Here is a 55,205-nt window from a genome sequence, read left to right on the forward strand (position 1 = left end):
AACGCGATCAACCCGGGCGTCATCGAGACCGAAGGCACGCACGCCGCCGGCATCAGCGGATCGGATTTCGAAAGCGCGATCGTCGCCCAGACCCCGCTCGGCCGCACCGGCCAGCCCGACGACATCGCGACGATCGCGGTGTTCCTGGCGTCGGACGATGCGCGCTGGTTGACCGGCGAGAAGCTGACCGCCAGCGGCGGCCTGCGGTAATCTCAATCCTCCCCATGCCAGGCATGGGGAGGATCCTCATGTCAGGCCCGCGGATGCGCGTTGCGGTACACGTCCAGCAGGTGCGCGGTATCGACGCCGGTATAGACCTGGGTCGACGACAGGCTGGCATGGCCCAGCAACTCCTGCAGCAATCGCAGATCCGCGCCGCGCCCGAGCAGATGGGTCGCGAAGCTGTGGCGCAAGGCATGGGGCGTCGTGCGCTCCCCCAATCCCAGCCGTGCCCGGGCGCCGCGAACCGCGCGGCGGACGATATCCGCCGAGAGCGGGCCACCCTTGGCGCCGCGGAACAGCGGCAAGGCGCGCGACACCCCCCACGGGCTGGCTGCGATATAGAGCTCGATCGCCTCGCGCACCGGCGCCAGCAGCGGCACGACCCGCGTCTTCGCCCGTTTGCCGGTGACCACGAGCGTATCGCCGAGCGGCAGGACCGCGCCGGTCAGCGCCATCGCCTCGCCGACGCGCAGGCCGGCGCCGTAGAGCAGAAGCAGCACTGCCTTGTCGCGCAGCCCGATCCAGGGTTCGCGCGCTTCGTCCTCGGCATCGTCGGCGATCGCGATCGCTTCGGACGGCGCGACCGGGCGCGGCATGCCGCGCTTCACCCGCGGACCGCGCATGCGTGGCGGGGCTCCCGTTCCCTCGGCCTTCGCGATGAAGGCGAGAAACCCGCGCACCGCGGACAATTCGCGCGCGGCCGACGCATTGCCGATCCCGTCCCCGCGCCGCGCGGCCAGGAAGGCGCGCAATTCGGCGGCGTCGATCGTGGCGAGTTCGGCGCCGTCGATCGGCCCGGCGCGATGCTGCCCGAGAAAGACGATCAGCCGCCGTGCCGTCGCGCCATAAGCGCGCAACGTGTGTTCGGAACGGCGCCGATCGCGCCGCAGATGCGCTTCCCACTCGGCGCTCAACTGGAACGCCGGATGGCTGTCGAGGGTCAGCGGCGCGGACATGCGCCCGCCATAGCAAGCGCGGACCGTAACGTCATTGGGGCATCGGCACCTTGAGGATCCGCGCGCCGGTGAAGCTGCCCATGTAGAGATTCTTGCCCACCTGCAGCCCGATCGAGGCGCCCGCCATCTCGCCCGCCGCGCCATGATAGAGCGGGGTCACGGTCATCGTGCGCGGATCGAAGCGGCCGACGGTGAAGCTCGACGAGCATTGCTTGTCGAGCGTGACGCAGGTGCGGCCGATCAGCTTGTCGATCCCGGTCGCGAGATAGGTGCCGTCCGCGGCAACCGAGAGATTGTCGGGCATGAAACCGGCTTTGACGCGCGCGGTGATGCGCTGGCTCGCGCGATCGTAGCGGACGATCTCGCTGGTCGTCCACGCGTCGAAATAGACGGTCTTGCCGTCGGGGCTGACCTGGACGCCGTTGTTGAACGCCGCGTCGCTCCCCGGCAGCCGGCGCAGCTTCCCGCCCGGATGCCATTCCATCAGGAAGCCGGCCGGCGTGCCGTCGATCTTCTCGGGCTGGCCGTGCGCGGTCGGCACGGTCGCGATGAAGCCGCCGCCGGGGAGGGCGGCGACATCGTTGAAGACCTCGGTCGAGGGTACGCAGCCGCGCCAGGTGAGCGAGCGGCCGCCTTGGTCGACCTCGAGCAGCTCGATCGATTCGCGCTCCTGATGGTTCACCACCAGCAATTGCCACCGCCCGTCGGCACGCTTCGACAGATGGATGCCGTGCGGGCCGATATGGCTCGGCGGTGCAGTGCAGGCGGCATCGCCCCAGCCTTTTTCAAGCGCTGCCTTGATCGGCAGCGGCGCGATCCTGTCGGTGGTGGTGTCGAGCAAGGCGAGATCGCCCTTCACGTTGTCGCGCAGCGCATAATATTGGCTGACGATCACCAAGGGGGTGCCAGGGATGCGTTCGAGATCCTCGGGTCCCCACACCCCCATGATCGGAGTCGGAGCTGCGAGGGTGGCCTGCGCCAGCCCCAGTGCGACGCCCAATGAGGCGATTCCCCGCATCCACCTGCTCCTGTCCCGCGGCGCTTCGCGCGCCTTCATCAGCCTGCCATAGACGCGCCGGGACGCCCGTCCCAGCAAAACCATGATCCGTCGCCCCTGCGCAGGCAGGGGCCCATGTCTTTACCAATTTTTGACACCTTTTCGTTTGGCGAGACGTGGGCCCCTGCCTGCGCAGGGGCGACGGTTTTATGGGCCCGGATCTGTCGTTCAAGCCGTGCCGATGACCACGCGGAAAAGTGACTCTTTCAAGCGCGTCAATCCTACATTTCAGCGACCGGAATAATTAAACCGCTTGTGCCAGGAAATCGGTGGTGACACTATCTGTTGTGCCGGCGCCTGGGGGCCTGGCACTAGATTGAGATTCACCGGGGCGATCACCATATCGTTTCCGGAGTCGCCCGCCCTGTGGAACATGGGGGTGGAACGGCTTCGTGCGCTCTCAGTCCTTGCCCCCGGAACCGACAGGCGTAACGTTCAGGGATTGACTCGATCCCTTGCGAACGAAAAGAGAACAGGGGACGGGTAATGGACCTTTCTGGTAGCAGCAGCGTCGATACAGGAACGAACGATATGGCCACCCTTCTCGATCCCGTGAGCGCCCGCGCCACCGTGGGGGGCGCCGGAACGAGAGCGCGACCCCGGCGGCCAAGGGGGCCCCGCGCAAGCCGTTTCCGCTCGAGGTCGATCATTCGCGCGACGCGCTCCTCACCGATTTCGGCAAGGAGACGCTCAACGATCGCTATCTCCTGCCCGGCGAGACCTATCAGGATCTCTTCGTGCGCGTCGCATCGGCCTATGCCGACGATCAGGCGCATGCGCAGCGCATCTACGATTATATCTCGCGCCTGTGGTTCATGCCCGCGACGCCGGTCCTCTCGAACGGCGGCACCGGGCGCGGCCTGCCGATCTCCTGCTTCCTGAATTCGGTCGACGACAGCCTCAACGGCATCGTCGACACCTGGAACGAGAATGTCTGGCTGGCCTCGCGCGGCGGCGGCATCGGCACCTATTGGGGATCGGTGCGCGGCATCGGCGAGCCGGTCGGCCTCAACGGCAAGACCAGCGGCATCATCCCGTTCGTGCGCGTGATGGACAGCCTGACGCTCGCGATCAGCCAGGGCTCGCTGCGGCGCGGCTCGGCGGCGGTCTATCTCGACGTCTCGCACCCCGAGATCGAGGAATTCCTCGAAATCCGCAAGCCGTCGGGCGATTTCAACCGCAAGGCGCTCAACCTGCACCATGGCGTGCTGCTGACCGACGATTTCATGGAAGCGGTGCGCGACGGCAAGACGTTCGATCTGAAGTCCCCCAAGGATGGATCGAAGCGCGGCGAAGTCGATGCGCGCTCGCTCTTCCAGAAGCTGGTCGAGACCCGGCTCGCGACCGGCGAGCCCTATATCGTGTTCGGCGATACGGTGAACCGCGCCATGCCCAAGCATCATCGCGATGCCGGCCTCAAGGTCTCGACCTCGAACCTCTGCTCGGAGATCACGCTGCCGACCGGACGCGACCAATATGGCGAGGCGCGCACCGCGGTCTGCTGCCTGTCGTCGCTGAGCCTCGAGACGTGGGATCAGTGGAAGGACGAGAAGGGCTTCATCGAGGACGTCATGCGCTTCCTCGACAACGTGCTCGAGGATTTCATCGAGCGCGCCGAGCCCGGCATGGAGCGCGCACGCTATTCGGCGATGCGCGAGCGTTCGGTGGGCCTCGGCGTGATGGGCTTCCACTCGTTCCTGCAGGCGCGCGGGCTGCCGTTCGAAGGCGCCATGGCCAAGAGCTGGAACATGCGCATCTTCAAGCACATCCAGGCGCAGGTGAACGAAGCCTCGATGCAGCTCGCGATCGAGCGCGGGCCCTGCCCCGATGCGGCCGACATGGGCGTGATGGAGCGCTTCAGCTGCAAGACCGCGATCGCGCCGACCGCGTCGATCAGCATCATCTGCGGCGGCACCAGCGCGTGCATCGAGCCGATCCCGGCCAACATCTACACCCACAAGACGCTGTCGGGCAGCTTCTCGATCAAGAATCCGTATCTCGAGAAACTGCTGATCGCGAAGTCGAAGAACAGCGATGCGGTGTGGAATACGATCCTCGAGAAGGGCGGATCGGTCCAGCATCTCGATTTCCTCACGCAGGAGGAAAAGGATGTGTTCAAGACCTCGTTCGAAATCGACCAGCGCTGGCTGATCGAGCTCGCCGCCGATCGCACGCCCTATATCGACCAGTCGGCCTCGCTGAACCTGTTCATCCCGGCCGATGTCGAGAAATGGGATTTGCTGATGCTCCACTTCCGCGCGTGGGAGCTCGGCATCAAATCGCTCTATTACCTTCGCTCGAAATCGATCCAGCGCGCGGGCTTCGCCGGCGGGGTCGAGGCGGACAACACGATCGACCTGCGTCAGATCGAGGTCGCCGCGAAGGATTATGACGAGTGCCTGGCCTGCCAGTAAATTCCCTCTCCCATCGGGAGAGGGAGGGTGAGGACGCTATCGCCCTCACCCTTCCCACCGCCTTCGGCGGCGGGCCCCTTCCCTCTCCCGATGGGAGAGGGAGTTGATGTCAGGCCTCTTCCTCGAACGTCACGGCCACGTCGGCATTGGCGCTCAGGCGCACCTTGTCGCCCTCGACCTCGGCCACCAGGCCACCCGAAATATAATGGTGGTGCCCCTCGTGACTGCCTTCGCCCGAATCCTTCTTGGTCAGCTTGATGCGATCGCCGTCGACATGATCGACCGTGCCGACATGAACGCCGTCGGCGCCGATCACTTCCATATGCTCGGTAATCTGGGACAGGTCAGCCATGGTACAGTCTCCTCCTTGGGGGGTAAGCGGGCCGAACGCGCGACCGCGCGGAAAGCCGCATCGCCGATCATGCGCCAGCATTGTGACAATCGCCAGACCCCATCGTTATCGGCCCGAAACGACGTCGAAACGCCTGTGGACAACCCCGAAGTCAAGTCTAGACTTTGTGGCGCAGAGGCGTAGCATTCCCCATATATCGACTTGTTCATGGCTTGTTCGGAACGGTCGCGAAATCCATTCGTAAGGAGCTTACCCATGTCGCTGCTGAAGGCTTCCCGCTCCTACAAGCCCTTCGAATATCCGTGGGCGTATGAATATTGGAAGCGCCAGCAGCAGCTCCACTGGCTGCCCGAGGAGGTGCCGCTGGGCGAGGATTGCCGCGATTGGGCGCAGAAGCTGACCGATCACGAGCGCAATCTGCTGACCCAGATTTTCCGCTTCTTCACCCAGGCCGATGTCGAGGTGCAGGATTGCTACCACGAAAAATATGGCCGGGTGTTCAAGCCGACGGAGGTCAAGATGATGCTGACCGCCTTCTCCAACATGGAGACGGTCCACATCGCCGCCTACAGCCATCTGCTCGACACGATCGGCATGCCGGAAAGCGAATATTCGGCCTTCCTCCAGTATAAGGAGATGAAGGACAAGCACGACTATCTGAGCACGTTCGGGGTCGATACCGACGAGGATATCGCGCGCACCTTGGCCATGTTCGGCGGCTTCACCGAGGGGCTGCAGCTCTTCGCCAGCTTCGCGATGCTGATGAACTTCCCGCGCTTCAACAAGATGAAGGGCATGGGACAGATCGTGTCATGGTCGGTGCGCGACGAGACGCTCCATTGCGAGGGCATCATCCGCCTGTTCCACGCTTTCTGCCAGGAGCGCGGCTGCCTCACCAATGCGGTGAAGGAGGATATCCTCGACATGTGCCAGAAGACGGTGCGGATCGAGGATGCGTTCATCGATCTGGTGTTCGAGATGGGGCCGGTCAACGGCATGACGCCCAAGGACATCAAGCGCTACGTCCGCTACATCGCCGACTGGCGGCTGGGCCAGCTCGGCCTCAAGCCGATCTACATGATCGAGGACCACCCGCTGCCGTGGCTCGCGCCTTTGCTGAACGGGGTGGAGCACGCCAACTTCTTCGAAACCCGCGCGACCGAATATTCGAAGGCGGCGACGCGCGGCGACTGGTCCGATGTGTGGGACAGCTTCGATGCGAGGAAGAAGGCGAAGACCGCGCCTGCGAACGAGGATCCGGGTGCGGGCGAGAGCGGCGGGCTGTTCGGGCATGCCGGGGTGGCGGCGGAGTAGGGACGCTTTAACCCGTCGCCCCTACGCAGGCAGGGGCCCATCTCTCGTCCGGCTTATGCTGTACTGAAGGAATAAGCGCAGCACTTCGTCTCGACTTCATCTATATTGGCGAGAGCCATGGGCCCCTGCCTGCGCAGGGGCGACGGGGTTGGGGTTTGCGATGGAGCCGCGTGCCTACGTCTACATCATGACGAACGGGACGAGCGGCACCCTTTATATCGGCGTGACCGGCGATATCGTCGCGCGAGTCCATCAGCACCGCAGCGGCAAAGGTTCGGAATTTTGCCGTCAGTGGGGCCTGACCCGGCTCGTCTACGCCGAGCCGCATGCGCGCATGGATGAGGCGATCGTGCGCGAGAAAGCGCTCAAGAAATGGAAGCGCGCGTGGAAGCTCAACCTGATCGGCAAGGCCAATCCCGATTGGCGCGATCTGTGGGAAACGATCAACTGCTAGCTGCCCGCCAATCCCAACCGTCGCCCCTGCGCAGGCAGGGGCCCATCTCTCTCGAAAGCCAGTTGTCCTAAGGGGAGCGCCCGATCGCCCATCGCCCATCCAGCACCACCAGACATGGGCCCCTGCCTGCGCAGGGGCGACGGTATTAGCTAAACCCCACTACTGCATGCGGCACGTAGGGCTCCTCCAGCCGCCCAATCTCCTCCGCCGACAGCGTCAGCGACACCGCCGCGATCGCGTCGTCGAGCTGTTCCGACTTCGATGCGCCCACAATCGGCGCGCTGACTTCGCTCTTCGCCATCACCCATGCCAGCGCGACCTGCGCCATCGGCACGCCGCGCGACGCCGCGACCTCGCCGACGCGCTCCACCACGCGGCGATCGGCCGCCTCGGTCTTCTCGACAAGCACGCGGGTGAAATTATCGGTCTCGCCGCGTTTCGTCGTCGCGTCCCACGGCCGCGTCAGCCGGCCGCGCGCGAGCGGGCTCCACGGGATCACGCCGATGCCCTTCGCCTTGCACAAGGGCAGCATCTCGCGCTCCTCCTCGCGGTAGAGCAGGTTCACGTAATTCTGCATCGAGACGAATTTGGTCCAGCCGTTGGCCTCGGCGACGTGCAAGGTCTCGGCGAACTGCCACGCGAACATCGACGAGGCGCCGATGTAGCGCACCTTGCCGGCCTTCACGACGTCGTGGAGCGCCTCCATGATCTCTGGGATCGGCGTGCCATGGTCGAGCCGGTGGATCTGGTAGAGATCGATATAGTCCGTGCCGAGCCGCTTCAGGCTGGCATCGACCTCATGCAGGATCGCCTTGCGCGACAGGCCCTTGCCGTTCGGGCCCGGCCGCATTTCGCCGCAGACCTTGGTGGCGAGCACCAGCTCGTCGCGCGGGATCATCTCCTTGAGCAAGGCGCCGACGATCTCCTCCGACGTCCCGTCCGAATAGACGTTGGCGGTGTCGAAGAAGTTGATCCCGGCCTCCACCGCCTTGCGGATGATCGGGCGGCTGGCGTCCTTGTCGAGCGTCCAGCTGTGGTTGCCGCGGTCGGGCAGGCCGAAGGTCATGCAGCCGAGGCACAGGCGCGAGACGTCCACGCCGGTCGAGCCGAGCTTACCGTAATCCATGGCTGATATCCTTAGCGGCTCATCCCGACGCCCGGCTTCGGCAGGAACCAGCGCGCCACCACGAGCCCGCCGACGATCATGCCGATCATGTTGCCGATGCCGAGATAGAGGAAATACGTCTTGGGCAGATAGGCGTTGTAGACCGGTTCGCCGATCGTGAAGTAGAGCGAGGTCGCAACCGCGGCGAGCACGATGATCTTCGCGCGGCTGGCGAAATCGCTCACCCGATCGGCGATGAGCCACAGCGCCAGCCCGAGCAGGAAGATCGTGACGATCGACAGGACCAGCCCGCCGATGATCGCGGCGCTGTCCATCGCCGGGAAGCCCGCGGTGTTGAAATGGACCATCGCCACCGGTCCCTTGCCGTAGAGCACGGTACCCTGCTGGGTGAAGGGCCAGGGGACGAGATAGGTGCCGGTCCCGCTCGGCGTCAGATATTGGGCGAGCGCGGCCTGAAGCGCGGCGTTCTGGTCATCCGAGACCGCGCGGAACGGCAAGCGGCCGAGCGGCGTGCCCCAGAAGATGAAGCCGACGAACCATTGGGCGAGCCCGCCGAGGATGCTGCCGATAACGAGCCTGATCATGCCGCCCTCCTGTTTGGAGCGCAGGCTAGGCCTCCCACGCCCACATTGCTAGGCGGCGTGGACGAATTTGAACCAGTATCCGGTGGCAGCGATGTGAACCATAATGCGGTTCTGCTTCAATTCGTCCATGCGACCCGCGCAGTCGTTCGGTAATGCTTCACCGTCATTTGCCGGTCCAATCTGAGTTCGCGCTGTACCGGAGGCCGCCGAGGCCGGGTGCGAGCCGGATGCCGCGCGTCTATGCATGACAAAAGCATGACAAGATTTGTCGATCTCCACAGAGTCAAAAAGAAGCACGGCACGGCCCTCGATTTCCGCTGGCTGCATGCTGTCCCTTGTGGGTCTCGATTCCGGCGCTATCATGCGGCATCACCCTCATACTATTTTGGATTGCCTATAAAAATGGCCGCTTCCGCCTGCCCCTTTCCGGGCATCCCTTTGATCGAATCTCCCGTTTTCGGTGCCGAGATCGAGCGGATGGACCTGTCAGTCGAAGAGCGCGAAATCGCCGTCGCGCTCAACCGCGATGGATACGCGGTGTTCGACTTCCCCGATATCGAAATCGACGCGCGGATTGCGCGGATACGCAAAGACCTGGCGCCCAAACTCGGCATCGACGATGACGATAAGACCAGCAGCAAGTTCGGTGGGGTGGGCCGTATCCAAGACGCCTGGCAATTTGATGCCGACGTGCAGGCGATCGCCGCGAATCCCAAGGTACTCGATTTACTCTCCCGGTTGTACGGTCGCCGGGCGTTTCCATTTCAAACCCTCAATTTCCCGGTGGGAACGCAGCAGCACCTGCACACCGATGCCGTTCACTTTTCCTCCATCCCGCAAAGGTTCATGTGCGGCGTATGGCTGGCAATGGAGGACATTGAGGCCGATGCGGGCCCGCTATCCTATGTGCCCGGCTCCCATAAATGGCCGATTCTCGACAACGCGATGATAGGCCGGCGCGGAGCGGACCAAACGCATGGGTCAGCACAGACGCCCTATCATGACGCCTGGAATGCACTGGTCGCCGAACACAACATTCCCGCCAAGAGTTTTCTGGCTCGCAAGGGACAGGCGTTGATCTGGTGCGCAAACCTGCTGCACGGCGGCAGCGTGCAGAACAACCCCAATCTGACTCGATGGTCGCAGGTAACGCATTACTTTTTCGACGATTGCGTTTATTATACGCCTGCGTTCTCCGACGAGTTTCTTGGGCGTCTCGCGCTGCGCAATCTCGTCAGCATTGCCGACGGCACCAGGAAGCCCAACCTTTATCTCGGTGAGGAAATTCTTCCCCCGCCTTATCAAAGGAGCCGGTGTCACTGACTGCACGCTGGGGCAGGCGTATTGCGCGCACATTGAAGCGGCGCGCACCAAAGAACAACAGCAAGGTCCTGGTATGACGCGGAATGTATCGTTGGCGCGGCTACGCCGGAATCTCGCGCCCAAAGGCAATGTCGATGCCCTTGCCGGTGCGCGCGTGGCCGGATGGGCCTTGGGGCGAGGTCCACTTTCCGTGGAGGCCTGGGTTGGAGATCGCTGCGTCGCCCATAGTTTCCCCGCAATCCATCGCCCCGACGTCGCCCATGCCTATCCCGATCATCGGCGAGCCGCCACCTGCGGCTTTGCTTTCGATCTGCCCGCCGGTGCCATCGCGTCCGACGCTCTGGCGGAGTTGCGGATTGTAGCCCGCCCGACCCGGCGCTGGTTGCCAAGCGCGACCATTGCTTCGTTCCAGATGGCCGGCGATGGTCTGGAACGAAAGCTCAGCGAGGCCCGGAACGGGAGTATAGTCGGACCTTTTCCGAAGCAGGTGATAGACGCCATAGCAGCGGTCTGGCCTGAAGAATGTGCCGACCTTGGTTCCGTGGCGGGCCAGGCCCGTTTTGCTGCGCGCGTCAAGCAGATCATGCTGACGCCGGGTCTCAACGCGCTGCCGGTCTTCGCGGACTATGCGCGATATCTGGCGACGACACTGGCGCATTGCCGCTTCGTTGAACGCCATTTCCCCGCAACGAACCGGCAGGCTGAAGCGGGCGCCGCCGATTTCCACTGCAAGCCCAACTCGGTGCGCGAGCTCTTCGCGATAATCCATCAACTCTACGTGTTGAAATCGTGGGGCGTCACTGGTGATTTTGCGGAGTTTGGCTGCTTCAAGGGTTACAGTTCCGCGATGCTGAGCTTCGCCTGCTCCCAGCTGGGCCTGAACATGCATGTCTTCAATTCTTTCGAAGGGCTGCCGCCGGCGGCCGGATCCGGCTACGAAGCCGGGCAATATGCCGGCGGCCTCGATGAGGTTCGCGATCATGTCGCGCGCTTCGGCGCGATCAACTGCGTCACTTTCCACAAGGGGTTTTTCGCCGACACCTTCCGCGAGTGGCGCCCGCCGGCACTGATGTGCCTGTGGATGGACGTCGATCTCGAAGTCTCAGCGCGCGACCTGATGGTGATAGCCGATGCGCTGGATCCCCGGTCGAGCCTCTTCAGCCACGAGTGCAACGCGAGCATATTCGAGGACGGCCACATCATCACCTCACCGTCGCCAGATAACCCGATCCCTCCGATGCTTGCCCGCCACGAGGAATTGGGGCGCCCTCTGACCGGGCGCTACGTCGCTGGCTACACCGGTGCCTTCTGGCCGCGCAGCACGGGCATTCCTGTGGTCGATACCGAGGTTCTCGCGGACTTGGCGCGGAACCTGGGTGTCTAGGGTCAGGATTGCGGCGCCATCAACTTGCGCGCGAAGCCGATCAGCCCGGTCTGGCGCGAGCGGCGCAGCCGTTCGGCCTTGAGGATGGTCAGAACCTGATCGAAACAGGCCTGAACGTCATCGTTGATCAGGACGTAATCATAGCCGTCCCAATGGCTTATCTCGGAGGCTGCGCGCGCCATGCGGCCGTCGATCACCGCCTGATCGTCGGTGCCGCGCCGCGCGAGCCGCCGGCCCAGCTCCTCGACCGAGGGGGGCAGGATGAAGACGCGCACGACATCGCCGCCGGCCTTCTGGTAAAGCTGCTGCGCGCCCTGCCAGTCGATATCGAACAGCACGTCCTTGCCGCTGCCGAGCATGTCCTCGATCGGCTGGCGCGGGCTGCCGTAGCGATGATCGAAGACGTGCGCCCATTCGAGGAATTCGTCGTCGCGCACCATCTGCCGAAACTGCTCGAGTTCGACGAAATGATAATCGCGCCCGTCGACCTCGCCCGGCCGCATCGGCCGGGTCGTGGCGGAAACCGACATCGCGATGTCGCGATCGGCTTCGAGCAGCATCCTGGCGATGGTGGATTTTCCGGCACCCGACGGCGATGAAAGCACGAACAGGACGCCGCGTCGTGCGAGGCTCTTGGTAGGCATGGCCGCTCTTGGCTTTCTGCGCCGTCGGCGTCAACGTAAGGAATGACCCGCTTCATCGTCCTGCTCCGCGGCATCAACGTCAACGGTCGCTCGCTGCCTATGGCAGAGCTCAAGCAGGCGGCGCGCGACGGCGGCTTTCCCGACTGCGTGACCTATATCCAGAGCGGCAACCTGGTCCTGTCGGCCAAGGGTGACGCCGCGGACGTGGAGAAGGCGATCGAGTCGCTGATCGAAAAGCAGTTCGGGATAAAGGTCGAGGCGATCGCGCGCAGTGCCGCCGATTTCGCCGCGGCGGCGGCGGCCAATCCGTTTCCGGAGGGGCTGGGGAAGCAGATCCATCTCGGGCTGACCAAGAAGCCGCTGAAGGCGGGAGCGCCCGAGGCGCTGGCCGGGCGCGCGACCCATGGCGAGGAGATCGTCGCTGCCGGCGGCGGGCTGTGGATCAACTTCACGCAAGGCGTGGCGGATAGCAAGCTCATGCCCGCGGTGCTGGACAAGGCTGCGGGATCGACCCTGACGGCGCGCAACTGGAACACGGTGCAGAAGCTGATCGCGCTGGCGGAGGCCTGAAAGCCCACCGGAGCGGATGCAGGTCGCAATCGCGCCAACAAATCACCATAGTCGATCGATCGGCCCGATCGCGCCAGTTCCCTTGTTCCCCGCTTTTGCGTAAGATGATGCAAAGACGGGGGGCAGGCGTCATGAGCAACGTAGCCGGCAAAGCCTACGGCATGAATGTCGTGACGCCGATGCGACCGCATCTGACGTGGCTCAATCGTCTGCTGTTCATGGCCGCGCGATCCTTGCCGGCGACCTTGACCGGATTGTTGGGGCTGTCGCTGATCCACTTCGCGCGCTGGGTGATCATCAAGCGCGATCAATGGCCGCAGCGCGGGCAGCCGCCGCAAAAACTTGCCAACGATTACATGCTGTTCTGCAGTAACTTCAATGGCACCTGGGATCAGTATATCGATGCCTTCGCCGATGGCATACCGGGCGGGCTCGATCTCTTCTGGTATTCGAGCACCAAATACCCCAATTCGATCCCGATCACGCCGTTCAAGGATTATATCCGGGCGAACCAGATCGATACCAACTATTACTACAACGCCACGCCGGGCAGCGCGCAGCGGGACATCAAGGCGGCGCTGAAACTGGCGGCCTTGCTGCGCGATGTCGATCCGGATCTGGGCGATGCCGCGCTGGCGGTCGCTTACGATCGGGTGATGGCGCAAGGGCAGGGCTGTCTCGGCGCGCCCGGTTATGCGCCGGTGGCGAGTTGCGACACGGCGGTGGCGGATACGCATCGCTGCGCGGCCGTCAGCGCCCGCTGGGGCGATCACGGCGCCGGGCCGCCGCCGGCCGAACATATGCTGCATGCGGTGGCGCCTGCGGCGGTCGCGGGCCTGTCGACCGGTCCGTCGGCCGCCGAGAAGCAGGCGGTGCAGGCCGCGGTCGCCGACGTCGTCGCGGCACCATCGCGCGTCGATGAGGCGCCGCCCTTGCCCGCGCCCGCATCGGGAGCACGCTGATGCCCAATATCGATGGCGGCCATTATTTCTTCACGGCGGCGGTGCCGATCTGCAATGTCGGCATCGTCGAGCATGAAGGCATGAAAAGCTCGCCGATCCACATGGTGCGCGAGGCGCTCGAAACCCTGCCGACCGCGCTCCAATCGCGCGCCGCCGAGAAGATCGGGATCCAGAGCCCGTTCGCGCGATCGCTGCGCACGCATCTCGCCCGCTTCGTCGTGCTTGACCAGCCTTTCTATAACGGGCGCGATCATGGCGATGCGCTGATCTCGACGGTCCGGAACACCGATCTGCTCAAGGCGCAGCCGAATGACATGCTGAGCTGCCCCTATCTGCTGGTGATGATCGACTTCGATCCGCTCGGCGACGGGACGGGCGAGCCGCGTTCCTATTTCGAGGAATTGTGGGGGCTGATGCCGCGCGAGCTGACCGCGGTGTTCACCTATTGCTACGGCTTCTCGAAGGTGACCGACGCGGCGAGCTTCGCCGACTTCATCCTCCCGTGCCAGCTCGAGACGACGATGCCGTTCAACGATTATTGGATCGGCGCGCCGCCTTTGACGTCCTTGTCGAAGACGATGCTGATCGCCATTCCCGCGGTCGGCCTGGCGCTGCCGCTGCTGGCGGGCCTGTTCGGTTTTCTGCATTTCGGCGTCGCGATCCTGATCGCGCTCGCCTTCGCGGCGATCGGCCTGGCGATCGATTATCGGTGGGTGATGCGCAAGGGCAGCGAGCCCTTCCCGGCGGCACCCAATTCGACGCTCCGCGATGTGCTGAAGGCGCTTTACCTGCAGCAGGCCTTCACCCGTTTCGCCGCCGAACAGCAGGGGCGCACGGGCGAGGATGTCGGCGTCGCGTTCCGCGCTTTCCTCCGGCAGCACCAGCCGAAGAATCTGGATGGCCCGACCCAGCCGCCCGGGGTGATCCGCAGCGTCATCGGGGGGAATGCGGCATGACGGTCTTGCTCGATCTGGCCGACATCCAGGGCGGCATATTGCGCGCCTATGGCCGCCAGGGCTTTCCCAAGGCGCGCTATGTCTTCTTCACGGTGCGCGACGCCGCCAAGGGCCGCGCCTTCGTCGAGGCGTTGCGCCCGACGATCACCACGGCCGCGCGCTGGAAGAATCCCGATCGCGGCGAGGCCCTGCTGCGCACCCGCAACCCGCGCGTGAAGGACGTCGTCCGCGCCGAGGGCGTGCCCGATTATCCGGGCGAAGTGCAACTGATGAAGCCGAAGGTGGCGATCAACATCGCCTTCACCTTCTACGGGCTGGTCGCGCTGCAGGTGCCGACCCGGACGCTCCGCAACATGCCCGACGAGTTCATCGACGGGATGGAGCAACGCGCGGCCCTGCTCGGCGACGATCCGTTCCTCGGTCGGCGCGATGCGATCTGGCGCAACTCGCACGGCGAGAATCGCGTCCACATCATGGTTTCGCTCAATGCCGAGATGCTGCCCGACGGCACGCCGATCCCCGAACTGGCGGAGGAGACCGGCAAGCTGCAGGCGCTGTGCGATGCGTCGGAGGGCGGGGTCGTCCTGCTCACCGGCCACGGCCCCGACGATCTGCCCTGGCAGGACATGTCGGCGATCCTGCGCGAGGACGATGGCCAGCTCTGGCCGACCAACAAGGAGCATTTCCAGCTTTCGGACGGCTTCGGCGATCCGGTGTTCGAAGGGCAATTGTCGGGCGAGGCCGAGCGGCTGCGCGCGGTCGGCGGGGGCAAGATCCTGCCCGATCGCAGCTGGGCGCCGCTGGCCACCGGCGAATTCCTGCTCGGCTATCCCGACGAGGCGCAGGAGATTCCGGGCGCGGCAATGCCGATCGAGTTCAGCCGCAACGGCACCTTCATGGCGTATCGCAAGCTCCACGAGAATGTCGAAGGCTTCGAACGCTACATCGAGGAGATGGGGGCGCGCTACGCCGCCACGTTCGGTGTGCCGCAGGCCGAGGCCGAGGAGACGGTCAAGGCCAAGATGGTCGGCCGCTGGAGCGACGGCGTGCCGCTGATGGCGGCGCCGACCTTTCAGGACTGGCAGGCGTTCAACGCCGATCTCGCCGCCGCACATGCCGCCGCGGACAAGCCGAAGCTCGCGCAGATCGCGCTCAAATTCACCGACTTCCAATATCGCCCCGATCCCGCGGGCGCGGTCTGCCCGGTCACCTCGCACCTGCGCCGCGCCAACCCGCGCGACATGCTCGATCCGCATTTCACCCTGCCCGAAAGCGCGGGGTGGGACGGATCGGCTCTGGTCAACCGCCGCCGCATCCTGCGGCGTGGCCTGCCTTACGGGCCCTATGACAACGCGCCGGCCGGCAGCGAGCAGGGCATCATCTTCCTGGCGATCTGCTCGAGCCTGTTTCGCCAGTTCGAATTCGTCCAGCAGCAGTGGATGCAGTACGGGCTCGACTTCAACGCCGGCAGCGACACCTGCCCGATCGTCGGCAACCATCTCGACGCGGACGCCAAGCTGGTGATCACGACCGATCCGGCGACGGGCAGGAAGCCCTTCATCTGCGGCGCGCTGCCGCAACTGGTCGAACCGCGCGGCGGCGACTATTTCTTCGTGCCGAGCATGACGGCGCTCAGGATGATCGGAATGGGGATCGTCGATCCGACGTGATTAAAACCCTCTCCCGCTTTTCGCGGGAGAGGAGGGGCCCGCTGGCGAAGCCGGCGGGAGGTGAGGGTCTTCTTCTTCGGCGGTTCGATGAAGGCACAAGAAGAAGACCCTCACCCCAACCCTCTCCCGCGAAAAGCGGGAGAGGGAGTTGCGGATTACGCCGCAACACGCTCCCGATAATGATCGAGTACGGCATTCACTCCATCGGATGAAAGCGTAACCTCCAACCCCGCCGCCGCGCCCTCGGCGGCCGGCACCGCCCGCGCGATCATCGTCGCCTCACAGGCCGCCACCGCCTCCCACTCCGCAGGTGAAACAAGCGCCTCGGCAAGATCGGCGGCATCGGCGAGGGCCAGGTTGACGCCTTCGCCACTGAACGGGGACATCAGATGCGCCGCGTCGCCGAGCAAGGTTACACCCGGGCGTGTCGGCCAGCTGAGACCCACCGGCAGAGCATGGAGCGGGCGTACCCCGATGAAGTCGCCGCTGTCGATGAGGTCGGTCAGCGCGGGTGCCCAGCCGACGAATGCGTCGCGCAGGCGGGCGCGTACCGCTTGGGGTGCCATCTCCATCCATCGCCGCGCCTCCGCCTCATCCAGACGCAGCCCGGCATAGCCGCGGATATGGCCGTGGCCGTTGCGCTGCGCGATCAGCATGCGGTTGTCGCCGACTGCGAACATCTTGCCGCCGCCGACCAGCGCGTCGACCGCAGGATGCCGCGCCGTATCGAACCCGAACTCGACAAGGGTCGCGCCCTCGTAGATCGGTACCGCGTCGGTCAGCAGCGGGCGGACGCGCGACCACGCGCCGTCGGCGCCGACGACCACGTCGAAATGCTCGGGCAGGCCGTCGACCGCGACCGCATAGCCGCCCGCCGCCGCCGGTTCGATCGCGTCGACCTTGCTGCCCCAGCGGACGATGCCGGGGTCGAGCGAGTCGAGCAGGATCTGGCGCAATACCGTGCGATCGATTTCGGGCCGGTTGTCGCCCGAGCCGTCGCGATCGAACAGCAATCGGCCGCTCGCGTCATAGAGCCGATCGCCCTGATCCTCCGGCCGCGCCGCGGCGCGGAATGCCGCTTCCAGCCCGGCAAGCGCCATGGCGCGCTGTCCGGTCTCGGCATGAAGATCGAGCGAACCCCCTTGCGGACGCTCGTCGGCGTGGCTGTCGCGCTCGAACACGGTGGCGGCAACTCCGCGCATTTGGAGCAGGCGCGCGAGCATCAGGCCGCCGGGGCCACCGCCGACGATCGCGATCCGCAGGTTGGTTGTCATATTGCCCTCCGTAAGTTACATAGGAGCCTATATATAAACATAGGTGCCTATGCAATGGCGGAAGACGAATGGAATCCGATGGCGCATCCCGGCCATTATTTCAGCCGGATCGCGCGCGGGCTGGCGCGGATCGGGGATGCGCGATTGCGCGAACTCGGCTTCGCGACCGCTCAATTGCCGGTGCTGACCGCGCTCAAGGATGGCGCCAGGCTGACGCAGATGGAGCTGGCGCGCTGGGCCAAGGTCGAGCAGCCGACCATGGCGCAATTGCTCGCGCGGATGGAGCGTGACGGGATCGTCCGGCGCGAGCCCGATCCGCGCGATAAGCGCAGCAGCCTGATATCGCTGACCGACGAGGCGCGTGCGCGGCTGCCGGCCGGGCGGGCGGTGCTGCGGCAAGGCAATGCGGATATGGTGCGCGGGCTGTCGGAGGCGGAGGTGGAAACCTTGGTCGATCTGCTGCGCCGCGTGCTGGCGAATGTGGAGGCCATGGACGGATGAAAATCCTCCCCGTGCCCAAGCGGATTTACCGGCGCGTGTGCCTCAATTCCTGTTGAGTAAACCTGCATTGACGCGAGGTGCCTGCACTCGTTACGCTGCTGCAATGCACAATCGGGCCGCGCTGATCCTGCTATCGTCGCTGCTGGTCGCCAGCGCCGTCCCCGCGCAAACCCCGCCGCCTGACCCGGTCAAGCCGGCACCCACCGCGCAGGCGTGGGCGGCGCTTGCGCAGCTGCCCGATCTCAGCGGCACCTGGTCGCCCGATATTCGCGATCAGGACAGGCAGATCAAAGCCAACCCGGTCCCCTGGACGGCGGAGGCGCAAAAGCAGGTCGATCACTGGAATGCCGAGGAGGCGGCGGGTCGGCCCAAGGGGTTGTTCCTCAACTGCCTGCCGCCGGGCATGCCGGCGTTCATGATGATCACCCACAATTCGATCGAGATCTTGCCGACCCCCGGCCGCATCACGATCCTCGGCGATTCGGACGGCAATCGCCTGCGCCGCATCTATACCGATGGTCGCGCGATGCCGGCCGATCCCGATCCCAGCTTCGATGGCTATTCGGTCGGGCGTTGGGAGGGCGGCACGCTGGTGGTCGAGACCAGGGCGATCCTGCCGCAAGTCTATCTTGCGGTGAGCGAAGCGGTCGGTATCCCCAATGGCGGGGATATGGCGATCCGGGAGAAGATCCACCTGATCGCGCCCGATACGCTGGCGTTCGATCTGGAGATCACCGCGCCGCATATCCTCAAGGCGCCATGGCAGACGCGGCGGCTTTTCTACCGCCATCGCCAGCGCAGCTTCGAGATCGTCGAGGGCGTGTGCCGGCAGGGCGATTTCCATGACGGCAAGGATCAATGGGGCAACCCGATCTTCGAGCTGACCAACCAGGAGAATGGCAACCTTCTCCCGAAAACCAAACAATGAGGGACTTCATGCTGAGCCGGGCGCTTCCTCTCGCAATCGCAGCCTTGCCGTTTCTGGCAGGGCCGGCATCCGCCCATCACAGCTATGCGATGTTCGACGGCAACAAGGTCATCACTCTCAAGGGCACGGTCGACGAGTTTCGCTGGACCAACCCGCATGTCGCACTGTTCGTGAAGGTCGAGGGCGCGCCGGAGGCCGTGTGGGCGGTCGAACTGACCAGCCCGGGCAATCTGACGCGGCTGGGCTGGGCGCGTTCTTCGGTCAAGCCGGGCGACAAGGTCGAGGTCGAGATCAATCCGCTGCGCGACGGCCAGCATGGCGGCGGCTTCCGCAGCCTGAAGCTGGTTGCGACCGGTCAGGTGTTGAAGGGGCGGCTGTACGATATCGGCGCCGAGGGCGGCAAGACGGCCACGCCTTGAGCATCGACCGCGAAGTTCGTAGTGTCTCGAAAATAACGATTCGGCAGGTTTAGGAGAGATTCCATTCGGCGAAGACGGGGCGGACGATTTCGTCCGTCGCGCTGCGCCGGATCATAATCGAATCTACTCTCCATTGGCAGTTGCCTCCGCGACGCCAAAAGACGTTTTGCACACTCTGCGAATAGAGATGGCAAATCCGCCAGACGATCAGCGATGATTGTCCAAAAAGCCACACTGGCGTGTTTAAAATCGGCACATCCTGCGCTGCCTGAGCTAAAATCAGGATAACTTATCTTTACAGGTTCGAATGCGTCATTACGATGACGCGGTGCAACAATTCGGGAGGGAAGAATCTCCCCGAATTGGCGTGGGCGACGTGGAGGCGCTGGGGATCGTTTCTCGTCAGAACGAGGGGGTTATTCAAACAATGACTGGAATCCAATATCTTGGTGTGACGGCCGATGCTGCGGTGCGGCGGGCGGGACATGGCAGATCGCTGGCTTTGATCGCGGCAGGCCTGCTCGCCTGTACCGCCATGACCTCGCCGGCCTGGAGCCAGAGCGCGGGCGCGAGCGCGGCTCCGTCCGACGCGCCTGCCGACGCGCAGGAAATCGTCGTCACCGGCTCGCTGGGCGCATTGCCGCTCAAGGACGTCGGGTCGGTGTTCGGCTTCAACAAGACCTTGGTGGAAACGCCGCGCTCGGCCTCCACGGTCAGCTCCGAACAGCTCGAGCGCTTCGGCATCACCCAGATCTACGACCTCGTCACGCAGGTGCCGGGCACCTTCTCCAGCTCGTACTTCGGCACCGGCGGCGCGCTCGAAATTCGCGGTACGCCGGGCGAGGTCTATTTTCGCGGCATGCTGCGGCTCGAGAATGGCGGCAATTACCCGACCCCGATCGGCGCGGCCGACCGCATCGACATCGTCCGCGGCCCCGCCTCGCCGATCTACGGCCCGTCGAAGACCGGCGGCTACATGAACTTCGTCCCCAAGACCGCGCGTGCCGCCAACGGCACCTATGCGTCGAAGGCCACCGGCGATGTCGAAGCCGATTTCGACAGCTTCGGCCGCAAGGTGCTCAAGGGCGCCATCACCGGGCCGGGCAAGATCGGCGGGCACGATTTCGGCTACAGCCTCTACGGCGAGGTCGAGGATTCGGACAGCTATTACCGCAACGTAACGACCCGGAATACATTGTTCTCGGCCGCGTTCGACACCGATATCACGTCCAACCTGCGGACCGAATTCGGCGGCATGTATCAGAATTTCAAAGGCCAGCAGAATAGCGGCTGGAACCGCATCACGCAGGACCTGATCGATAACGGAACCTATATCACGGGCAACGCCGCCAACAATCTCGACACCAACCATGACGGCAAGCTCTCGCGCCCGGAAGTCTATGCCGCCAACGGCGGGCAGGGGCTGACCATCTTTGGATCTTACGGCTGCGGCGTGTTCAACAACAGCGCGACCGGCTACACTCCGGCCTGTCTCAAAGCGAACTACCCCGACCTCGCGCTGCAGAATCCGGGTACGACCCATCTCAGCCGGAAAGACACGCTGACCGGCGAGAATGACAAGCTCAACAATATCCAGAAGACCGGCTATTTCGACCTGATCTGGAAGGGCGCCGGTGAACTGGAGATCAAGAACCAGGTCTTCTACGACGGCACCAAGAATCTGAACGAGAATGCGTACGGTTTCTCGCAGGCCATCAATGCCTACGTCGTCGAGGACAAGATCGTCGTTTCCGACACGTTCTACGCTGCGCCGGCGAAGATCGCCTTGCAGGTATCACCGTCGCTGCGGTACACCCACTTCAAGTTCGGCGACGACTATGGTGCCGAATTCTGGAACCGTCCCGACATCAGCACGGGCTTCGTTCCGGCGTCTACGCGTCTGCTTTCGACGCAATGCGGTTGCGACTATTCGGACTATATCAACGGCCACTATCTCGATGCCGGCATTGCCGGTCTCGTGAACGTGACGTTCGATTTCGGCCTCGATCTGCTGGGCGGTATCCGGTACGATCACATCCACGCCGTTTCGAACGCCGACAAGGCGAAGTACGACCCCGTATCTTACAGCAACAATGAGGCGGTTTCCGGGGATCCGACAACATTCATCAATCATGCCAGCAACAGCGATGGCGGCGTGTCGTGGAACGCGAGCATTTCCTATAAGACGCCGATCGGTCTTATCCCGTACTTCACCGCTTCGCGTCAGACCACGATCGTCGCGGGTGAGGGTGCGGAGCTCGAGCCGAGCGCTGTCCTCACGAGCTCGTTCCTCGCGCAATCCAAGCTGCTCGAAGCGGGCATCAAGGGCGAGTTCCTCGACAAAAGGCTCTACGCGGCGGTGGCCGTCTACAAGCAGCAGCGTACCGATGCCGCCGCCGAGAGCTCGCTCACCAACCAAGTGGTCAAGACCAAGGGTATCGAGGCCGAAATTCGCTGGTCGGTGGATCGCCACCTGCTCGTCAGCGCCAATTACACCTACATCCAGGTAGTCGATCAAAGCGCGCTGGCCGGCAACTTCTTCAACTATTACGGCATCGGCGATCTCGTCAACGTGCCCCAGTCGCAGGCCTACCTCTACCTCGGCGGTAGCCAGATCGGCCTGATCAGCCCAGCGACCAAGAAGCTAGCCGAACGCCCGGGCATCCCGCACCATGTGGCGTCGGCGACCGGCACCTATGCGTTCGACAACGGCATCGCGCTCAACGGCGATGTTTCGCACGTCAGCTCGACCTATTCGGGTTATACGCAGCATGTGAAGCTGCCCGCTTACTGGCTGCTCAACCTCGGTGCGTCGTACAAGACGGGGCCGTTCCTGTTCCGCGCGGTGGTCAAGAACGTCAACAATGCGCGCTACTTCCGGGCCGGTGGTCAGGATCTGTTCGGGGCCGATATCGTGCTGCCGCAGACGCCGCGCAGCATTCAGGGATCGATCGAGTTCAAGTTCTGATCGGGACGGGCGCTGCCGTGGAGGTGGCGCCCGTTTTTGTGCGCACTTTAATTCACGTCACCCCGGCCCCGAGCCGGGGTCCCTCTGCCTTTCGGCGGAACAGAAGAAGCGGGACCCCGGGTCAAGCCCGGGGTGACGTCTATCAGGCGGAACGGTGCCTATGACCCTGACCTTCATCCGTCACGCCGATCAGCTCGCCAGCATGGACGATTGTCGCCGCGAGATCGCCGATGGCGCGATCGCCTTTCGCGACGGCGTGATCGAAGCGGTCGGGACGAGCGTCGAACTCGCGCCGTTTGCGGCGATCGCCGATACGATCATCGACGCGCATGGCTGCGTGGTGACGCCCGGCCTCGTCAACACCCATCACCATCTCTACCAGACGCTCACCCGCGCGGTGCCGGGCGCGATCAACGCGTCGCTGTTCGATTGGCTCAAACGGCTTTACCCGATCTGGGCGCGCTACACCCCTGACGACATGTTCGCGGCGACACGGCTCGGGCTGGCCGAACTGGCGCTGTCCGGCTGCTCGCTGACTTCCGATCATCTCTATCTGTTCCCGAACGGATCGACGCTCGACGACACGATCGCCGCCGCCGCGACGATCGGGCTGCGCTTTCACGCGACGCGCGGCGCGATGAGCGTGGGAGAGAGCGGGGGCGGCCTGCCGCCCGACAGCCTCGTCGAGCGCGAGCCCGCGATCCTCGCCGACAGCATCCGCGTCATCGATCGCTTCCACGATCCCGCGCCCGGCGCGATGGTGCGGATCGCGGTCGCGCCCTGCTCGCCTTTCTCGGTGAGCGAAGGCCTGATGCGCGATGCTGCGCTGCTGGCGCGCGACAAGCAAGTGATGCTCCACACGCATCTGGCCGAGGATGCCGACGACGTCGCCTTCTCGCTCGCGCGGTTCGGATGTCGGCCCGGCCAATATGCCGAGCGGCTCGGCTGGACCGGCGCGGATGTGTGGCATGCGCATTGCGTCCAGCTCGATGCGCAGGAGATCGATCTGTTCGCGCGCACGCGCACGGGCGTGGCGCATTGCCCCTGCTCGAACGGCCGGCTCGGATCGGGCATCGCGCCGATCCGGGCGATGATCGATCGCGGCGTACCGATCGGGATCGGCGTCGATGGTTCCGCCTCCAACGATAGCGGCCATCTTTTGCTCGAGGCGCGCCAGGCGATGCTGATGCAGCGCGCGCTGCGCGGGCCGGCCGCGCTCGATCCGCGCGAGGCCCTGTTCCTCGCGACGCGCGGCGGGGCGGAGATGCTCGGCCGCAGCGATTGCGGCGCGCTGGTCCCCGGGCGGCGCGCCGACATCGCCGTCTGGACCATGGCCGAGCCCGCCTCGCTCGGCGTGTGGGACAAGATTGCGGGCCTCGTGCTGAGCCCGCCCGCCGGGGTGCGCGATCTCTTCGTCGAGGGGCGCCTCGTGGTGCGCGACGGCCATCTCGCCTCGGCAAATCCGGGCGAGATCAGGCGCGACGCCGAGCGTTCGCTCGCCCGGCTGCAGGCGGCCTGATCGTTTTGGGCCCATTCCGGAGCATGCCATGACACCAGCCGACGCCGTCGATGCCGCTCCGCCCTATCAGGGGATCATGACGCCCGAGCAGGCGCGCGATCCCGATTATTTCCCGGGTTTTGGAATCGCGATCCCGCTCGGCATCCAGCATGTGCTGGCGATGTTCGTGAGCAACATGACGCCCGCGATCATCGTCGCCGGCGCGGCGGGCTTCGGCTACGGCTCGCCCGACCCCAGCGAACTGATCTACCTGATCCAGCTGTCGATGCTGTTCGCCGGCATCGCGACCCTGCTGCAGACGATCGGCATCGGCCCGATCGGTGCGCGCCTCCCGCTCGTGCAGGGCACGAGCTTCGCGTTCCTGCCGGTGATGATCCCCTTGGTCGCCGGCAAGGGTGTCGCGGGCATGGCGGCGCTCACCACCGGGGCGCTCATCGGCGGGCTGTGCCATACCGGCTTGAGCTTCTTCGTCGGCCGCATCCGCTTCGCCTTGCCGCCGATCGTGACCGGGCTGGTCGTGCTGATGATCGGCCTGTCGCTGATGCGGATCGGCGTCGTCTATGCGGCCGGCGGCGCCCCCGCGCAGGGAACGCCTGCGTTCGGCGCGGGATCAAGCTGGCTGCTCGCAGGCATCGTCGTCTTCACCACGTTGGGATTGAGCTTCTTCGCGCGGGGTATCTGGTCGACTGCGGCGGTGCTGCTGGGGCTGCTCGCCGGTTATGCGGTGGCGGTGATGATGGGTCGGGTTTCGCTGGCGGCGGTGGCATCGGCGCCGTGGATCATGGTGCCGATGCCTTTCCATTTCGGCTTCGCCTTGTCGGCGCCGGCGATCCTCGGCTTCTTCCTGATGGGGTTCATCTCGGCGATCGAGTCGATCGGGGACGTGCTGGCGATCTGTAGCGGAAGCGCGCATCGCCCCGCGACCGACCGCGAGCTGATCGGCGCGACCAGCGCCGACGGCGTCGGCACCGCGCTCGCCGCGGTGTTCGGGGCGATGCCCAACACGTCGTTCAGCCAGAATGTCGGGCTGATCGCGATCACCGGCGTGATGAGCCGCCATATCGTAACGATCGGCGCCCTGTTCCTGGTCGCCTGCGGGCTGGTCCCGAAGATCGGCGCGCTGATCACGACGATCCCGATCGAGGTGCTCGGCGGCGGCGTGATCGTGATGTTCGGGATGGTCGGGGCGGCCGCGACCTCGATGCTGGCAGGCGTGACCTGGACTCAGCGCAATATGCTGATTTTCGGCGTCGCTTTATCGGCGAGCCTCGGGCTCGAACTTCAGCCCGATGCGGTGGCGCATCTGCCACAGATCCTGCGCACGATGCTGACGTCGGGCGTCCTGCCGGCGGCGTTGATCGCTGTGGTGTTGAACCTCGTGATTCCGGGGCGGACGGAAGCAAGCATTCTGCCCCACTCCTGACGTCACCCCAGCGAAGGCTGGGGTCTCGTGAGAGACACGGTGCGCTCATATTCTCCCGAGATCCCAGCGTTCGCTGGGATGACGAAATAAAAAGGCGGCTCCGGATAGCCGGGCCGCCCTTTCCTCAACTGCGTAAGGCTTCGCTCAGCCCTCCAAAGTCATCCGCACGAAATCCACAGTCTGGCGGGTCGCCGCGGCAAACTCGGTCTCGGTCGCCTTGAACGCACCGAAATGCGCGAATTCCTCGGGCCGCATGCCATCGAATTCATACGCCGCGCGGAAGCTCGGCAGCTTCATCAGCTTGGCGAGGCTCTCGGCGTTCGGCGCGCGGTCGATCGCCTTCGGATCGAATGCTTCGAGTTCGTCGCGCACCGGCATCAGCCCGGCAATGAAGCCCGGCGGGCAGGTATAGACCATGTCGCTGCCGGCGAAATCGGCGAGGTGGCGCGACACCGTCTTGCCGGTCCGGTCGTCCTTCTCGATCCGCATCGAGCATTGCAGCATCTTCGACGGATGGTTGTTCGCCTTGCCGAAATGGTAGGCGCGCTTGAGCACAGCCTCCTCGCCGTCGCGGATTTCGGAGAGGGTCAGCGGGATACCGCGCGCCTTCGCCTCGGTCTTCCAGTCGCTGAGTTCACCGAGGCGGGCGGACATGTGCGTGATGACCGAACGCCAGCGCGACAGGTCGACGCCCGCGGCCTTCGCGCGCAGCAGGCCGGCGCTCACCGCCGCCATGCAGCGCAGATATTGGGGGACGGTGAAGCTGGTCGTGTTGTTGGTCGAGATGCCGCGCGCGGTCAGCTCCTCGATCACCTCATAGCCCTCCTTCGAGCCGGGAATCTTGACCATGACATTCTCGCCCTGCGCGGCGATTTCGAGGCCCTGCTCCAGCATCTTGCGGCCATCGCGCACCCAGCGCGGATCGACCTGGCCGGAAACCATGCCATATTTGCCGTTCGAAGACTTGTAGACCGCATGGATCATCTCGGCGCCCTGGCGGACGAGGTCGAGATAGAGCGTCCAATAGACGCCCTCGACATCGAGGTGCGGATGCTCGGCGGCAATCTCCTTGATGCGCGCGGCCCACAGCTCGGGCGCGAGCTTGATCGCCTGCAGGCAGAGCGGCGGGTTGGTGGTGACGCCGCGAAAGCCCATCGTGCCGGTGGTGGCGATCGTGTCGGGATCGAGGAAACGCTGGATCTGCTCCGCCCAGCCCGAGCTTGCGGGATTCGCATCCTTGGCGAGCGTTTCCGTCTTCCAGCTTGGGAAGATCAGGGGCGAGCTGTCCCACCAGATTTCGCATTCGGGATTGGTTGCGGCGAGCTGTTCGAGCGTATGGTCTATCGTCATGCGCGTCCCATTAGCCCGGCCACCCGAAACGTCCAGAGTAGAAGTTGTTGTGCGGTCCGAATGGGCGTGATGCGCCTATGGCGGAAAACCGCTAAATTTCCAATCCAGAGAGCTCCGCTGGTACCGGGTCAATTTCGGACAGAATCAACGTTCGATGATCGATCGGATGCGATTGGCGAGCTTCTCGATCGCGAAGGGCTTGGTGATGATGTCCATGCCCGGCTCCAGCAGGCCGTTGCCGACCGCCGCATTATGCGCGTAGCCGGTCAGGAACAGGACCTTGAGATCGGGGCGAAATGCACGCCCCGCATCGGCCAACTGGCGCCCGTTCAAGCCCGGCAAGCCGACATCGGTCACCAGCAGATCAATGCGGGGGAGGGCGCGGAGCTGATCGAGCCCGCTTGGCCCATCGACCGCCTCGATCGCATGATAGCCCAATTCCTCCAGCACATCGACGACCAGCCCGCGCACCGCGGCCTCGTCCTCGACCACGAGCACGATCTCGCCATCGTCGGTGCGGTGGAGATCGGCCTCCTGCGGCGCGGCCTCCTCGGCACCGGCCTCGCCATAGAAGCGCGGTAGATAGACCCGCACGGTCGATCCCAGCCCGACCTCGCTGTAGATGTTGACGAAGCCTTCCGACTGGCGTGCGAAACCGTAGATCATCGACAGGCCGAGCCCGGTGCCCTGGCCGATCGGCTTGGTGGTGAAAAACGGATCGAACGCCTTGGCGATCACATCGGGCGTCATGCCCGTGCCGGTATCGGTCACCGAGACCACGACATATTGGCCGGGCGCCGCGAACTGGTTGCGCGCGGAATAGCTCGCGTCGATCGAGGCATTGCCCGTCTCGATCGTGATCCGCCCGCCATCGGGCATCGCGTCGCGTGCGTTGATCGCAAGGTTGAGGATCGCATTTTCGAGCTGGTTGGGATCGCAGCGCGTCCGCCACAGCCCGGCCGATGCGACCATCTCCAGCTCGATCGTCTCCCCGATCGAGCGGCGCAGCAATTCCTCCATGCCGCGCACAAGATCGTTGGCATCGACCGGCTTGGGATCGAGCGACTGGCGCCGTGCGAAGGCGAGCAATCTCTGGGTCAAAGCCGCCGCCCGGTTTGCCGAACTGGTCGCGGCCGCGGCATAGCGTTCGACATCGGCGGTGCGGCCTTGCGCGGCCTTGCGTTGCATCATCTCGAGCGAGCCGATGATGCCGGTCAGCAGATTGTTGAAATCGTGCGCGATGCCGCCGGTAAGCTGGCCGACCGCTTCCATCTTCTGCGCCTGGCGCAGCGCATCCTCGGCGGCGGCCAGCGCGGCCGAATTCCTCTTCTCTTCGCTGACGTCGCGGCCATAGCCATAGACCAGCCCGTCCTCGAGCGTCGTGTTCCACGATATCCAGCGCAATTCGCCGTCGCGGCTGAAGAAGCGATTGTCGAAGCTGGTAAGATCGCTCCCGGCCGCCGCATTGCCGAGCGCAGCGATCGTTTCCTGCAGGTCGTCCGGATGCAGGAACTCGGCGAAACCGTGGCCGATGACCTCGTCGACGGGATGGCCCAGGATTCGCGTCCACGACGGGCTGACAGAGCGGAAGATGCCGTCCGCGCCGACCACGACGATCAGGTCGCGCGAATTGGTCCAGGTCTGCTCGGCGCGGCGCCGCGCCCGATCGAGCGCGCTGATATTGGTGAGCGCGCCGCTGACCTGCCCGGCAATGAGCTGGGCGAAGCCCTCGATCTCGCTATCGTGCGGCCGGTAAGGATTGAGCCCGAGGACCAGCGCTCCGAACGGAAGGTCGCCCGCCGCATGCGCAATGGGGACGATCAGCGCCTGCGTCGCGGGTCGGTCCCAATCGCCGGTCGGTGGTGCCAGCGCGGGATCGATCGGAACCCGGATCGAGCCCCCGCCGATGTCGATCCGCTCGAAGGGCCATTCATGGCCGATCAGGGCCGCCGTGTCCTCGCTAGCGGTCGATCCCGACCATTGATCCGCATTCTCCTGGAAATAGAGCAGGCTGAACGGGAAGTCGCGGCGATTGGCGTTGAGCACTTCGCAGCAGGCCTGCCGGATCGCATCGCGCTCGATCGTGCCGAGCAAGGCGTGGCCGAGCGCGCCCAGCGTTGCCAGCCGACGTTCGCTGATGACGCGCTCGGTCTCCTCGGTAACCACGCACATCAGCCCCTCGACCGCGCCACCGGCGCCGCGCAGCGGGCTGTAGGAGAAAGTGTGGTAGGTCTCTTCGGGAAAGCCGCTCCGTTCGAGCAGCAGGGGAAGCGCCTTGTTCCATGTCGCTTCGCCGGCTCTGACCAGCGCGACCTGATCCTCGACCTCGTGATAGACTTCGGACCAAACCTCGCGGAACGGCCTGCCCATCATCGACGGGTGCTTGATGCCGAGCGTCGGGACATAGGCATCGTTGTAGAAGAACAGCAGATCGTCGCCCCAGCCGAGCCACATTTCGAAGCGTGAACTCAGCATCATGCCGAGCGGCACCTTGAGCCCCTCCGGCCAGGTGGACGGATCGCCCAGCGGGGTCGCGGCCCAATCGTGTGCGCGCATCAGCCGGCTCATCTCGCTGTCGCCCGGAAAGATCGTGCCGAGCCCGGCCGACGCGTCGCTGCTCATCTGTCTCCTTGCTCGCCGTGTCGGCGTCGGATGTCGGGGCATAACGCGATGTGGACATTGCGGTTGCGCTCCGCCGCAATGCGGTGGTGTGCGCCGCAGGGTTGGATACGGTGGGCTGCCCCGGTTACGCCGTTGTTTTCAGGGGCGGCGTCCCCATCTTGGTGACGCTGACGTCGCCTGCGACGGAATTCGATGCCGCGTCCAGGCGCGACGGTTCCTTTTCACGCTTCACCGCCCGGCCGGATCGTCCGGCTTGTGAAAGGAATGCGCATGCCCACCGGCACGGTCAAATTCTTCAACGGCATCAAGGGATTCGGATTCATCACGCCGGATAGCGGCGGCAAGGACGATTTCGTCCACGTCGCCGCGGTCGAGAAAGCGGGCCTGAGCACACTGCGCCAAAGGCAGCGTATCCGCTACGACATCGCCGCCGATGCGCAGGGCAAGGATACGGCCGTCAATCTGAGGATCGCGAATGCGCGACGATAACGAGCCCGATCCGGCCCCGCCGCATAAGCCGGCCGACAATGACGACGATTATCCGCCGAGCGTTCCGATGCCGATGCCAGTGCCCATGCCTCTGCCGGGCTAGCGGCGAAGGTGATCGCATGAGCATGGCGGCCGCGGGATCGATGGTCTCCGCCGATCGAGGGATGATGGTGATGTTTACCGATGAAGAGCGGGCCTGGTTTCTGGCCCGCGAGCGCAAGGCGTATCAGGCCCGCCTCGAGGCATGCGGTTCCATGCGCGAGCCGAAGGATCAGCGGCTCGCATGGGCATATGCGTTGCTGGACAAGGAGGAGCCGGCTGCGCCGAGTGTCGGCATTCCCGGAGCTCCCGACCGCCCGGATGGTTCGACGCCCTCGCCGGCCGGCGCGGGGATCGCGCCGCGCTTGGCCCATCTTCTCGAAAGTCCGGCCCGCGTGACCATGGCCGTAATGGCCGTCGGCGCATTGCTCATGCTCGGCATCGCAATGATCGATGCGCTGCATCTGCGCGGCGTACGCTATCCGCTATTTCGCGGCGTCAACGATCTTGCCAGCTGGTTCCCGGGCGACGTGATCGTGGCAGGCTTGCTGGTCTACGGTCTGGCTAGGGCCGCACGGTGGGCCGCGATGCGATTCATGCGGGCGGTGTGATCGTCAGCGCCTGGTCGCGATCTGCCAGGTGCCGGCGGGGTGCTTGATCATCTCGCGTCCGCAGATCAGGCAATCGGTGACGAAGCGGCCATTGTCCCAGCGGCTGGCCTTGAGATCGGCGGAATGACGGCCGAACAAGGCGTGCAAGCTCATCATATCGCGCCACCTTCATGGGTCCACGCCGCCAGCAAGCTGCGGGTCTGGTTCTCGACGTCTTCGGCGGATCGTCCTGCGGCCGCCTTGTCGCAGGTCCGGATGGTCTCGGCATGGATCGTTCGCCAGCCCTGGCCCCGGGCCGCGTTGGCGGCAGCCAGCGAGAGGCGTTCGCGTCGCCTGAAGCGCTTCTGGTCCGATAGGGAAGGCACGAGCGTCTCCTCGCCAAGCGGGAGCGCCAATCGTCTCTCAGCCGCATCCTTGCCGAATAAGCGAATGCGATGGGGTGTATATGGGCCCGCATGGTTAGAATGCCAAATGATCAAATCGACGAGGCACTTTCGGCAAGCGCGCGGTGGCGTTGAAATGACGGGCTTTTGGGTGTTGGGGCTGGCGGCATGACCAGCGAACGCAAACCGGACCCGCAGCACGTCTCGATCAGCGTGTTCGATCTGTTCACGATCGGCATCGGCCCGTCCAGCTCGCACACGGTCGGCCCGATGCGCGCGGCGTTCGATTTCGCGCGCGGCCTGATCGAGGACGGGATCACGCCCGAACGGGTGCGCTGCGATCTGTATGGCTCGCTCTCGCTGACCGGGCGCGGGCACGGCACCGACGGCGCGGTGCTGCTCGGCCTGTCGGGCGAGACGCCCGAGGGGGTCGACCCCGATGCGGTGCCGGCCCTGGTCGCGCGGATCCGATCGGACGAGAGGCTGGTGCTCGGCGGCCGGGTCGAAATCCCGTTCTGCGAGGGCAAGGATCTCGTCTTCCACAAGAGCTTCCTGCCGGCGCACCCCAACGGCATGGCGTTCACCGCGGTGCTGGCGGACGGCAGCCGGATCAGCCGGCGCTATTATTCGATCGGCGGCGGCGCGATCCGCATGGAGGGCGAGGTGCCGGTCCGCGCCAATATCGAACTGCCTTATCCGTTCAGTTCGGCCGCCGAACTGCTCGCGATCGGCGAGGCGACCGGGCTTTCGATCGCCGATATCGTGCGCGCGAACGAGAGCGCGTGGCGCGACGAGGGCGAAACGCAAGCGTTCCTCGACAATGTCCGCGCCGCCATGTTCGCCTCGATCGATCGTGGACGGAGGGGCGAGGGCGAATTGCCCGGCGGCCTCCATGTCCAGCGCCGCGCGCGGCACATGCACGAGAAACTGATGGATCGCGGCCCGCGCACCGACCCCAGCCTCGTGTTCGAATGGGTCAGCCTCTACGCGTTGGCGGTGAACGAGGAGAATGCCGCGGGCGGCCGCGTCGTCACCGCGCCGACCAACGGCGCGGCCGGCGTGATCCCGGCCGTGCTCAAATATTACGAAGCGTTCGTCCATGGCGCGTCGCGCGAGGGATCGCGTAAACTGCTCTACACGGCGTCGGCGATCGGCTTCCTCTACAAGAAGCGCGCCTCGATCTCGGCCGCCGAGATGGGGTGCCAGGGCGAGGTCGGCGTGGCCTGCTCGATGGCGGCGGCGGGCCTAGCGGCGGCGCTCGGCGGCACCAATGCGCAGGTCGAGAACGCCGCCGAGATCGGCATGGAGCATAATCTCGGCCTCACTTGCGATCCGATCGGCGGGCTCGTCCAGATCCCCTGCATCGAACGCAACACGATGGGCGCCATCAAGGCGATCAACGCGGCTTACCTCGCGCTGCATGGCGACGGGAAGCATATCGTCAGCCTCGATCAGGTGATCGAGACGATGCGCCAGACGGGTGAAGACATGAAGTCCAAATACAAGGAGACGAGCCTCGGCGGATTGGCGGTGAACGTTGTCGAGTGCTGAGGTAAGGCGCGATCCATTTTCGGGCGCCGGCCGGCAATGGCCGATTGCGATGGCTGCCCTGGTTCAGCCCACCAGGGACGAGAAGCGAAGAGCATCCTCGGTCGCGGCTCCGGATGCGGTGTTGTCGAATATGCACCAGATAGCGCTGCCCGCATCCCGCGCTCGCCGAACCGACTGCGCATAATCCTCCAGACGATCGGCCCCATATTCCGACCGATATCTGACGGGCGAGCCGTGCAGCCGCCAATAAGCGATCCCCGGCCACCCGCCGGGCAAGGCGGCTGACGGCGTAAGCGCCGGATCGGCCGCGACCCGGGCCACCCGCATATCCCGCAGCAAGCGATCGGCATCGTCGTCGAACCAACTCAAATGCCGGGGTTCGCAAACGGCCTGGACATCGGTGAGCGACGACAGCAGCCCGAAGAAGTCGGTCACGAGCGATCGATCGAAGCTCAGCTTGGGTGGCAGCTGAACCAGCAATACGGCAAGCTTGTCGCCCAATGCGGCGACCTGATCGCAGAATGCCGCCAGCGCATCGCCGCAGCCGACGAGCTTGCGTTCGTGGGTCACGACTTTCGGAACCTTGACGGAAAAGCGGAAGTCCGGCGGCACGCTCGCGGCCCAGCGTGCCCAGGTCGATGGCCGGTGCGGCCGGTAGAAAGAGGAGTTGACCTCCACCCCATCGAAGCGCGTCGCATAGCGCTCGAGCACGCTGCCGTCGCGCCTGAAACAGTCGACCTGGCTGGCGGGGATGCTCCAGCCAGCGGTTCCGACGATGGGCGCCATCCTGGTCAGGCGACCGCGCGCGGCGCGGGCTCCAGCGCCGCGATCACGGCTGCTGCCTGGCAGGCCGGCCTCGTGGCATTCGCTTGCGGGTGGGAGTCGGGACCTGTCATGGCTTCACGAACCGATAGGCAAAGCGATCGGTTTCGCCCTTGATTGCGGGATCGAACACTTTGTACGGAACGCTCTGGCTTCTCACGCAGGGGGAAACGCGCAAGACGGAGCGTGTCCGGCTCTTCACCGAGTTCGTGTCCCGCAGGCTCGCCGCGCACGCTGCGCTGTCGATATCGCCGAAACCGGCGGCCGGTTGAACAGCCGCCGGTCTTCGATCAATCGTCGTCGTCGTCGCTATCGGTCTGGCCGAGCCGGTCTTCTTCGTCATCGTGCATCGGCTCGCCGGCAAAGGCGCCGTTATCGATCACACCGCTACTCACCATCTGGTTCATCGTATCGACCAGATCGGGCGTATCGTCGGGCATGACCGCAGCGGGGTTCGCCCGGCCGCCATGCTCGCTGTCTTCGGACAGATCGCCGCCGAGGCCCAGGGCATCGTCGGCGACGTCCTGCGCCTGATCGCCGTCATTCTGCTCGTCATTGTCCAGTTCGGGGGCGATGTCGTCATTGGGGATGCGGGACATGGTTCGGCCTTGTCTTGAGGAATAGCGCCAACGGATCGGCGCGGAGGAGCGTTCCGCCAGCCTATGGCTGGCCCTTGCCGCCGCCCGCGCCGTAGATGTTGCCGGTGGTATAGCTGTTATCGCTCTCGGCCAAGCGGACATAGATGCCGGCCAATTCGGCGGGCTGGCCCGGGCGCATCAGCGGGGTATCGCCGCCGAACTGCTCGAGCTTCTCCATCGACGCGCCGCCGCTCACCTGAAGCGGGGTCCAGATCGGGCCGGGTGCCACGCCGCACACGCGGATGCCCTTGGGGGCAAGCTGCTTGGCGAGCGACTTCACGTAATTCATCGTCGCTGCCTTGGTCTGGGCATAGTGATAGAGATCGGGAGTGGGATCATAGGCCTGTTCGGATGTGGTGCCGATGATCACCGATCCGGCCGGCAGGTGCGGCAAAGCCGCCTTGATGATCCAGAACGGCGCATAGATGTTGGTCTTCATCGTCGCGTCGAATTCCTCGGTGGTAAGATCGAGGATCGAGGCGCGGGCCTGCTGCCGGGCCGCATTCATCACGAGGATATCGAGCCCGCCAAGCCCTGCCATCGCGTCCTTGACCAGCCTGGTGCAATAGCTCTCCTCCCGCAGATCGCCGGGCAGGGCGATCGCCTTGCGGCCGGCCTGCTGGATCAAGGCGACGACCTCGCGCGCGTCGGGCTCTTCGCTCGGATAATAGCTGATCGCGACATCGGCGCCCTCGCGCGCGTAAGCGATCGCGGCGGCGCGGCCCATACCGCTATCGCCGCCGGTGATCAAGGCCTTGCGCCCGGCCAGCCGGCCCGAGCCCTTGTAGCTGGTCTCGCCATGATCGGGGCGCGGCGTCATCTTGCCGGCCAGGCCGGGCCAGGGCTGCGACTGGCGCTCGAACGGTGGCTTGGGATATTTCGTCGTCGGATCGACGAGCGGATTGCCGCCGCTCGCCTGGGTGCCGGCCGCAATCGCGGGGGCGGCTGCGGCCGCCACGCCGATGGCGGCGCCGCCTACGATCGTGCGCCGCGAGGGGCCGTCTTTATCATCTGCCATGGTCTTAGCCTTGTGTGTGAGAGTGTGTCGTTCGGGAAGCCGGGGGCGCCGCCGCTGTCAGCCGCGCAGGAAGGCGATCAGATCCTCGTTCAGGCGATCGGGTGCGGTCGCGAACAGGCCGTGGGGTTCGCCGGCATATTCGATGAGCCGTGCGTGCGGGATGCCCTTGGCAGCGGCGCGGCCGGCCGGGTCGATCGGCACCGTCTTGTCGCCGGTCCCGTGGATGATGAGCGTGTCGACGCCGGCGAAGGACGGCAGATCCGGGCGGAAATCGGTCGTGCCGAAGGCATCGACGCAGGCGGCGGTCGCGATCGGGCTGGCCATGCTCGCCAGCAGGAAGGTCCAGTCGAGTACGCCCTGGCTGACCGGGCTGGAGACGAGCCCCGCGCCATAGAATTGCTTGGCGAAGGTCTGGAGGAAGGCAAAGCGATCCTTGCGGATCTGCCCCTTCATGTCCTCGAACACTTCGCGATCGACGCCGTCGGGATTGTCGTCGGTCTTCAGCATATAGGGCACGACCGAACTGATCAGCGCCGCCTTCGCGACCTTCGCATGCCCGTAGCGGGTGAGGTAGCGCGCAATCTCGCCACCCCCCATCGAGAAACCGACCAAAGCCGCGCCATCGGGTGTGCACCGATCGATCACCGCCGCCAGATCGTGCGCGAACGTGTCGTAATGATAGCCGCGCGCGGGGTGGGAGGATTGGCCGAAGCCGCGGCGGTCGTAGGTGATGACGTGGAAGCCCGCCTCGACCAGCGCGACCGTCTGATATTCGAACATGTCGCCGGTCAGCGGCCAGCCGTGGATCAGGATGACGGGCTTGCCCGATCCCATCTCCTTGACATGGATCAGGGCGCCATCATGGCCTTCGATGGTCGGCATAGTCTACTCCTCGGAAAGCAGCCGCAAAACCGATCGGGGGCTTCCGATGTTCCGGTTAGTTTACAGCTATTTAACGGAACTTTCCGGTGGCTCGAAAGTAAAGTCGGGCCCAGCGGCGGAACGAATGCGCTGCAGGGGGCCAACGCGCCGCACCATCCGAAGTTGCTGGGCCGCGGCCAGCTCTTGCAGAGCGATGCGGCGCTCGGCGAAGGGTGGGAGATTAATCCGAAGCCGAACGTCGATCGCGCCACGCCTGCGCAGTGATCCGCAGATAGACGCTGTCGCAATGTTCCTCGCCGATCAGCCACGTATTCCTGGCGGTGCGCGTCTCGGTGAAGCCGAGCCTGCCGAGCAGCCGGCGCGACGCTTCGTTGCGGGGATCGACATCGGCCTCGACATACGCAAGCCCATGCACATCGAACGCCCGATCGAGGATCGGCTCGAGCGCTTCGCGGGCGAGGCCACGACCCCAATAATCGGGATGCAGAGCGTAGCCGATGTCGGGAAAGCGATGGAGGCCGGCCTTCCCGATCACCGTGCCCTCGTGGACGATGACGAAGTCCTCGCCTAGGTCCGGCGGGATCGTCATCATTGCCTCGAGCCATTCGCACGTGCGCTCCAGCGTCTCGTGCGGCAGCGACGACCAGTAGCGCATCATGATCGGGTTGGAGAGCATCGCGTGGAGCGCCGCGAGATCGTCCATCTGCGCGGGTCTCAGCTCGAGGCGGGCGGTCTTCATCGGTAGATTTTAGAGCGTCGAGAATGAAAAGCGAACCGTTCGTCCCAAGCGAAGTCGAGGGACGTTCCGCGCTACCGTGTCTCGACTTCGCTAGAGACCGAACGGGTGTCATCGCATCGGATTTAGGGGGCGTACGCCAGCGGATCATAGGGCGCGGTCCATAAGGCTGGCCAAGCCGCCGGAAGCACTGCACAGCGACCGCATGTGCTTTTCCCCCACCGCCAGCTTCGTCGCCTCGGGCGTCCTCGCCACGATCGGGGTGGCGACGTTGCGACATGTCCGCGAGCCGCGCACCCTGCTGTTCGCGGCGGTGCCTCTGCTGTTCGCCTTCCATCAGTTCAGCGAGGGGATGGTCTGGCTCGGGCTCGACGGGGTGATCGGGCCGGACGGCATGCGCGCCGCGGCCTACGTCTTCCGGATCTATGCGCAGGGGCTGCTGCCGTTCCTGATGCCGCTCGCGGTGGTGTTGATGGAGCCGGCGGGCTGGCGGCGGCGGGTCATGATCGGGCTGGTCGCGATCGGCGCGGTGGTGAGCGCGTGGGATCTGTGGGGGCTGGCTTTCTATCCCAGCCAGACCTTCGTCCAGAACCACTCGATCGCCTATCGCAATCCGCTGACCGGCAATCTGAACATATCGCTGTTGTACATCTTGGCGACCTGCGGTTCGCTGCTGTTGTCGAGCCACAAAGTGGTGCGCTGGTATGGTGCGCTCAACGTCGTCGGGCTTACGGTGGTGCAGATCGTGCGCGATTATGCCTTCGCGTCGGTCTGGTGTTTCTATGCCGCCGCGTTGAGTGCGATGATCTACTGGCAGTTTCGCCGCAACACGATCGATGTCGATCGGCCCAATGGCGGGGCGCCGGTTCCGCAATCGTGATGCGAGTTGCCTGTTTTCACTTTCGCCATGCTGAACTTGTTTCAGCATCCACCGTGCCACGGGCGCGGACAGTGCGGCACGCCCGGTGGACCCTGAAACGAGTTCAGGCTGACGGGCGGATGACAGAGCGGCTGCGCTCTAACGGTCCCGAAACCGCCTCGGCCAGATGCCCTGCTTGCCCGGCGCGAGCACGCCGTTGGGATCGAGCATATCCTTCAGCCGGCCATTGAGCCGCCGCATCGCATGGTCGTTGAAGTCGAAGCTCGCGGCGACCCGATCCATATGATCGATATGCGTGCGATACTCGCAATAGCCCTCGGCCGCCGCATCCGCGATCAACGCATCCATCAGCGCAGGCACGTTCCTGGCCATCTTCGGATCGTCGCGATCGTAGAGGATCTCGTTGATGTTGACGATCGTGCGCCCGCCGACCGCGAAGGCGCCGTAATAATCGATGCCGGCCTCGGCATAGCGACGGCGGGTGCGCGCGAGTTGGGCATTGGCCTGCGCGCCATCGGCCGGGAGCAGGGGCGAGAAGCCGATATGGCCGCCGCGTCCGCCATACCAGCCGATCATCGCCATATCGCGCGTGCCGGGAATGCCCGCCTTGCTGAGCGCGAACGGATCGCCCTGCCGCCAGACCGTATGCGTGATCGGATCGCGGAAGTGCGGCTGGAGCGCGGCCTTCACTACCGCCAACTTGGCGGCGATCACCGGCTCGGCGCCGTAGAAATTGAGCTCGGCATTCCACCAGCCGATGCCGAGTTCCTGGCGGATCGTGCGCCCGACCTCGTCGGGGAGCAGCCCGTCGCCCTGATACCATTGCGAGCGCGGCCCGACATAGGAAGCGATGCCGACATAGCTGACCCACGCCGCATCATGATCGATCAACCCGCGCTGGCGCAGCGGATAGAGCATGTCGACGCCGCGCCCGAGATCCTCCGGCTCGGGCAGGCTCAGGTGGATCGTCATCGTCGCTTCGGGCGCGGGCATCAGCCACAGTCCGAGCTTGGTGACGATGCCGAAATTGGACTGGCAGAACATCTGGTCCCAGCCCGGTCCATAAGCATTGCGCGCGACATGCCAGGTCTTCGAACCCGCCATCGCCCCCGCGCCGGTGCGCACCAGCGATCCGTCGGGCAGGACGGCCTCGATCCCGCAGATCTGCGCGCCATGATCGCCATAAGGCTGCGGGCCCGCGCCGCGCTCCAGCGCATTGCCGGCGACGCTGCCCCAGGCATTGCCCGGCACCGACAGCCATAATTTCGATCCCATCGCCTGCAGCCGATCGTACAGATCGAAGAAGCCGACCCCGGGCTCGACTGCGCAATAGCCGCGCTTCTCGTCGATCTCGATGATCCGCCGCATTCGCGACAGATCGAGGATCACCGCCCCCGCCAGCACCGGCGCCGTCCCGCCATACCCGAAATTCTTGCCGCGCGAGATCGGCCACAAGGCCGCGCCGCATTCGTTGGCGATCCGCAGCAGCGCCTGGATCTCCTCGACCGTCTCGGCCGCGACCGCGCCCGAGGGGGCATGCGTGCCGGGATCGAACGCCATCGCATCCGAATAAGCCGCGCGATCCTCAGCCGCGGCGAACACGCGATCGGCGCCGACGATGCGGGTGGCGCGATCGAGGAACGTTGCGGCCGCACGCCGCAATGAAACAGGGGTCACGTCCTTCTCCTATCGATCATGCGCGCGCCTTGGCTTCGATGCCGCGTACCAGCGCATCGAGCGCGAATTCGAATGCCTCGTCCGGATCGTGGAAGGCGAGGACGAAATCGCGCGTCTCCGGTCGCTGCTCGTAAACCACCCAGCCGAGGATCAGCCCGGCGAGCGCACCCGCTGCGGCGCTCGCCTCGCGATCGGCGAGGCCGGCGGCCAGCAAGGGCGCCATGATCCGGGGAAACACCTCGTCGCGCAGCCGCGGCGTCGGCGGCGCATGCGAGGCGATGAGCGCGCTGTCGCGATGCGCCAACAGCGCGTTGCGCTGCGCGCGCCCGACGAAACGGAGCCAATCGGGCCAGGCGAGATCGGGCGGGGGCATGCCGATGCTTTCGCCCAGCACATGTTCGAGCATCAGGCTCAACAACTCCTGCTTGCTCCGCACATGATAATAAAGCGCCGGCCCCTGAACATCGAGCGCCGCCGCGAGCGCGCGCGTCGAGAGCGCAGCAACCCCCTCCCGATCGACCAAGGCCCATGCCGCCTCGACGATCCGGGGCAAGTCGAGCGTCGGTCCGTCGATAGTCCGCCTGCGCGCCATTCACCCTCCATTGACCCGATCGGATTGATAACTTACCACTGCTAAATAACAAGACGCGGCATGAGCCGGAGAGGAGGGTGGATGAAGATCGAGCGGATCGACGTGGCGCATTGCATGGTCGGCGAGGGGCCTTTGTGGGATGTCGCCGAACAGGCGCTGTACTTCATCGATATCGTCGGCAAGGCGGTCCACCGATATCACCCGGCGAGCGGCGACACGCGGCGCTGGGATGTCGGCCAGATCATCGGCTCGATGGCGTTGCGCGAGCAGGGTGGCGCGATCGTTGCGCTGAAGGACGGCATCTCCACGCTCGATCTGGAGAGTGGCGCGATCGATCTCCTCGCACCCGCCCGCCACCTCCATCCGCGCGCGCAGATGAACGACGGCAAGGTCGATCGGCGTGGGCGCTTCGTCGTCGGATCGGGGGATTCGGACATCCGCGATTGCCGGCCTTACGGATCGCTCTATCGGCTCGGTCCCGACCATGAACTGCGCGAGCTCGATCGCGAGATCGCGATCAGCAACGGGCCCTGCTGGTCGCCCGACGACAAGACATTCTATTTCTCGGATAGCCTGCCCCACCATATCTACGCCTACGATTATGACATCGACACCGGCGCGGTGGCGAACAAACGGCTGTTCGCCGACACGCGCGAACTGGGCGGTATCCCCGATGGCGCCACGGTCGATCGCGACGGGCTGATGTGGGTCGCGATCTGCGAAGGCGCTAAGATCGTCGCCTATCGCCCAGACGGACAGATCGAGCGGGTGATCGACATGCCGGTCAAGCTGCCGGCGAGCGTGATGTTCGGCGGCGCGGCGCTCGACGAACTCTACGTCACCTCGATCGATCCCACGCTGGTCGGGCGCGAGCCCGATGGCGGCGGGGCGACCTTCGTCATCACCGGTCTCGGCGCGCGCGGGATCGCCGAGGCGCGTTATGCCGGCTGACGCCACCCGGGCGGGGCTGCCGATGCGGTCCCTGCTGCTCATCCTCGTGATCGTGTTCGTCAATTTCGCAGGATTCAGCCTGATCATCCCGCTGCTGCCCTTCTATGGGCGCGAGCTGCACGCCAGCCCGATCGAGGTGACCCTGTTGTTCGCGGCTTATTCGTTCGGCGGCATCTTCGGCGAGATATGGTGGGGCCGCAATTCGGACCGCTATGGCCGCCGCAAGATCCTGATCGGCACGACGGCCTGCACCGCGCTCAGCTATCTCGCCTTCGCGTTCGTGCCGAACCTCGCTCTGGCGTTGGTCATCCGCGTGCTGACCGGCTTCTTCAGCGGCACCGTCGGCGTGTGCCAGAGCTATATCGCCGACGTGACCCGCCCCGAGGAACGCGCGCGCAGCATCGGCCTGCTCGGCGCCGCGCTCAACCTGGGCTTCGCGATCGGGCCGGCGATCGGCGGGCTGCTGGCGGCGCCCGATCAGGGGCTCGCCGGCTTCCGCCTGCCGATCCTGATGTCGGCGGCGGTGGCAGGGCTGGCGGCCTTGTGGAGCCTGTTCGTGCTGCACGAAAGCCACGCGCCGGGCGCGGCGCGCCCGCTGCCGAAATGGGGAGAGGCGGCGCGGATCGTGGGCACGCATGGCTTGCTCGCACGGCTCTTCGCAATCGCCTTCATCGGGATCGGCGCATTCGCATCGATGGAGGCGGTGTTCGGCCTGTGGACCGCGCACAATTTCGGCTGGTCAACGCACGAGGTGGGGCTGACCTTCATTGCCGTCGGGCTGACCGGTTTCTCGGTCCAGGTCATGGCGATCGGCCGTGCGACCCGCCGCTTCGGCGAAGCGCGCGTCATCGTCGGCGGCCTGGCGGTGCTGGCGGCGAGCATGCTGTTCCAGCCTTTGCTGCGCGATCCGCTGGCAGCGGTCGTACTGATGTCGGCGCTGATGGGCGGGCACAGCATCGCCTTCCCCACCGCGGGCGCGCTGATCTCGCGATCGATCGGTCCCGACGTGCAGGGCAGCGTCAACGGATTGCTGATGGCCAGCAATGCGCTCGTCGCATCGTCGTGCCGCCGATCTTCGGGGCGATCTATGCGGGGCTCGGGCCCGATTGGCCCTATTATATCGGCGCGGCTTTGGTCGGCGTGGGCATCCTGATCGGCCTGCAGGTGGTGGCGATCCGCGACGCGGCGGCGCGCTGACGGCGGATCACCGTCGCCCGCGTCGCAGCGCGATCACCAGCACCAACGCGGAGAGGGCGATCGTCGCGATGGTGATGCCGGTTCCGTAACGCGCCTCGACCGCCTCGAACGCCGGGCCGATCAGATAGCCTGCAGCGGTGAAGGCGCTGCCCCAGACGATCGATGCCACGATATCGAGCGGCACGAACAGCCGCGTCGGCACGCGCGACGCGCCGATCGCCACCGGCGCCACAGCACGCAACCCGTAGGCGAAGCGGAACAGGAGCACGAACCAGACCGGATAGCGCTCGATCAGCGCGAGCGATCGTTCGAAGGCAGGACGCGCGACCATATGCTGCACGATCCGGCTCCGGCGGAAATGGCGGCTGAGGTGGAACCAGAGCTGATCGATGAAGCAGGCGCCCGCGATCGATGCGAGCGCGGCGATGTAGGGCGACATCCAGTGGCGGTGCGCGAGGATGCCGCCCGCCAGCGCGAACGGTTCTCCCTCGATCCCCGCGCCCAGGAAGATGGCGACGACACCGTAATGCAGGATCAACGCTTCCACGATCTGGCCGATCCCCAATGAGTGCCGATGGCCAGCCGATACGCACGAGCATCCGGTCCGGGCTCGCCTATCTGCCTTCTCCACGCTTCGATCCACCGCCGAACGGTTGCGCGGCAGCGCATGAAACGAGATCGTTGCTTGGCCGTTATAGCCCCGCATTTTGGAGGGACCATATGAAGAAGATCCTCACGCTTGCCGCCGTCGCCGCGACCATGATCGCGCCGGTGCCGGCCTTCGCGCAGCCCGATTCGGCGCCGCGCGTGCATCGCTATCACGGCCATAGCCGCTATTATTACCGCCATTGCCGCAAGAGCAGTGGCACGACCGGCCTGCTCGCGGGTGCCGGCGGCGGTGGTCTCGCCGCAGCGGCGCTCGGCGCCGGCCCGGTCGGCATCGCCGCCGGCGTCGTCGGCGGCGGCTTGCTCGGCCGTCATCTCGACAAGCGGCACGACGCCGCGCAGAATCGCCGCAACGGCTGCTGATCTACGGACTTGGTGACGGACGATGTCGAGGTGCTTCCTCGACCCGCTATGCGTCACCCTGAACTCGTTTCAGGGTCCACCAGGCGTGCCGCACTGTCGGCGCAAATTGCCTGGTGGATGCTGAAACACGTTCAGCATGACGAAGGTCCTAAATCCCCAACCGCTCCTTGAGCCGCTGCCGAGACGCCGTGAGCATAAGTCTCGCGCTGTCCCCGTCGATCGAGCGCGCCAGCGCCATCGCGCCCACCATCTCCGCCACGATCGACGCTGCCAGTGCCTCGGGCTCGTCGCGGCCGAGTGCGCGGATGCTTTCGGCGATCCTGGCCTGGAAGCGCTGTATCCCAGCCGCAAATCGTTCGCGTGCCGCAGCCGGCAAACGGTGCGCCTCGCCGGCCAGCGAAGGCAGGCAGCAGGTCTTTTCCGGAAGTGTGCGCGCGCGCTCCGACAGATAATGATCGATCAGGCTGACGAGCCCGCCGGCCGGATCGTCCTCCGAAAGATGGCGCGCCAGCATCGCCCGGCTGTCCTCGAACATCCGGTCGATCGCATGCGCCACCAGATCGTCGCGCGAGGCGAAATGCGCGTAGAAGCCGCCGTGAGTCAGCCCGGCGCGCTTCATCAAAGCCGCGACGCTGATCCCCTCCGATCCCGACGCGCGCATCGCCGCGGCCGCTTCCTCCAGGATGCGGGCGCGGGTGCGCTCCTTGTGCGACAGTGCTTCGGCCATCATCAGCTCCTTTCCTGCCAGCCACCGCCCAATGCGCGAACCGCGGCGACCGATGCACGCGCGGTTCCGGCGCGCGCGGCGGCGAGGCGATCCGACGCATCGAGCAAGGCGCGATCCGCGTCCAGCACATCGACCAACGCGACCACGCCGCCCTGATAGGCCTGCCGTGCCTGATCGCGCGCCTTGGCCAAGGCTGCAACCTGCTGTTGTCGCGCGGCGATCTCGGTGCGGCCTTCGTTTAACTGCGACAATGCCGTCTCGACCTCCTCGGTCGCCTGCAGCACCGATCCGCGATACTGCGCCAGCGCCTCGGCATTGCGACCGTGCGCCTGCGCGACCTCGGCATCGACCCGGCCGAAATCGAACAGCCGCCAGCGTAGGCCCGCCGAGCCGCCCGCCTGGACCGCATTGCCGGTGAACAGCCCGCCGGTGCCCACGCTGGCGATGCCGAACAGGCCCGCGAGCGAGACGTGGGGATAATATTCCGCCACCGCCACGCCGATCCGGGCATTCGATGCCGCGAGCCTGCGCTCGGCTGCGGCGATATCGGGCCGGCGGCGCATCAACGCGGCGGGCTCGACGTCACCGGCCGGATCGGGCGCGAGCGGGATCGCGGCGACGGGGGTAAGTTCGGCGCGCGACGTGCCCGCCTGCATGCCCATCAATATATCGAGCCGGTTCATCTGCCCGGCGATCGCGGCACGCAGCGGCGCCAGCGCGGCTTCGAGCCCCTGCTGCTCGCCGAGCGTGCGGTTGAGATCGCGGTCGGGCGATACGCCCTGATCGACCCGCTGGCGCACGAGGCTGACCAATTGCCGCTCGGTATCGAGCTGTTGCTGCGCCACCGCGAGCCGCGCCTGCAGCCCGCGCAGCTGGAGATAGGCATCGACCGTCTCGGCAGCGATACCGAGACGGACGGCGTCGGCCTGGTCGCGCATACCGGCAAAGTCGGCGCGCGCCGCCTCGCGTCCGCGGCGCAGCCCGCCGAACAGGTCCACCTCCCACGATGCCTGCGCGCCGACCTGATAGAGCGCATAATCGCGCGGGAAGCCGAGCTTGTTCGAGGCCGCGCCGAACGGCGTGTCGAGCGACTGGCTCTGCTTCTCGGCCGACGCACCGAGGCTCGCGCTCGGCAGCAGGGCAGCACCCGCCGCGTTCGCCGCCGCGCGGGCCTGATCGACCCGTGCCGCTGCAGCCGCGATGTCCAAATTCTGCGCGAGCGCCCGCGCCACGATGCTGTCGAGCAACGGATCGTTATAGGCGCTCCACCAAGCCGCATCGCCCGCCGGCGTCACCACGCCGGCGGTGGCGAAGGCCGGCGTCAGCGGAACATTCGGGCGGACATAGTTCGGCCCGACGGTGCAGGCGCCGAGCGCCAGCAGGGGGAGGAGGTGAAGCGAAGCACGCATGGTCCGGGTCCTCAATGGGCGGCGTCGGGGGGAACGGGGTTGGTCAGATTGGTCGGGCGGCAGAAGGGCACCATCACCAGCGCGATCACGAACATCCACGCCATCAGGCGGAAGATGTCGTCGAACGCGATCGTCAGCGCCTCGCGCCCCGCGACCCGCGCGAACAGGCCGCGCGCGAGCAGCAAAGCCTGCGCCGGATCGGGCGTGTAGGCCGCCATCTTCTGCGCGAGCGTCGCGATCGTGTCGGTCGCGCCGCCGGCATCATGGCCGAGATTTTCGCCCAACCGAGCAGCGGCGATGCGGGTGTGATCCTGGAGCAGGGTGTTCACCACCGCGATGCCGATCGCACCGCCGAGATTGCGCATGAGGTTGAACAGGCCCGAGGCGTAACGCAGCTCGGCCGGCGGAAAGACCGACAGAGCCATCGTCACGCTCGGCACGATGCAGAGCATCAGGGCCAGCCCGCGCACCGCCTGCGGCAGCGCCAGCTCCCAGAAGCCCCACTGGCTGGTCATGTGCGAGGTCAGCCACAGGCTCCACGCGAACAAAGCCAGCCCGACCGTGATCATCCAGCGCAGATCGATCCTCTGGCTGAGCTTCGAGGCGATCACGACACTCATGATCTGCGCGATACCGACGACGAACACGGTCGTGCCGATCTGCAGGCTGTCATAGCCGCGCACGCGGGCGAGATAGACCGGGACGAGGTAGATCGAGGCATACATGCCGAAGCCGATCACGAGGTTGAACACGCAGGCGAAGACGAAGGTGGGCTTGCGGAACGGGGTCAGCTTCACGATCGGATTGGGCGAGAAGAAGGAGCGTTCGAGGAACAGGACGAACGCGACCAAAGCGACCCAGCCCGAGATCGCGATGCCGTCATCGCCGAACCAGTCCTTCCGCGGCCCTTCCTCGAGCACATATTCGAGCCCGCCAAGGAAGATCGCCATCGCCGCGAAATGGCTCCAGTCGATCCGCGCGAACATCGACGGCGTCGCCCTGTCGACCCGGATCACGAACACCGACAGGGTCGTGACGATAACGCCGGGGACGATGTTGATGAAGAACAGCCAGCGCCAGTCGAACGCGTCGGTGATCAGACCGCCCGCGGTCGGCCCCAAAGTGGGCGCGATCACCGCGACGGTGCCGAGGATCGCCGGGATCATCGCGCGCTGCTTGCCGGTGAAGATCGTGAAGCCGACCGAGAAGACCAACGGCACCATCGCGCCGCCGGTGAAGCCCTGCAGCGCGCGAAACGCGATCATCGATCCGATGCTCCACGACAGCCCGCACATCAGGCTGGAAAAGGTGAACATCCCGGCCGAGAACACGAACAGCCAGCGCGTCGACATCGCCTGCGCGAGATAGGCCGAGAGCGGGATCATCACGAGCTCGGCCATCAGGTAGGCGGTCTGGACCCAGCTTACCTCGTCGGGTCCGGCGGCGAGCCCGGCCTGGACCTCGTTCAACGAGGCCGAGACGATCTGGATGTCGAACAGCGCCATGAACTGGCCGAACGCCATCACGCCGAAGATCAGATATTTGCTTGCATCGGGCATGGCCGCCGGATTGGCGGACCAATCCCGCCCCAGCGCTCTCAACCGACCGACCGCCGCTGCGACCATGTTTCGCATCCCGAAAACCGAGCGTGAAAATCACCACTCGACAAATGATGATCGTCATTTATATGATGCCTATCATATTTGCAAGCCATCCCGCCACGGAGCGAAACGATGAATGCCGAAGCGACTCGCGATCAGCTCGCGGACATGCGCCTGAATGCGGTGGAGGAGGGCGCGCCCAGGCGGCGCCTGCCGGTGTCGCCGCGAACGCTGACGGTTTCGTTGATCGCCATCGCCGCGGCGGTCGGTGGCGCGGCGTGGATCACGGCGGCACCCTCGTCGCAATCGACCGACGATGCTTATGTCGCGGCGGATGCTACGTCGGTCGCCCCCAAGGTGCGCGGGCTGGTCGAGGCCGTGCTGGTGCGCGACAATCAGAGCGTGAAGGCGGGGGATCCGCTCGTCCGGATCGATCCCGAGGAGTTCGATGCCCGAGTCGCCAGCGCGCAGGCCGATCTCGCCAATGCCGAGGCCGACGTCGCGTCGGCGCGCGCCGCTCTGGTCAGCCTCGATGCCGAGGAACGGCTCGCCGTTGCCAATATCGCCGCGACCCGCACCACGATCCGCGCCTCGGCGGCGGAAGCCGATCGCGCCGACGCCGATCGCAAGCGCTACGATGCGCTCGTTGCGACCGGCGCGGTCGCAAAGCGCGATGCCGATACGTATCGCACTGCGGCGATCGGCGCCGAGCAGGCGTCGGCGCGCGCCGCGGCGATGCTGGCGGTGTCGGAGCGCGAGGCGAGCGTCACCTCCGCCAAGCGCGCGACCCTCGATGCCGCGCTCGAAAAGGCCGAGGCGCAACGCCAGCGTGCCGCCGCCGTGCTCGATCTCGCGCGGCAGGATCAGCGCCATACCCTCATCCGCGCGCCGATCGACGGCACGATCGGCAATCGTCAGGTGCGGGTCGGCGATTATGTCCAGCCGGGCTCGCGATTGCTGACCCTGGTGCCGCTGCACGCGCTCTACGTCACCGCCAATTTCAAGGAGACGCAGGTCCGCGACATGGCGGTCGGCCAGCCCGCGACGGTGTCGGTCGATGCGCTCGGCGGCAAGATCAAGGGCCATGTCGAGAGCTTCGCGCCGGGATCGGGCTCGACCTTCTCGCTGCTGCCGTTCGAACCCGGCACCGGCAATTTCACCAAGATCGTCCAGCGGGTGCCGGTGCGCATTCGCTTCGATACCGATCAGCCGCAGGTCGATCGCCTGCGGCCCGGTTTGTCCGTCACGGCGCGCGTGCGCCTGTCGCATTGAGTTTCAGGAGACGTCTTTATGGGCCAAGGAACTGCTCTCATCACCGGTGCCTCGAGCGGGATCGGCGCCGTCTATGCCGATCGTCTCGCCAAGCGCGGCTATGACCTCATCCTCGTCGCGCGCGATGCCGCGCGAATGGAGGCACTCGCGGCGCGGCTACGCGCCGAGACCGGGGTCAATGTCGAAGTCCTGCCCGCCGATCTGACCGACGAGGCTCAGCTGGCCGCGATCGAACACAGGCTCGCCAGCGATCCCACGATCAGCCTGCTGATCAACAATGCCGGCATGTCGCTGAACGGCAGCCTGCTCGACAATGGTCCCGCCCAGATTGGGCTTCTGATCGCACTCAACGTCACTGCCACCACCCGGCTGGCGGGCGCGGCCGGCAAGGCGTTCGTCGCGCGCCATCGCGGTGGGATCGTCAATATCGCCTCGGTGCTGGCGCTCGCACCCGAGATGTTCGACGGCGTCTATAGCGGCTCCAAGGCGTTCCTGCTCAACCTCAGCCAGTCGCTCGCCAAACACGCCGAGCCCGAAGGCGTGCGCGTGCAGGTCGTCCTGCCCGGCGCGACGCGGACCGAGATCTGGGAACGTTCGGGCAAGGACGTGGACGCCTTGCCGGTCGATTGGGTGATGGAGGTCGACGATCTGGTCGATGCGGCTCTGGTCGGGTTCGACAGGGGCGAGACCGTCACGATCCCGCCGCTGGCCGACGAGGGCCAGTGGGAGGCGCTGCAGGCGGCGCGGCTGGCGATGGGCCCGGGCTTGTCCAGGCGCGAGGTGGCCGAGAGGTATCGGTAAGATCGATTCTCCCCTTGCGGTGGCGGATTCGTTGCTGACCCGGATCAACGTAGTGGATCGAACCATGCGCTAACGTCGTTGTCTGTATGACAGCGGATGAGAGGCGCATGGCGGATCTGACGGAGAAGGCGGCCTTCGGGATCGCCGGGCTCGATGACATCACCGATGGCGGTCTTGCGCGCGGGCGGCTGTTCCTGCTGGAGGGCAGCCCCGGTACCGGCAAGACCACCATCTCCACCCAATTCCTGATCGCCGGTGCCCAGGCCGGCGAGCGCGGCCTCTATATCACCTTGTCCGAGACCGATGCGGAGTTCCGCGCCGGCGCCGCCTCGCACGGCTGGGATCTGGCGGGGATCGACATATTCGAGCTGATCCCGCCCGAAAACCTGCTCGACGATCAGCAGCAGCAGAGCCTGCTCTACTCGTCCGATCTCGAACTCGGCGAGACGACCAGGCGCATCTTCGAGGTGTTCGAACGGGTGAAGCCCGATCGGGTCGTGCTCGACAGCCTTTCCGAAATCATGCTGCTCGCGCAGAGCCCGCTGCGCTTTCGCCGCCAGACGCTGGCGCTGAAGCATTATTTCTCACGGCATGGCGCGACCGTGCTGATGCTCGACGATCTCACCGCCGACACCAACGATCGCACGATGCACAGTCTCGCCCATGGCGTGATTCACCTCGATGAACTGGCGCCCGATTACGGCGCCGAACGCCGCCGCACACGCATCATCAAATATCGCGGCCAACGCTATCGCGGCGGCTATCACGATTTCGTGATCCGATCGGGCGGCGTGCGCGTCTTCCCGCGGTTGGTATCGGCCGAGCACAGGACGACGTTCGAACGATCCCAGATCGAGACCCAATTGCCCGAACTGAACGCGTTGCTGGGCGGCGGGCTCAGCCGCGGATCGAGTACGTTGATCCTCGGGCCGGCGGGCACCGGCAAATCGGTGCTGACGCTGACCTTCGTCAAGGCCGCGATCGATCGCGGCGAACGCGCGGCGATGTTCGTGTTCGACGAGGAACTGGGCCTGCTGTTCGATCGCGCGCTCGGATTGGGGATCGATCTCCAGGCGATGGTCGATGCCGGGAACCTGGTGATCGAGCAGGTCGATGCCGCCGAACTGACCCCGGGTGAATTCTCCGAGCGTGTGCAGCGCTGCGTAGAGGTCTATCAGGCCGCGACGGTCGTGATCGATAGTCTCAACGGCTATCAGGCTGCGATGCCCGGCGAGCAGGCGCTGATCCTGCATATGCACGAATTGCTGCAATATCTGAACCGGCAGGGCACATCGACCTTCCTGACCGTCGCCCAGCACGGCCTGGTCGGCGACATGAAGGCGCCGGTCGATGTCACCTACCTGGCCGACAGCGTGATCCTGCTGCGCTATTTCGAGGCGGCCGGGCGGGTCCGCCGCGCCATTTCGGTGATCAAGAAGCGCACCGGCACGCATGAGGATACGATCCGTGAATATCTGATCGACAGCCGCGGCATTACCTTGGGCGAGCCGCTCACAAATTTTCAGGGCGTGCTGCGCGGTGTGCCCAGCATGATCGGCGGCAATGAAGGCGCTGGCTTGCTGATGCCGGCACAGACGGATTGATTCCGCATCTTTCCGAACGGGCGCTGATCCTGGCGCCGCAGGGGCGCGATGCCGAGGTTGCCTGCGCGATGCTTGGCGAGGCGGGGCTGCTCGGCGTGCCGTGCCGATCGATCGACCATATGGTCGAGGAGATGGGCAAGGGCGCCGGCTACGGGCTGATCACCGAGGAGGCGTTGCGCACGGCCGATCTTCATCCGCTCGCGAAATGGCTCGCGGCGCAGCCCGAATGGTCCGATTTCCCATTCATCCTGCTGACGCTGCGCGGCGGCGGGCTGGAGCGCAATCCGGCGGCGGCGCGCTATCTCGAGACGCTCGGCAACGTCACCTTCCTCGAGCGGCCGTTCCACCCGACGACCCTGGTGAGCCTCGCCCAATCCGCGCGGCGCGCCCGCCGGCGCCAATATGATGCGCGCGCCCGGCTGGAGGAATTGCACGCGCTCGCGGCCGAGCTGGAGCAGCGCGTCGAGCAGCGCACCGCCGAGCGTCAGGCCGCGGTCGAGCAATTGCACGAGGCCCAGAAGCTGGAGACGTTGGGCCAGCTCACCGGCGGCGTCGCGCATGATTTCAACAATCTGCTCACCCCGATCGTCGGCACGCTCGACCTGCTCCAGCGCAAGTTCGAGGGGCAGGATGCGCGCACCGATCGCTGGATCGCCAACGCGCTCCAGTCGGGCGAGCGCGCCAAGACCCTGGTGCAACGCCTGCTCGGCTTCGCGCGACGGCAGGAATTGCAGAGCAGGCCGGTCGACATGGCTGGCCTGATCGACGGCATGCGCGATCTCATCACCAGCTCGATCGGACCGACGATCGAGCTTCGTATGCGCTGCGCCAGCGAGTTGCCGCAGGCGCTGGCGGACCCGAACCAGCTCGAGCTCGCGATCCTCAACCTGTGCGTCAACGCGCGTGACGCCATGCCGGGGGGCGGCCTGCTGACGATCGCGGTCGAGCCGGCTTTGCTGGGGCCGGGATCGGAACCCAAGCTCCCGCCGGGTCTCTACATCCGGCTGTCGATCATCGACACGGGCACCGGCATGGATGCCGAGACGCTGGCGCGTGCGGTCGAGCCCTTCTTCTCGACCAAGGAAATGGGGCGCGGCACCGGCCTCGGCCTCTCGATGGTGCACGGCCTCACCGCGCAATTGGGCGGGGCTTTCGTGCTCGACAGCGAGCCCGGCCAGGGCACGCGCGCCGATCTCTATCTGCCGGTGACCGCCGCCACGGCCGGGTCCGATGCTACTGCCGCGCCGAGCAAGGCGCTCCTGCCATCGCGGCCGCTGGTGATCCTGGTTGTCGATGACGAAGCCCTGGTCCGCCGCGGCACCGCCGAAATGCTGCGCCATCTCGGCCATCGGGTTCTGGAGGCGGAGGGCGGTGCCGAGGCGCTCGTGATGCTTGCCGCCAATTCCACGATCGAGGCGGTCGTGACCGATTATAAGATGCCGCACATGGACGGCGCCGAACTGGCGCGGCGCGTGCATGGCGAGTGGCCTGAAATGCCGATCCTGCTGATTTCCGGCTATACGGGCGCGGCCGATCCGGTCGCCGATCTGCCGCGCCTCAACAAGCCGTTCGGCCTGATCGAACTCGCCAACGCGCTCAACCGCGCCTGCAATCCCGGCAGCAACGTCGTCGCGTTCGGCTGAACCGTCAAGCAGCGCCCCTTGAACGTAGCAGTTGACGGACCCGCTCGACTTACCGACGATGGCGGCTTCATGGGAGCGGGGCGGGCGTGATGCTGCAATCGGTCGACATGCGGGATGCCGACACGCCGGCGCCACGCGATCTGCGCCGGATCGGCGCGCATCCCGATCACTGGTACCCGATCGCGTGGAGCCGTGAGCTCAAGCCCGGCAAGATGCTCGCGCGCAGCATCTTCGGCGAGCCGGTGGTGGTCGTTCGCAGTGCCGAGGGCCAGGTCTTCGCGCTCGAGAATCGCTGCGCGCACCGCCAGGTTCCACTCAGCCACGGGGTGGTCAAGGGCTGCACCGTGCGGTGCGGCTATCATGGCTGGGCGTATGACGCCGGCGGCACCTGCATCGACGTCCCCTATCTTGGCCGCGAGCGGCTGCCCAACGGGGTCAGGGCCTATCCCGCGCACGAGGTCGATGGCCTGGTCTTCGTGTTTCCGGGTAATGCCGTGCTCGCCGATGCGCGGCGGCCGAAGGCACTCGGTGCGAAGGCGGACAGGAGCTACAAGACCCGCGAGCTCAACCGCGAGGTCGCGGCGCACTACACGTTCATGCACGAAAACCTGTTCGACATGAACCACCAGTTCCTCCACCGCCGCCAGATGGGGATGATCAAGGCGAGCTGTCTCGGCTTCGAGAGCGGCGAGGATTGGAGCGAGGTGCGCTACACCTTCGATCGCACCGCCGGTTCGGCCTCGATCGGGGAGGGGGCCATCCTCGGCATGATGCGCGCGACCGACGCGGCGACCCGCAAGGACCGCATGGTCATCCGCACCGATTATCCGCACCAGACCCTGACCTTCGCGATGGACGATGGCGATCCGGTGCTGTCGGTATGGCTCGGCTACGCCCCGCTCGACAAGGACCAGCGCACCAACCGCACCTTCGGCTATCTCTCGGTCAAAAGACCGAAGGTTCCGCTGGTGCTCGATGCGGTATGGCCGTTCATCACGATGTTCACCGAATTGATCTTCCGCGAGGACAAGGAGATCGTCGAGATGGAACAGGCTGCGCACGACGCGCAGGGGGCGGATTGGAACAACGAGGTGTTTCCGCCGATCAAGGCGCTGCGGGCGGTGTTGCAGAGGTGCGGAGTCTGACCTTGGATATCCGGCCGGACGATCCGGCGGCGGCGCATGTCGCCGGCCTGTTGGCGCATCATATCGGTGAACTGCGTGCCGTGATGGGCGAGCATGCCTTCGCGCTGGATGCCAGCGGCCTGTCCGCACCCGGCGTGACCTTCTGGACGGCATGGCGCGACGGGACGCTGGCGGGCTTCGGTGCGCTCAAGCAGCTCGCGCCCGATCATGGCGAGGTCAAATCGATGCGCGCCGCGCCGGCGGCGCGAGGCTCGGGCGTCGGACGCGCGCTGATCGAGCACATCATCGCCGAGGCGAAGGCCCGGGGTTATAAGCGGCTGAGCCTGGAGACGGGGACGGCTGCGCTCCACGCGCCGGCGATCGCGCTTTATCGGCGTGCCGGCTTCGTCGATTGCGATCCGTTCGCGGATTATCGGCCGAGCGCGAACAACCAGTTCCTCTCGCTGGCGCTTTAGGGCGTCTTGCGTAAATCGGACCTGCTTGCTCTCCCGTCACCCCAGCGAAGGCTGGGAACTCGTGAGAGACAAAGTGAGTTTATATCCTCCTGAGATCCCAGCCTTCGCTGGGATGACGTCATGGTGGATTTCGCTCAATGCGCTGGATAGGCCTCGGCCGAGGCGGCACTTGCGTTTCATGGGCATTTCGCCCATAGGCCCGGCATCGGGGCGAGAGTCGTACTCTCGCCCCGCTATTTTTTGCACGACAAGCCGGAGGGGCGTCGCATGGGGCGGCGTCAGCGATCGGCAGGAGAAATGACACATGGCTCTTTACGAGCACGTGTTCCTTGCGCGCCAGGATCTGGCACAGGCGCAGGTGGACGCGCTGGCGGAACTCGCCACCAAGATCGTCGAGGACGGCAAGGGCAAGGTCGTCAAGACCGAGACCTGGGGCCTGCGTGGCCTCGCTTACCGCATCGCCAAGAACCGCAAGGCGCACTACGTCTTGCTCGAGATCGACGCGCCGACCGGCGTTGTCGCCGAGGTCGAGCGTCAGCTCGGCATCAACGAAGACGTGATCCGCTACATGACCGTCCGCGTCGACGCGCATGAAGCCGGCCCGTCGGCGATGATGCGCCGCAGCGACCGTGATCGTGAGCGCGGCGAGCGTGGTGATCGCGGCGGCCGCAGCGATCGTGGTGACCGCGGCGACCGTGGTGGGGATCGTCCCCGTCGCGACGACCGCGAAATGGCAGCGTAAGGAGACAGACCGATGGCCCGTGCATTCTTCCGCCGCCGCAAGAGCTGCCCCTTCTCCGCGAAGGACGCCCCCAAGATCGATTATAAGGACGTGCGCCTGTTGCAGGGCTTCGTGTCCGAGCGTGGCAAGATCGTGCCCAGCCGCATCACCGCGGTTTCCACCAAGAAGCAGCGCGAACTCGCCCAGGCGATCAAGCGTGCCCGTCACATCGGGCTGCTTCCGTATATCGTGAAGTAAGGAGCGCACGCACATGGATGTGATCCTGCTCGAGCGCGTCGAGAAACTCGGCGCCATCGGTGACGTCGTCACCGTCAAGAACGGCTTTGCCCGCAACTTCCTTCTTCCCGGAAGAAGGCGCTGCGCGCCAACGACTCCAACAAGAAGGTCTTCGAGGCCAATCGCGCGCAGATCGAGGCGGACAATGCCGCCCGTCGCAGCGATGCCGAAAAGGCTTCGAAGGGCGTCGACGGCAAGACCCTGACCCTGATCCGCCAGGCTTCGAACACCGGCCAGCTCTACGGCTCGGTTTCGGCGCGCGATCTGGCCGAGCTCCTCGCCGAGGACGGCACCAAGGTCGCCAAGAACCAGATCGTGCTCGACAAGCCGATCAAGGCGATCGGCGTGAACAGCGTGAAGATCCAGCTTCACCCGGAAGTGTCGGTGACGATCAAGGTGAACGTCGCCCGCTCGCCCGAAGAGGCCGAGCTGCAGGCGCAGGGCGTCGATGTCATGGCAACGATGTTCGAGCGTGACGAAGCCGGCTTCACCGAAGATTATGATCCCAATGCCGAGCCGGGCGCGACCGCGCTCGTCTCGTCGGAGGAGCCTGCTTCGGAGGCGTAAGCCTTTCGATCCAGTCGAAACAAAAAAAGGCCGTCCGGAGCGATCCGGGCGGCCTTTTTCTTTGTCGATCAAAGCGTGCCGTTCGTCCTGCGGACTTATTGAGCTCGTCGCGATGGTCGCCAGAGCGATCGTCGAAATCCGTCATGGCGACGTTCGTCGCGAGCGCCAGGTTAAATATGGTGCGCTGCGCTGCTGACGTGCCGAGGCCGCTTCCCTCCATGGTTGTGACTAGCTACAGCTGCGGCAGTTGACGGTCTCAACCAAGAAGGCCGCACCCGCAAGCTTCGGAGAGGCTCTTGTCGAACGATCTGACGAATGACGATATCGCCGGGCTTGTCCGTCGGCTCGAGGCGGTCGAGCATGAGCTCGGCGTGCTCAAGGACATCCAGGCGGTCCGCACGCTTCAATTCAAATATGGCTATTACATGGACAAGGGCTGCTACGACGAGGTCGTCGGCCTGTTCGCCAGCAATGGC

Annotated in this window: 55 protein-coding genes and 2 pseudogenes (2 of these 57 only partly in view); 33 read left to right on the plus strand and 24 right to left on the minus strand. The window is 65.4% G+C overall.

From position 1 onward, the window contains the following. On the plus strand, nt 1-210 hold the final stretch of the coding sequence (locus AB4Z44_RS01280) for a glucose 1-dehydrogenase (RefSeq protein WP_404712282.1). Its footprint begins 537 nt before the window's first position; the window shows 210 of its 747 coding nt (coding positions 538-747); its start codon lies beyond the left edge, outside the window; the stop codon is at nt 208-210. Between the two features lie 41 nt (nt 211-251). Here AB4Z44_RS01280 and AB4Z44_RS01285 read toward each other — a convergent pair whose 3' ends face one another. Together AB4Z44_RS01285 and AB4Z44_RS01290 are read right to left on the minus strand one after the other, a co-directional pair. Beyond that, nucleotides 252-1,178: a tyrosine recombinase XerC gene (locus AB4Z44_RS01285; RefSeq protein WP_404712283.1), complete on the minus strand. Its 927-nt coding sequence runs from the start codon at nt 1,176-1,178 to the stop codon at nt 252-254. A 31-nt stretch (nt 1,179-1,209) separates the two neighbouring features. Further along, nucleotides 1,210-2,196 (minus strand): SMP-30/gluconolactonase/LRE family protein, encoded by a 987-nt coding sequence (locus tag AB4Z44_RS01290; RefSeq protein WP_404712284.1) that lies wholly within the window; start codon nt 2,194-2,196, stop codon nt 1,210-1,212. A 671-nt stretch (nt 2,197-2,867) separates the two neighbouring features. On the opposite strand from AB4Z44_RS01290, the pseudogene AB4Z44_RS01295 reads away from it, so the two are divergent. Then, nucleotides 2,868-4,649: pseudogene (locus tag AB4Z44_RS01295) on the plus strand (ribonucleoside-diphosphate reductase subunit alpha); the annotation flags it as partial. A 109-nt stretch (nt 4,650-4,758) separates the two neighbouring features. On the opposite strand, the gene AB4Z44_RS01300 reads toward AB4Z44_RS01295, so the two are convergent. Continuing rightward, a complete protein-coding gene (locus AB4Z44_RS01300) occupies nt 4,759-5,001 on the minus strand; it encodes a DUF2171 domain-containing protein (protein ID WP_404712285.1) in 243 nt (80 codons plus the stop codon). 255 nt (nt 5,002-5,256) lie between these two features. Between AB4Z44_RS01300 and AB4Z44_RS01305 the strand changes: the two genes are divergently transcribed. Both AB4Z44_RS01305 and AB4Z44_RS01310 read left to right on the plus strand, forming a co-directional pair. Next, complete coding sequence (locus AB4Z44_RS01305) at nt 5,257-6,315, plus strand: ribonucleotide-diphosphate reductase subunit beta (RefSeq protein WP_404712286.1); 1,059 nt, start codon at nt 5,257-5,259, stop codon at nt 6,313-6,315. A gap of 160 nt (nt 6,316-6,475) precedes the next feature. Next, nucleotides 6,476-6,769 (plus strand): GIY-YIG nuclease family protein, encoded by a 294-nt coding sequence (locus AB4Z44_RS01310; protein WP_404712287.1) that lies wholly within the window; start codon nt 6,476-6,478, stop codon nt 6,767-6,769. A gap of 145 nt (nt 6,770-6,914) precedes the next feature. On the opposite strand, the gene AB4Z44_RS01315 is transcribed toward AB4Z44_RS01310, so the two are convergent. Genes AB4Z44_RS01315 through AB4Z44_RS01325 form a run of 3 tightly spaced genes read right to left on the minus strand, consistent with a single transcriptional unit; the run spans nt 6,915 to nt 8,806 of the window. Continuing rightward, nucleotides 6,915-7,895, minus strand: a complete 981-nt coding sequence (locus AB4Z44_RS01315) for an aldo/keto reductase (RefSeq protein WP_404712288.1) — start codon at nt 7,893-7,895, stop codon at nt 6,915-6,917. 11 nt (nt 7,896-7,906) lie between these two features. Further along, the gene (locus tag AB4Z44_RS01320) at nt 7,907-8,479 is read right to left on the minus strand and encodes a hypothetical protein (protein ID WP_404712289.1); all 573 of its coding nucleotides are present in this window, start codon (nt 8,477-8,479) and stop codon (nt 7,907-7,909) included. 48 nt (nt 8,480-8,527) lie between these two features. Further along, nucleotides 8,528-8,806, minus strand: a complete 279-nt coding sequence (locus tag AB4Z44_RS01325; protein WP_404712290.1) for a hypothetical protein — start codon at nt 8,804-8,806, stop codon at nt 8,528-8,530. 75 nt (nt 8,807-8,881) lie between these two features. On the opposite strand from AB4Z44_RS01325, the gene AB4Z44_RS01330 reads away from it, so the two are divergent. Continuing rightward, nucleotides 8,882-9,802: a phytanoyl-CoA dioxygenase family protein gene (locus tag AB4Z44_RS01330; RefSeq protein WP_404712291.1), complete on the plus strand. Its 921-nt coding sequence runs from the start codon at nt 8,882-8,884 to the stop codon at nt 9,800-9,802. A 91-nt stretch (nt 9,803-9,893) separates the two neighbouring features. Then, on the plus strand, nt 9,894-11,186 hold the full coding sequence (locus AB4Z44_RS01335) for a TylF/MycF/NovP-related O-methyltransferase (protein WP_404712292.1): 1,293 nt from the start codon (nt 9,894-9,896) through the stop codon (nt 11,184-11,186). A 2-nt stretch (nt 11,187-11,188) separates the two neighbouring features. On the opposite strand, the gene gmk is transcribed toward AB4Z44_RS01335, so the two are convergent. Then, a complete protein-coding gene (gene gmk, locus AB4Z44_RS01340) occupies nt 11,189-11,830 on the minus strand; it encodes a guanylate kinase (protein WP_404712293.1) in 642 nt (213 codons plus the stop codon). A gap of 42 nt (nt 11,831-11,872) precedes the next feature. Between gmk and AB4Z44_RS01345 the strand changes: the two genes are divergently transcribed. The 4 genes from AB4Z44_RS01345 (at nt 11,873) to AB4Z44_RS01360 (ending at nt 15,988) form a co-directional block, all read left to right on the plus strand. Beyond that, nucleotides 11,873-12,400 (plus strand): DUF1697 domain-containing protein, encoded by a 528-nt coding sequence (locus AB4Z44_RS01345; RefSeq protein WP_404712294.1) that lies wholly within the window; start codon nt 11,873-11,875, stop codon nt 12,398-12,400. Between the two features lie 131 nt (nt 12,401-12,531). Beyond that, nucleotides 12,532-13,362 (plus strand): hypothetical protein, encoded by an 831-nt coding sequence (locus tag AB4Z44_RS01350; RefSeq protein WP_404712295.1) that lies wholly within the window; start codon nt 12,532-12,534, stop codon nt 13,360-13,362. Next, complete coding sequence (locus AB4Z44_RS01355; RefSeq protein WP_404712296.1) at nt 13,362-14,318, plus strand: hypothetical protein; 957 nt, start codon at nt 13,362-13,364, stop codon at nt 14,316-14,318. The genes AB4Z44_RS01350 and AB4Z44_RS01355 overlap by 1 nt, the downstream gene beginning before the upstream one ends. Next, nucleotides 14,315-15,988, plus strand: a complete 1,674-nt coding sequence (locus tag AB4Z44_RS01360) for a Dyp-type peroxidase (RefSeq protein ID WP_404712297.1) — start codon at nt 14,315-14,317, stop codon at nt 15,986-15,988. Before AB4Z44_RS01355 ends, AB4Z44_RS01360 begins: the two co-directional genes overlap by 4 nt. A 155-nt stretch (nt 15,989-16,143) precedes the next feature. Here AB4Z44_RS01360 and AB4Z44_RS01365 read toward each other — a convergent pair whose 3' ends face one another. Then, the gene (locus AB4Z44_RS01365; protein WP_404712298.1) at nt 16,144-17,262 is read right to left on the minus strand and encodes an FAD-dependent oxidoreductase; all 1,119 of its coding nucleotides are present in this window, start codon (nt 17,260-17,262) and stop codon (nt 16,144-16,146) included. 54 nt (nt 17,263-17,316) lie between these two features. Here AB4Z44_RS01365 and AB4Z44_RS01370 point away from each other — a divergent pair, with 54 nt between their 5' ends. The 6 genes from AB4Z44_RS01370 to AB4Z44_RS01395 all read left to right on the plus strand — a co-directional run bounded on the left by AB4Z44_RS01370 (nt 17,317) and on the right by AB4Z44_RS01395 (nt 25,020). Beyond that, nucleotides 17,317-17,763 (plus strand): MarR family winged helix-turn-helix transcriptional regulator, encoded by a 447-nt coding sequence (locus tag AB4Z44_RS01370; protein WP_404712299.1) that lies wholly within the window; start codon nt 17,317-17,319, stop codon nt 17,761-17,763. 103 nt (nt 17,764-17,866) lie between these two features. Further along, nucleotides 17,867-18,691 carry a hypothetical protein gene (locus tag AB4Z44_RS01375; RefSeq protein WP_404712300.1) on the plus strand — a complete coding sequence of 275 codons (825 nt, stop codon included), beginning with the start codon at nt 17,867-17,869 and terminating at the stop codon, nt 18,689-18,691. Between the two features lie 8 nt (nt 18,692-18,699). Beyond that, nucleotides 18,700-19,110, plus strand: coding sequence for a DUF6152 family protein (locus AB4Z44_RS01380; protein WP_404712301.1), 411 nt, complete (start codon nt 18,700-18,702; stop codon nt 19,108-19,110). Nucleotides 19,111-19,537: 427 nt separating this feature from the next. Beyond that, nucleotides 19,538-22,078, plus strand: coding sequence for a TonB-dependent siderophore receptor (locus AB4Z44_RS01385; RefSeq protein ID WP_404712302.1), 2,541 nt, complete (start codon nt 19,538-19,540; stop codon nt 22,076-22,078). Nucleotides 22,079-22,238: 160 nt separating this feature from the next. Further along, nucleotides 22,239-23,597 (plus strand): 8-oxoguanine deaminase, encoded by a 1,359-nt coding sequence (locus AB4Z44_RS01390; protein ID WP_404712303.1) that lies wholly within the window; start codon nt 22,239-22,241, stop codon nt 23,595-23,597. A 28-nt stretch (nt 23,598-23,625) separates the two neighbouring features. Continuing rightward, entirely contained in the window at nt 23,626-25,020 is a 1,395-nt protein-coding gene (locus AB4Z44_RS01395; protein WP_404712304.1) for a uracil-xanthine permease family protein, read from the plus strand. 144 nt (nt 25,021-25,164) lie between these two features. On the opposite strand, the gene AB4Z44_RS01400 is transcribed toward AB4Z44_RS01395, so the two are convergent. Further along, on the minus strand, nt 25,165-26,370 hold the full coding sequence (locus AB4Z44_RS01400) for a transaldolase family protein (RefSeq protein WP_404712305.1): 1,206 nt from the start codon (nt 26,368-26,370) through the stop codon (nt 25,165-25,167). 144 nt (nt 26,371-26,514) lie between these two features. Then, nucleotides 26,515-28,992: a PAS domain-containing protein gene (locus tag AB4Z44_RS01405; RefSeq protein WP_404712306.1), complete on the minus strand. Its 2,478-nt coding sequence runs from the start codon at nt 28,990-28,992 to the stop codon at nt 26,515-26,517. A 270-nt stretch (nt 28,993-29,262) separates the two neighbouring features. Between AB4Z44_RS01405 and AB4Z44_RS01410 the strand changes: the two genes are divergently transcribed. Then, nucleotides 29,263-29,481, plus strand: a complete 219-nt coding sequence (locus tag AB4Z44_RS01410) for a cold-shock protein (protein WP_404712307.1) — start codon at nt 29,263-29,265, stop codon at nt 29,479-29,481. Nucleotides 29,482-29,600: 119 nt separating this feature from the next. Further along, nucleotides 29,601-30,131 carry a hypothetical protein gene (locus tag AB4Z44_RS01415; RefSeq protein WP_404712308.1) on the plus strand — a complete coding sequence of 177 codons (531 nt, stop codon included), beginning with the start codon at nt 29,601-29,603 and terminating at the stop codon, nt 30,129-30,131. A gap of 3 nt (nt 30,132-30,134) precedes the next feature. On the opposite strand, the gene AB4Z44_RS01420 is transcribed toward AB4Z44_RS01415, so the two are convergent. Together AB4Z44_RS01420 and AB4Z44_RS01425 are read right to left on the minus strand one after the other, a co-directional pair. Further along, a complete protein-coding gene (locus AB4Z44_RS01420) occupies nt 30,135-30,287 on the minus strand; it encodes a hypothetical protein (RefSeq protein ID WP_404712309.1) in 153 nt (50 codons plus the stop codon). Further along, a complete protein-coding gene (locus AB4Z44_RS01425; protein WP_404712310.1) occupies nt 30,284-30,496 on the minus strand; it encodes a hypothetical protein in 213 nt (70 codons plus the stop codon). Before AB4Z44_RS01425 ends, AB4Z44_RS01420 begins: the two co-directional genes overlap by 4 nt. A 186-nt stretch (nt 30,497-30,682) precedes the next feature. Here AB4Z44_RS01425 and AB4Z44_RS01430 point away from each other — a divergent pair, with 186 nt between their 5' ends. Beyond that, entirely contained in the window at nt 30,683-32,065 is a 1,383-nt protein-coding gene (locus AB4Z44_RS01430; protein WP_404712311.1) for an L-serine ammonia-lyase, read from the plus strand. Nucleotides 32,066-32,128: 63 nt separating this feature from the next. On the opposite strand, the gene AB4Z44_RS01435 is transcribed toward AB4Z44_RS01430, so the two are convergent. The 6 genes from AB4Z44_RS01435 to AB4Z44_RS01460 all read right to left on the minus strand — a co-directional run bounded on the left by AB4Z44_RS01435 (nt 32,129) and on the right by AB4Z44_RS01460 (nt 36,164). Next, complete coding sequence (locus AB4Z44_RS01435) at nt 32,129-32,851, minus strand: DUF72 domain-containing protein (protein ID WP_404712312.1); 723 nt, start codon at nt 32,849-32,851, stop codon at nt 32,129-32,131. Between the two features lie 106 nt (nt 32,852-32,957). Further along, on the minus strand, nt 32,958-33,230 hold the full coding sequence (locus AB4Z44_RS01440) for a hypothetical protein (RefSeq protein ID WP_404712313.1): 273 nt from the start codon (nt 33,228-33,230) through the stop codon (nt 32,958-32,960). Next, nucleotides 33,178-33,486: a hypothetical protein gene (locus tag AB4Z44_RS01445; protein WP_404712314.1), complete on the minus strand. Its 309-nt coding sequence runs from the start codon at nt 33,484-33,486 to the stop codon at nt 33,178-33,180. The genes AB4Z44_RS01440 and AB4Z44_RS01445 overlap by 53 nt, the downstream gene beginning before the upstream one ends. A gap of 61 nt (nt 33,487-33,547) precedes the next feature. Beyond that, nucleotides 33,548-34,543: an SDR family oxidoreductase gene (locus AB4Z44_RS01450; RefSeq protein ID WP_404712315.1), complete on the minus strand. Its 996-nt coding sequence runs from the start codon at nt 34,541-34,543 to the stop codon at nt 33,548-33,550. Nucleotides 34,544-34,600: 57 nt separating this feature from the next. Then, complete coding sequence (locus AB4Z44_RS01455; RefSeq protein WP_404712316.1) at nt 34,601-35,425, minus strand: alpha/beta fold hydrolase; 825 nt, start codon at nt 35,423-35,425, stop codon at nt 34,601-34,603. A gap of 220 nt (nt 35,426-35,645) precedes the next feature. Next, nucleotides 35,646-36,164 carry a GNAT family N-acetyltransferase gene (locus AB4Z44_RS01460; RefSeq protein ID WP_404712317.1) on the minus strand — a complete coding sequence of 173 codons (519 nt, stop codon included), beginning with the start codon at nt 36,162-36,164 and terminating at the stop codon, nt 35,646-35,648. A 202-nt stretch (nt 36,165-36,366) separates the two neighbouring features. Between AB4Z44_RS01460 and AB4Z44_RS01465 the strand changes: the two genes are divergently transcribed. Next, a complete protein-coding gene (locus tag AB4Z44_RS01465; protein ID WP_404712318.1) occupies nt 36,367-37,041 on the plus strand; it encodes a DUF6629 family protein in 675 nt (224 codons plus the stop codon). Nucleotides 37,042-37,179: 138 nt separating this feature from the next. Here AB4Z44_RS01465 and AB4Z44_RS01470 read toward each other — a convergent pair whose 3' ends face one another. Together AB4Z44_RS01470 and AB4Z44_RS01475 are read right to left on the minus strand one after the other, a co-directional pair. Continuing rightward, nucleotides 37,180-38,718: an FAD-binding oxidoreductase gene (locus AB4Z44_RS01470; protein WP_404712319.1), complete on the minus strand. Its 1,539-nt coding sequence runs from the start codon at nt 38,716-38,718 to the stop codon at nt 37,180-37,182. Between the two features lie 16 nt (nt 38,719-38,734). After that, nucleotides 38,735-39,310, minus strand: a complete 576-nt coding sequence (locus tag AB4Z44_RS01475) for a TetR/AcrR family transcriptional regulator C-terminal domain-containing protein (protein WP_404712320.1) — start codon at nt 39,308-39,310, stop codon at nt 38,735-38,737. Between the two features lie 81 nt (nt 39,311-39,391). Between AB4Z44_RS01475 and AB4Z44_RS01480 the strand changes: the two genes are divergently transcribed. Further along, nucleotides 39,392-40,261 (plus strand): SMP-30/gluconolactonase/LRE family protein, encoded by an 870-nt coding sequence (locus AB4Z44_RS01480; protein ID WP_404712321.1) that lies wholly within the window; start codon nt 39,392-39,394, stop codon nt 40,259-40,261. Nucleotides 40,262-40,283: 22 nt separating this feature from the next. Then, nucleotides 40,284-41,414, plus strand: a complete 1,131-nt coding sequence (locus tag AB4Z44_RS01485) for an MFS transporter (RefSeq protein WP_404712322.1) — start codon at nt 40,284-40,286, stop codon at nt 41,412-41,414. Between the two features lie 51 nt (nt 41,415-41,465). On the opposite strand, the gene AB4Z44_RS01490 is transcribed toward AB4Z44_RS01485, so the two are convergent. Further along, nucleotides 41,466-42,005 (minus strand): DedA family protein, encoded by a 540-nt coding sequence (locus tag AB4Z44_RS01490; protein ID WP_404712323.1) that lies wholly within the window; start codon nt 42,003-42,005, stop codon nt 41,466-41,468. A gap of 173 nt (nt 42,006-42,178) precedes the next feature. On the opposite strand from AB4Z44_RS01490, the gene AB4Z44_RS01495 reads away from it, so the two are divergent. Next, nucleotides 42,179-42,487 carry a hypothetical protein gene (locus AB4Z44_RS01495; RefSeq protein ID WP_404712324.1) on the plus strand — a complete coding sequence of 103 codons (309 nt, stop codon included), beginning with the start codon at nt 42,179-42,181 and terminating at the stop codon, nt 42,485-42,487. Nucleotides 42,488-42,635: 148 nt separating this feature from the next. Here AB4Z44_RS01495 and AB4Z44_RS01500 read toward each other — a convergent pair whose 3' ends face one another. Genes AB4Z44_RS01500 through AB4Z44_RS01510 form a run of 3 tightly spaced genes read right to left on the minus strand, consistent with a single transcriptional unit; the run spans nt 42,636 to nt 46,248 of the window. After that, nucleotides 42,636-43,217, minus strand: a complete 582-nt coding sequence (locus AB4Z44_RS01500; RefSeq protein WP_404712325.1) for a TetR/AcrR family transcriptional regulator — start codon at nt 43,215-43,217, stop codon at nt 42,636-42,638. After that, nucleotides 43,217-44,623, minus strand: coding sequence for an efflux transporter outer membrane subunit (locus AB4Z44_RS01505; RefSeq protein ID WP_404712326.1), 1,407 nt, complete (start codon nt 44,621-44,623; stop codon nt 43,217-43,219). The genes AB4Z44_RS01500 and AB4Z44_RS01505 overlap by 1 nt, the downstream gene beginning before the upstream one ends. 11 nt (nt 44,624-44,634) lie before the next feature. After that, nucleotides 44,635-46,248: a DHA2 family efflux MFS transporter permease subunit gene (locus AB4Z44_RS01510; protein WP_404712327.1), complete on the minus strand. Its 1,614-nt coding sequence runs from the start codon at nt 46,246-46,248 to the stop codon at nt 44,635-44,637. Between the two features lie 108 nt (nt 46,249-46,356). On the opposite strand from AB4Z44_RS01510, the gene AB4Z44_RS01515 reads away from it, so the two are divergent. The 10 genes and pseudogenes from AB4Z44_RS01515 to AB4Z44_RS01560 all read left to right on the plus strand — a co-directional run. Continuing rightward, nucleotides 46,357-47,496: an HlyD family secretion protein gene (locus AB4Z44_RS01515; RefSeq protein WP_404712328.1), complete on the plus strand. Its 1,140-nt coding sequence runs from the start codon at nt 46,357-46,359 to the stop codon at nt 47,494-47,496. 18 nt (nt 47,497-47,514) lie between these two features. Next, entirely contained in the window at nt 47,515-48,297 is a 783-nt protein-coding gene (locus AB4Z44_RS01520; RefSeq protein ID WP_404712329.1) for an SDR family NAD(P)-dependent oxidoreductase, read from the plus strand. Nucleotides 48,298-48,404: 107 nt separating this feature from the next. Further along, nucleotides 48,405-49,901, plus strand: a complete 1,497-nt coding sequence (locus AB4Z44_RS01525; RefSeq protein ID WP_404712330.1) for an ATPase domain-containing protein — start codon at nt 48,405-48,407, stop codon at nt 49,899-49,901. Beyond that, nucleotides 49,898-51,544 (plus strand): ATP-binding protein, encoded by a 1,647-nt coding sequence (locus tag AB4Z44_RS01530; RefSeq protein WP_404712331.1) that lies wholly within the window; start codon nt 49,898-49,900, stop codon nt 51,542-51,544. Before AB4Z44_RS01525 ends, AB4Z44_RS01530 begins: the two co-directional genes overlap by 4 nt. Nucleotides 51,545-51,633: 89 nt before the next feature. Next, the gene (locus tag AB4Z44_RS01535) at nt 51,634-52,689 is read left to right on the plus strand and encodes a Rieske 2Fe-2S domain-containing protein (protein WP_404714322.1); all 1,056 of its coding nucleotides are present in this window, start codon (nt 51,634-51,636) and stop codon (nt 52,687-52,689) included. A 2-nt stretch (nt 52,690-52,691) separates the two neighbouring features. Then, the gene (locus tag AB4Z44_RS01540) at nt 52,692-53,144 is read left to right on the plus strand and encodes a GNAT family N-acetyltransferase (protein WP_404712332.1); all 453 of its coding nucleotides are present in this window, start codon (nt 52,692-52,694) and stop codon (nt 53,142-53,144) included. Between the two features lie 304 nt (nt 53,145-53,448). Beyond that, nucleotides 53,449-53,886, plus strand: a complete 438-nt coding sequence (gene rpsF, locus AB4Z44_RS01545; protein WP_404712333.1) for a 30S ribosomal protein S6 — start codon at nt 53,449-53,451, stop codon at nt 53,884-53,886. A 12-nt stretch (nt 53,887-53,898) separates the two neighbouring features. After that, the gene (rpsR, locus tag AB4Z44_RS01550) at nt 53,899-54,123 is read left to right on the plus strand and encodes a 30S ribosomal protein S18 (RefSeq protein ID WP_404712334.1); all 225 of its coding nucleotides are present in this window, start codon (nt 53,899-53,901) and stop codon (nt 54,121-54,123) included. 13 nt (nt 54,124-54,136) lie between these two features. After that, nucleotides 54,137-54,729: pseudogene (rplI, locus tag AB4Z44_RS01555) on the plus strand (50S ribosomal protein L9). A 296-nt stretch (nt 54,730-55,025) separates the two neighbouring features. Next, nucleotides 55,026-55,205, plus strand: partial view of a nuclear transport factor 2 family protein gene (locus AB4Z44_RS01560; protein WP_404712335.1) — the 5' portion only. It continues 558 nt past the right edge of the window; the window shows 180 of its 738 coding nt (coding positions 1-180); its start codon is at nt 55,026-55,028; the stop codon falls past the right edge of the window.

The sequence above is a fragment of the Sphingomonas sp. MMS24-J13 genome (assembly GCF_044905095.1).
In the GTDB taxonomy this organism is placed as follows: domain Bacteria; phylum Pseudomonadota; class Alphaproteobacteria; order Sphingomonadales; family Sphingomonadaceae; genus Sphingomonas_I.

Excerpts from the sequence above, each read along its gene's own strand:
- AB4Z44_RS01355 (WP_404712296.1), top strand. The coding sequence starts at position 13,362 with ATGCCCAATATCGATGGCGGCCATTATTTCTTCACGGCGGCGGTGCCG.
- AB4Z44_RS01410 (WP_404712307.1), top strand. The coding sequence starts at position 29,263 with ATGCCCACCGGCACGGTCAAATTCTTCAACGGCATCAAGGGATTCGGA.
- AB4Z44_RS01415 (WP_404712308.1), top strand. The coding sequence starts at position 29,601 with ATGAGCATGGCGGCCGCGGGATCGATGGTCTCCGCCGATCGAGGGATG.
- AB4Z44_RS01360 (WP_404712297.1), top strand. The coding sequence starts at position 14,315 with ATGACGGTCTTGCTCGATCTGGCCGACATCCAGGGCGGCATATTGCGC.
- rpsF (WP_404712333.1), top strand. The coding sequence starts at position 53,449 with ATGGCTCTTTACGAGCACGTGTTCCTTGCGCGCCAGGATCTGGCACAG.
- AB4Z44_RS01315 (WP_404712288.1), bottom strand. The coding sequence starts at position 7,895 with ATGGATTACGGTAAGCTCGGCTCGACCGGCGTGGACGTCTCGCGCCTG.
- AB4Z44_RS01515 (WP_404712328.1), top strand. The coding sequence starts at position 46,357 with ATGAATGCCGAAGCGACTCGCGATCAGCTCGCGGACATGCGCCTGAAT.
- AB4Z44_RS01320 (WP_404712289.1), bottom strand. The coding sequence starts at position 8,479 with ATGATCAGGCTCGTTATCGGCAGCATCCTCGGCGGGCTCGCCCAATGG.
- AB4Z44_RS01525 (WP_404712330.1), top strand. The coding sequence starts at position 48,405 with ATGGCGGATCTGACGGAGAAGGCGGCCTTCGGGATCGCCGGGCTCGAT.
- AB4Z44_RS01310 (WP_404712287.1), top strand. The coding sequence starts at position 6,476 with ATGGAGCCGCGTGCCTACGTCTACATCATGACGAACGGGACGAGCGGC.
- AB4Z44_RS01485 (WP_404712322.1), top strand. The coding sequence starts at position 40,284 with ATGCGGTCCCTGCTGCTCATCCTCGTGATCGTGTTCGTCAATTTCGCA.
- AB4Z44_RS01300 (WP_404712285.1), bottom strand. The coding sequence starts at position 5,001 with ATGGCTGACCTGTCCCAGATTACCGAGCATATGGAAGTGATCGGCGCC.
- AB4Z44_RS01325 (WP_404712290.1), bottom strand. The coding sequence starts at position 8,806 with ATGCAGCCAGCGGAAATCGAGGGCCGTGCCGTGCTTCTTTTTGACTCT.
- AB4Z44_RS01460 (WP_404712317.1), bottom strand. The coding sequence starts at position 36,164 with ATGAAGACCGCCCGCCTCGAGCTGAGACCCGCGCAGATGGACGATCTC.
- AB4Z44_RS01495 (WP_404712324.1), top strand. The coding sequence starts at position 42,179 with ATGAAGAAGATCCTCACGCTTGCCGCCGTCGCCGCGACCATGATCGCG.
- AB4Z44_RS01365 (WP_404712298.1), bottom strand. The coding sequence starts at position 17,262 with ATGACAACCAACCTGCGGATCGCGATCGTCGGCGGTGGCCCCGGCGGC.
- AB4Z44_RS01285 (WP_404712283.1), bottom strand. The coding sequence starts at position 1,178 with ATGTCCGCGCCGCTGACCCTCGACAGCCATCCGGCGTTCCAGTTGAGC.
- AB4Z44_RS01375 (WP_404712300.1), top strand. The coding sequence starts at position 17,867 with ATGCACAATCGGGCCGCGCTGATCCTGCTATCGTCGCTGCTGGTCGCC.
- AB4Z44_RS01380 (WP_404712301.1), top strand. The coding sequence starts at position 18,700 with ATGCTGAGCCGGGCGCTTCCTCTCGCAATCGCAGCCTTGCCGTTTCTG.
- AB4Z44_RS01520 (WP_404712329.1), top strand. The coding sequence starts at position 47,515 with ATGGGCCAAGGAACTGCTCTCATCACCGGTGCCTCGAGCGGGATCGGC.
- AB4Z44_RS01535 (WP_404714322.1), top strand. The coding sequence starts at position 51,634 with ATGCTGCAATCGGTCGACATGCGGGATGCCGACACGCCGGCGCCACGC.
- AB4Z44_RS01370 (WP_404712299.1), top strand. The coding sequence starts at position 17,317 with ATGGCGGAAGACGAATGGAATCCGATGGCGCATCCCGGCCATTATTTC.
- AB4Z44_RS01450 (WP_404712315.1), bottom strand. The coding sequence starts at position 34,543 with ATGGCAGATGATAAAGACGGCCCCTCGCGGCGCACGATCGTAGGCGGC.
- AB4Z44_RS01420 (WP_404712309.1), bottom strand. The coding sequence starts at position 30,287 with ATGATGAGCTTGCACGCCTTGTTCGGCCGTCATTCCGCCGATCTCAAG.
- AB4Z44_RS01480 (WP_404712321.1), top strand. The coding sequence starts at position 39,392 with ATGAAGATCGAGCGGATCGACGTGGCGCATTGCATGGTCGGCGAGGGG.
- AB4Z44_RS01385 (WP_404712302.1), top strand. The coding sequence starts at position 19,538 with ATGACTGGAATCCAATATCTTGGTGTGACGGCCGATGCTGCGGTGCGG.
- gmk (WP_404712293.1), bottom strand. The coding sequence starts at position 11,830 with ATGCCTACCAAGAGCCTCGCACGACGCGGCGTCCTGTTCGTGCTTTCA.
- AB4Z44_RS01505 (WP_404712326.1), bottom strand. The coding sequence starts at position 44,623 with ATGCGTGCTTCGCTTCACCTCCTCCCCCTGCTGGCGCTCGGCGCCTGC.
- rpsR (WP_404712334.1), top strand. The coding sequence starts at position 53,899 with ATGGCCCGTGCATTCTTCCGCCGCCGCAAGAGCTGCCCCTTCTCCGCG.
- AB4Z44_RS01345 (WP_404712294.1), top strand. The coding sequence starts at position 11,873 with ATGACCCGCTTCATCGTCCTGCTCCGCGGCATCAACGTCAACGGTCGC.
- AB4Z44_RS01390 (WP_404712303.1), top strand. The coding sequence starts at position 22,239 with ATGACCCTGACCTTCATCCGTCACGCCGATCAGCTCGCCAGCATGGAC.
- AB4Z44_RS01510 (WP_404712327.1), bottom strand. The coding sequence starts at position 46,248 with ATGGTCGCAGCGGCGGTCGGTCGGTTGAGAGCGCTGGGGCGGGATTGG.
- AB4Z44_RS01405 (WP_404712306.1), bottom strand. The coding sequence starts at position 28,992 with ATGAGCAGCGACGCGTCGGCCGGGCTCGGCACGATCTTTCCGGGCGAC.
- AB4Z44_RS01395 (WP_404712304.1), top strand. The coding sequence starts at position 23,626 with ATGACACCAGCCGACGCCGTCGATGCCGCTCCGCCCTATCAGGGGATC.
- AB4Z44_RS01440 (WP_404712313.1), bottom strand. The coding sequence starts at position 33,230 with ATGACGAAGAAGACCGGCTCGGCCAGACCGATAGCGACGACGACGACG.
- AB4Z44_RS01455 (WP_404712316.1), bottom strand. The coding sequence starts at position 35,425 with ATGCCGACCATCGAAGGCCATGATGGCGCCCTGATCCATGTCAAGGAG.
- AB4Z44_RS01435 (WP_404712312.1), bottom strand. The coding sequence starts at position 32,851 with ATGGCGCCCATCGTCGGAACCGCTGGCTGGAGCATCCCCGCCAGCCAG.
- AB4Z44_RS01330 (WP_404712291.1), top strand. The coding sequence starts at position 8,882 with ATGGCCGCTTCCGCCTGCCCCTTTCCGGGCATCCCTTTGATCGAATCT.
- AB4Z44_RS01305 (WP_404712286.1), top strand. The coding sequence starts at position 5,257 with ATGTCGCTGCTGAAGGCTTCCCGCTCCTACAAGCCCTTCGAATATCCG.
- AB4Z44_RS01465 (WP_404712318.1), top strand. The coding sequence starts at position 36,367 with ATGTGCTTTTCCCCCACCGCCAGCTTCGTCGCCTCGGGCGTCCTCGCC.
- AB4Z44_RS01430 (WP_404712311.1), top strand. The coding sequence starts at position 30,683 with ATGACCAGCGAACGCAAACCGGACCCGCAGCACGTCTCGATCAGCGTG.
- AB4Z44_RS01350 (WP_404712295.1), top strand. The coding sequence starts at position 12,532 with ATGAGCAACGTAGCCGGCAAAGCCTACGGCATGAATGTCGTGACGCCG.
- AB4Z44_RS01445 (WP_404712314.1), bottom strand. The coding sequence starts at position 33,486 with ATGTCCCGCATCCCCAATGACGACATCGCCCCCGAACTGGACAATGAC.
- AB4Z44_RS01290 (WP_404712284.1), bottom strand. The coding sequence starts at position 2,196 with ATGCGGGGAATCGCCTCATTGGGCGTCGCACTGGGGCTGGCGCAGGCC.
- AB4Z44_RS01500 (WP_404712325.1), bottom strand. The coding sequence starts at position 43,217 with ATGATGGCCGAAGCACTGTCGCACAAGGAGCGCACCCGCGCCCGCATC.
- AB4Z44_RS01475 (WP_404712320.1), bottom strand. The coding sequence starts at position 39,310 with ATGGCGCGCAGGCGGACTATCGACGGACCGACGCTCGACTTGCCCCGG.
- AB4Z44_RS01400 (WP_404712305.1), bottom strand. The coding sequence starts at position 26,370 with ATGACGATAGACCATACGCTCGAACAGCTCGCCGCAACCAATCCCGAA.